We start from the raw sequence: 57671 nt of genomic DNA, 5'->3' as shown, positions 1-57671 counted from the left end.
ATCGGTTTGAGCACAGATGGTGGTTTTACTTCATTTGTAAACGTACCTGCTAAAAACTTGCTCCACTTGCCAGAAGACTTCCCATTGGACTTGGCTGCAACTATCGAACCAACAGCCGTTGCCGTGCAAGCGGTTAAAGAAGGTGGCTTGAAGTTTGGTGAAACTGTGGCGATTTTTGGGGCTGGACCAATCGGTGTGTTAGTGGCTGCAGCTGCTAAAGCGGCTGGTGCAACTAAAATTATTGCCGTTGATTTATCTGAAGTTCGGTTACAAAAAGCGCTTGAAATGGGTGCCACTGATGTTATCAACCCAGCTGAAGTTAACGCAATTGAAAAGATTCATGAACTTGTACCTGGTGGCGTCGATGTATCGTTTGAAGTTGCTGGTGTGCAACCAACATTTACACAAGCCATTGATGCTACTAAGGCACGGGGGACATTGGTTATCGTTTCAATCTTTGCCCACCCAATTCAATTTGATCCAATGCAATTGATGAATGCCGGTGTAAAACTTACGACTACGATTGCTTACTCTAAGAAGACTTTCCAACAAACAGTTGACTTGGTAACTAGTGGTCAAATCGATGTTAAACCAGTTATCACTAAGAAAATTGAACTTGATAAAATCGTTACGGATGGTTTTGATGCGCTAGTCGCTGATAAGTCACAAGCTAAGATTTTGGTTGATTTAACTAAATAAAAATTAAAAAATCCAACCTAACGGTTGGATTTTTTAATTTGTGTAAATATAATGCGCCGCATGGTCAGAAATTTGAATTTGCTGGCCAGAACTTAGACTTTCAATGACGAGTGGTCCAGAAAAGGGCATTCGGCCAATAAATTTCCAAGTTGAATTAATTGTGACGCCCATCAGTTCAAGATACTCAAGTAATTCGACATCTTCGTTAGCTCCAATAATTGTAAATTCGGTACCATCGGGTAAGGTATTTAGAATACGATGTGGCGGAATTTCCCAATTATAGTTAGCATCCGGGATAGGTAAGCCATGTGGACATGTTGTAGGATGGTTTAAGAAATCATCTAACGCAGTTAAAAGAATCTCGTCGGCATGATGGTCAAAATGAATAGCATTTGCATACGCATGAGTTGACGAAAGATTCAATTTTTCGGAAAAGAAAACTTCCATTAGCCGATGAATACGAGTTAAACGTAATGCTAATTGTTGTCCCTTTGGTGTTAAGGTGACACCGTAGTAAGGTTCAACATCGACTTCACCACTTTCTTGAAGTTTAGCCATCATATTTGAAACTGATGATGGCGTTACGTGGAGATGTTCCGCGATTTGATTATTTGCGACTTGTTCGCGATTCTGGCCATATGTAAGTTCGAGAATCGTTTGAAGATAGATTGGTTTTGAAACTGAATCAGCCATGTCTAACCCTTCCTTATATTGATATGTGTTTTTGTTAAAAAAGATAATCAAATCAATTATTATTTTTACCTCTTAATTATATAATATTTTTAAGTGACTTATACATAATTACTAAAAAAACATAAAATTTTTTCAATAAAATCAACAAAAATGAAAAAAGCTTAAATAAATTTTATTTAATATTATAAAGTTTTTATTAAAATATAATTTCCATATCGTATAGACATAATGCTAAAATAAGCATAAATAAATTAGGAAGGTGGGGCTAATTAATGAAAAAGCAGCGAATTTGGAAAATAATAACGACTCTGGTGGTGATTGTTATTTTAGGAGTAGGGGGATTTTTGACATATTCTTATATCAAGACGCAAAATTTAGTTAATGACAGTTACAAAGATGCGCATAATAACCAATTACGTGATGCCAATGATCAGATTGCAAATGGTAAGCCCATTTCAGTTTTATTATTAGGAACTGATACCGGGGCGTTTAATCGTACTAAACGTGGTCGGACGGATACCTTAATTTTAGCAACGGTAAATCCAACGCAAAAGAAAACAACATTGATAAGTATCCCTCGTGATACGCGGACACCGATTGCGGGCTATCCACAATTAGGTCAAATTAAAATTAATGCTGCGTATGCATATGGTTCAACCGGAACGGCCATGAATACGGTTCAAAAATTAGTTGATAACCCAGTTGATTACTATGTATTGATTAACATGGGGGGATTGGAAAAGTTAATTAATAAAGTTGGTGGGGTGGATGTTAAATCGCCGTTGACATTTGATTTTGCGGGTTATCAGTTTAAAAAAGGGAAAACATACCATATGAATGGTAAAAAAGCGCTTGAATTTTCACGGATGCGTCATGAAGATCCACAAGGTGACTATGGGCGTCAAACACGCCAACGCTTAGTTATTATGGCGTTAATTAAAAAAGTTGCTAAGCCAACGACATTAGCAAATGATAAATTATTGGAAGAATTGAGTAAAAATGTCCAGACAAATTTAAAGTTTACGCAACTACGTGACATGGCATTAAACTATCGAGATGCTTCTAAGGATGTTGTCAGTGACCATTTACAGGGCCATGGCCAGATGATTGATGGACAATCATTTGAGGTTGTTTCGGAACAAGAACGTGACCGGGTAATTAAGTTAGTTAAAGATTCATTACATTAAATAGTGTATATTAAAAGTAGAAATCAAGATGGATGGCAATTCCATGATGATTTCTACTTTTTTTGAGGAGAATTAAAATGCGGATTTTAAAGCGAATTTTACAAACTTTAGCCATTATTATTACGGGGTTAATAATTGTGGTGGTGTTATTGTTGACGGTATCGCCAAAGCCGAGTGCAAGTTTTTTTGCCCGTGCATTTAATGGCACCGTTAAAATTACGAACAATAAGATGTATACCTTGAATCAACAAAATGTAAAAATGAGCTCAAACATTGATTATGGGCAACAAAAAGATGAAACAGCCGATATCTACCACCCTAAAACGGGGGCTAATAATAAAATTGTGGTCTGGATGCACGGTGGTGGCTTCATCGGTGGTGATAAGTCGGGAATGAAGGAATTTGCGACGGATTTAGTTGGTCAAACGAAAGTGACCTTTGTAGCGTTAAACTATACTGTGGCACCTGAAGGGAAGTATCCCACACAAGTTCAACAATTAGCCAAAGGACTTCAATTTGTCCAGAAACATGCGGCTGAATGGGGCCTTGACCCGAATAAAGTACAAATTATTCTTGGTGGAGATTCAGCGGGTGCCCAAATTGCCGCCCAATATGCCGCGTTAGCAACTAACCCAACGTATGCCAAGGACGTATCACAAGTTAACGTACCAGTTAAAAAACTTGCTGGGACCGTCCTCTATTGTGGACCATATGATTTTCAGTTAATCACGAAAGGTGACAAAGATAATAAAAATTGGTTGATGAAATGGTTTATGCATACGATTGGTTGGTCAATGACAGGCAAATTTTTCTGGAATAATAGTACTCTAGTGGCTCAAGGATCAATACCAAATAAAGTGACTAGTGCATTTCCAGCATCATATATTACTGATGGTAATCGCTTCACATTTGAATCATCAGGTAAGGAACTTGTTAGCCAATTGACACAGCATGGCGTACCAGTAACGTCACGTTTCTTTCCGGCAAACGAAGCAGTTAATCATGAATATCAATTTGATTTTGCTACCGATAAAGCACAAGTAACCTTTGCACAAACTGTCAAATTTATTAATGAATTACCACAAAAAAATTAGAGGCAAGATGGAATTTAAAGTAACCAATCGGTTAACCGCTGAGCAACAGGGTGCCGCGACTGAATTAATTAGCAACTGTCAGCAATACGACCAACTTTTTGATATGCCGTATTTAGCCAATACGTTTAATTTGTATCCGGATATGCCGGCATTTATTTTAGCGTATCAAGATCAAGACTTAATTGGGTTTGCTAGTCTATATGCGGCAACCGATTTTGATGTCAATGTAATGATATATGTGGCTCCAAGTCAGCGACGACAAGGAATTGGCCGTGGATTATTTGAACAAGCTAAAATAATTTGTCGTACTTATGGATATGTTGAAATGATTATTCAAACAGAACAACAGCAACTAGTTAAAATGCCATGGTTAGATGCTAAATTTAAGTTGCAACATGATACCGATATGGCCGAAACATTGATGCAATGGTGCATAAAAAATAGCGCCCAAAATAGGGAAGCAAAGTTAGCGATGGCGGTAACAGTTCGACAACTTACGCCTGATGATATTAACGTGTTAGCTCAAATTCATGCAGCTGGGTTTGATGATGAATTTGCAGAAGTAACCAATGACTTACAGGCAACTTTTGGCGATCCTAATTTAAAGGTGTACGTTTTTGAATTGAAGCAACAAATAATAGGGTCTGTGACAATTGAATTAGCAACGCCGACTACAGGATATTTATTTGGATATGTAATTAAAAAACAACTCCAAGGTAAAGGTTACGGCCAACAAGCATTAGCCCAAGTTATGCAGTTGATAGAAATTCAAGGATTAAAAACAATTAGTCTAGCCGTTGATAAAAAGAATGTCCGTGCGCAATATATCTATCAGAAGTATGGTTTTGTTTGCCAGACAACGTTAGAATATCTCGTAGGAATGGTTTAGAAAACCAAAGGAAGAAATATTATTTCCCACAAAGTGACTTTTCACTGCTATAATACTAGGGACAAGCTTTAAATAGGAGGAATGAGATTTGTTAACTGTTTCGAACGTTAGTGTCAGTTTTTCTGGCCGCAAATTATATGATGAAGTTAATCTTAAGTTTACTGCCGGTAACACATATGGTGTGATTGGTGCCAATGGGGCAGGTAAATCAACATTTTTAAAAGTTTTAGAAGGTAAGTTATCACCAACGACAGGTAATGTGTCAATGGGTGCCAACGAACGGATGAGTAGTTTGAACCAAGACCACTTTGCCTTTGATGAATTTGAAGTTTTAGACACGGTTATCCAAGGTCACCAACACTTGTATGACGTGATGAAGGAAAAAGATGCCATTTACATGAAGGAAGATTTCACTGATGCGGATGGTATCCGTGCCGGGGAATTAGAAGCGGAATTTGCTGAAATGGGTGGTTGGGAATCAGAATCTGAAGCCTCACAACTCTTGCAACAAATCGGGATTCCTGAAGATATGCACAATAAGAAGATGGCTGAATTAACGGAATCAGAAAAAGTTAAGGTCTTATTGGCACAAGCTTTATTTGGTTCACCTGACATCTTGGTTTTGGATGAACCAACTAATGGTTTGGATACCCACACAGTTACTTGGTTAGAAAACTTCTTAGCTGACTATCCAAATATTGTGATTGTTGTATCCCATGACCGTCACTTCTTGAACGCGGTTGCGACGATGATGCTTGATGTTGACTTCGGTAAAATTAAGCTCTTTGTTGGTAACTATGACTTCTGGAAGCAATCAAGTGAATTGGCTGCACGTTTGCAATCAAATGCTAATGCTAAAAAAGAAGAAAAAATCAAAGAATTGCAAGAATTCGTGGCACGTTTTAGTGCGAATGCTTCAAAAGCCAAGCAAGCTACTTCGCGTCAAAAGCAATTGGAAAAAATTACGCTTGATGATATTCAACCATCAACTCGTAAATACCCATGGATTAAGTTTGAAATGACTCGTGAAGTTGGGAATGACTTACTCCGTGTCGATAACGTTTCAAAAACAATTGATGGTGTGAAAATTTTGGACAACATTACGTTTGTTGCTAAGCCAGGTGAAAAAGTTGCCTTGCTAAGCCGCTCGGATGTTGCCACAACTACTTTGATGCAAATCCTTGCTGGTGAGTTAGAACCAGATAGTGGTACGGTAACTTGGGGTGTGACTACACAACGTTCATACATGTCAAAAGATATTAATGATAACTTTGACGACCCTAAAGCCGTTATTATTGACTGGTTACGTCAATTTGCTTCTAAGGAAGAAAGTGATAATACCTTCTTACGTGGAATGCTTGGTCGGATGTTATTCTCTGGGGATGATGTTACTAAAGAAATCAATGTCCTTTCAGGGGGAGAAAAAGTCCGGGTTATGTTATCAAAATTAATGTTGCTTAAAACCAACGTTCTTTTGATGGATGACCCAACTAACCACCTTGACTTGGAATCAATTACTTCATTGAATGAAGGGATGATTGATTACAAGGGTTCAATTATCTTCACATCACATGACCGTGAGTTTATTCAAACAATTGCGGATCATATCATTGAAGTTAGTGATAAGGGAATAGTTGAACGTGCCGAAACTACTTATGATGAATTTGTTGGTCACGACGAAGTTCAAAAACAAGTTGAAGCACTATACAATTAATTAAATTAAAAAAGCTAGCTGAATTTTCAGCTGGCTTTTTTAATTTGGTATAATAGGTGTACGATTTTAAGGAGGGTGAAAATGTTATTTATTTGTTATTCAAAATGTAGTACGTGTGCTAAAGCCCGGCAGTGGTTAGCTACTAACGGAATTGATTATCAAGAACGCGATATTAAAACACAAAACCCAACGAGTGCGGAATTAGCAACCTGGTACCATCAAAGCGGATTACCATTAAAACGGTTCTTTAATACTAGTGGTTTAGTTTATCGCGACCTTGGGCTTAAAGATAAATTACCCACGATGTCGGAAACAACGCAACTTGACTTATTGGCCACTGATGGCATGCTCGTTAAACGGCCGTTAGTTATTAATGATGATGGCCAAATCTTAGTCGGGTTTAAAGTGGCCGAATGGGAAAAATGTTTTAAAGGTTAATAGAGCACAAAAAAACCATCTGCTAATGCAGATGGTTTTTTTGAAATAAGGCCACGGTTACTTTAGTAACAACATGCACACTATATTTGACTTATGGACAGCCAGGGGATCGAACCCTGGACCCACGGATTAAGAGTCCGTTGCTCTGCCAGCTGAGCTAGCTGTCCGAAATATTGAATTATACAACCGATAATGGTTGGAATGGACAGCCAGGGGATCGAACCCTGGACCCACGGATTAAGAGTCCGTTGCTCTGCCAGCTGAGCTAGCTGTCCAAAATATTAAATTATGCAACCGATAATGGTTGAAATGGACAGCCAGGGGATCGAACCCTGGACCCACGGATTAAGAGTCCGTTGCTCTGCCAGCTGAGCTAGCTGTCCAAAATATCAAAAGTCGTTCATAACAACAAAAGATATAATATCACGAAAAACAAGTCAAAGCAAGTAAAAGTTGAAGATTTATTGGAAATGTTTTGTGAAAGGATTATTTTAAAACGATTGCAGAATCGTAACATCCATTATGAAAATACTTGCATTTGATGTTATATGTTATAATTAACCTAATTATAGACTCATGGGGAACAAATGCTTGTAATATTTTAATAAAACTGTGACAAGACCCCATAACACTGGAAGGACTATTTGTGATGAGTAAAATACTAGTTGTAGATGATGAACGCCCAATTTCCGATATTATAAAATTTACATTAACAAAAGAAAATTTTGATGTCGTAACTGCTTATGATGGTATTGAAGCATTAGCGATATTTGATGAAGAAAAGCCAGATTTAGTACTCCTGGATCAAATGCTACCAGAACTTGAAGGAAAAGAAGTATTACGGCAAATTCGTGCCAAATCAACGGTTCCGGTTATTATGGTTTCAGCTAAAGATTCTGAAATCGATAAGGTTGTGGGCCTTGAAATGGGGGCTGATGATTATGTTACTAAGCCATTTTCAAATAGTGAATTAGTAGCACGTGTTAAGGCAAATTTACGGCGTCAAGTAGCCGTACCTGCGGCAGTTGAAGAAGAAGAAACTAGTAGCTCTGATATTGTGATTGGGGATCTAGTAATTCATCCAGAGGCATATATTGTGTCTAAGCGTGGTGAAGATATCGAGTTAACACATCGTGAATTTGAATTGTTACATTACCTAGCCCAACATATTGGACAAGTTATGACCCGTGAACATTTATTACAAACGGTTTGGGGCTATGATTATTTTGGTGATGTTCGTACGGTTGATGTGACGGTCCGACGTTTACGTGAAAAAATTGAAGATAATCCTAGTCATCCAGTTTGGTTAGTAACCCGCCGAGGTGTAGGGTACTTTTTACGTAATAATGATAAAGAAGACTAAATAGAAGACACGGTTATTTAGCTAGCTAGCCTAATGAATAACGTGTGGAGGGGAAACCGTGCAACGCTTTTTAAAATTATTCCAATCCATCCATTTTAAAATCGCACTCGTGTTTGCTTTGATGCTCTTAGTGACATTAGAATTTGTGGGTGCTTTTTTTGTGCACCAATTGGAGCAACAAAATCGTAAAAATTTCAGTAGTCAAATTGCCTTACCCACATATATTGTACCGGCATTAGGTCAAAAGTTAACGCTTAATAATCAAACTAATGCTGATAGTCAAATTCATGCGGTTTTAGCAGATATCAATAACCAAAATATAACCGAAGTCCGTGTTATTGATGCTAAAGGAACGATTCGTGGAACAACGGATGTTAATAATCAACAAATTGTTGGCCAAAAGACGACGGATAATAATGTTAAAAATGCATTATCACAGCAACGTTATGAAAAAGATATTGTTGAAGTAGACAATGGCCAACGGTACGAGATTGTCACCACACCAATAACCACAGTTCAAGATGGGCGCAGTGCGGTCGTAGGAGTCACTGTTGTCCGGGCAAACATGGAATCGGTGTACCAAAGTATTAATAGCATTACTAAGATTTACTTATATGCATCAGTTGTTGCCATTATTTTAGGAATTATCATGGCGATTGTCATTTCTCGCGCGATTACGCGGCCAATTGAAGAAATTAATCAGCAAACCCGCTTGATTGCCGATGGTGATTATAGTGGACAAGTTAAGATTTATGGAAATGATGAATTAGGACAATTGGCGCAAGCCGTTAATGTTTTGTCTGAACGGGTTGAAGAATCAACGGCAGCATCTGAATCTGAACGGCGACGGTTGGATTCGGTTCTTGCACATATGAGTGATGGGGTTATTGCGACTGATCGACGTGGGATTGTAACTATTATTAATGAAGGCGCCCTTAATTTGTTAGGAATTGATAGCTTAGATGATGCGGTTGGTAATTCAATTTTAGATATTTTAAGTATCCGTGGTCAATATTCATTACGCCAATTATTAGAAACTCAAGAAGAACTAGTGCTTGACCTTTCTGGCACTGACCACGAGCTGATTTTACATGCCTATATTAGCTTGATTCAACGTGCATCAGGCTTTATTTCAGGGCTAGTTATTGTGTTACATGACGTTACTGAGCAAGAAAAAATTGATCGTGAACGCCGGGTCTTTGTATCAAACGTATCTCATGAATTACGGACGCCCCTTACGTCAGTGCGTTCATATATTGATGCGTTAGTTGATGGTGCTTGGAAAGATCCGGAAGTTGCACCTAGTTTCTTACAAGTTACACAGGATGAAACCCAGCGGATGATTCGGATGATTAATGATTTATTAGCGTTGTCACGCATGGATTCAGGAACCACAAAGTTGGAACTAGAGTACGTTAATTTAAATGAGTTGCTTAATTATATTTTGAATCGATTTGATATGATTATCGAAAAAGATGATCAACCAGAAAAGCAATATAGGATTGTCCGTGAATTTACTGAAAAAGACATTTGGGTAGAATTAGATACGGATAAGTTTACTCAAGTTGTTGATAATTTAATGAACAATGCGATTAAATATTCACCTGATGGTAGTGAAATTACAGTCCGCTTATTGCAAACGAATAATTATGCAATTTTAAGTGTCACGGATCAAGGATTGGGAATTCCACGTAAAGATATTGCTAAAATTTTTGATCGGTTCTTCCGTGTTGACAAGGCCCGTTCACGTAAACAAGGTGGAACAGGGTTGGGACTAGCGATTTCAAAAGAAGTTGTTACCTTACTTGGTGGCCGAATTTGGGTAGATAGTGTTGAAGGCAAAGGCTCAACCTTCTACATCTCATTACCTTTTGAAAAATATGATGAAGGAGATGACTGGGATGCCGAATAAAGATGCACGCGTTGTCAAAAAATTTGGTGTTTTTAGCCAGTATATTTTGCCAACATCATTAGTATTAGTAATTATAATAAGTCTGACTTTTACATGGCTTATTTGGACTAATCCAGCACATTTTAATAAAAATGCTAATGAAAACACGACCTCAGCGGGGCCAGCGCAATTATCCGCCCGCGCATTAACTGATATTTACTCACCATCTCAGATTATTCATACAGATGGTAACCAAAATCAAAAATTATTATTTGATCAAAAAATTAATGTTATCAATGAAGTAATTAAAGATATGAAAGTTTGGCATTTTGATAAAGTTAAGCCAATTAAAAAGGTAACAGCCAAGGAATATGGGGAGACGTTAAATCAAGAAGATGCGGTAATTTTAAATTATCCAGATAGTATTGCGGGTGGTCTTTTAAATGATATTTTTAACCAACAATTAACGATTAATGGGAATGTTGAATTTAATCGAATTTTGGTACCGTTGGGTGAACAACTAGATAAAATATATTTATTAAATGATGCTAATTTTGCGATTTACGAAATTGATATTAATGCAGGTAATACAAATGCTATCATGCAAACAATCAAACAAGTCAAGACTGCTATTCCAGTAGCCGAGCAGCTATATCACCAACATGTTTTGTTAAATTATCCAAATGAAATCAGCTTAAAACAATATTCATATTTACAAAATAAGCAAAGCCAGCATTTATTTTTGAATGCATTATTCAATAATGGTTCAAATGGTAATTTCAAAACACGTAAAACAACAGCCGCAACGTCATATGAAGAAGGTAATAATCGCCGGGTTAGTTTTGATAATAAAACTGGGGCCGTTGATTATCAAAGTTTTAGTGGGACTAAAGGCGGAACGAGTTTAAACAATGCGTTACGGCAAGGATTCAATGATTTATTGTCAATTGGGGTGCCACTTGATAATACTCGATATTTTGAAACTAATAATGCAAACGACAGTTTTGTTTACCGCACCTATGTAGAGGGCTTTCCGATTTTTAATCAGACTCGTTATGGGACTGTTAGGTTAAGTTATGAAAATCCAGGAACTGAACATGCAATGTTTTCGCAATATTCATTACAAGTGCCATTACCTAATAATCAAGCCGCCGTTAAATTAGAATCAAGTCCAGAAGTGATCCAAAAATTAGCTACGGTAGGAGTAGGTGTTAGTAAAATTGAAGATATGCAAATTGGTTATGAATGGCAGACGGATCCAAGTTCGGATATGGTTGTTAACTTACGTCCAGTTTGGTATATCGAAATTAGTAATAAATGGAAGCGTTTAGATCAATGGGTGCAAAAAGATTAGAAAGGTAGGGATGATACGTGGACTTTAAAAGAATTCAGTGGATTTTCTTACTTATTTTTGTGGCAATTGATGTCTTTTTAGGATTGCAATGGTACCAAGGAATTCAATTTGATACTGTTGATACGGTGGGTTCAACTTCCGTATTAAAAGAAATGCAAGGCGATGACATTAGCTTTAAGCGACCATCGGATAAAGTTGGCGAGGGCTTTTATATTGCGGGCCAAGATGGACCGGAATTTACAGCGCATATGGAAAATTTACGAGGACTTTCAACATCTTATAATAGTTCAACACGAACTTTAACGGCACAACTTGGTGATAAAAAGCGTTTTAAATTGAACTTTGATAATCCACAACGAACGTTAGATCATTTTATCAGGGGATCACAAAATGTTTTACATGGTGATGAATACGTCTTCAGTGAAGAGTTGAGTCAAATGGATAAGCATGAGATTGTCTACGTTCAAGTTGTGCCATCAGGTAAGGTGTATGATAGTAGTGGTGAAGTGCATTTTAAGTTGGATGATGATGGCTATGTAAGTGGTTATACACAAACATATGTGAGTCAACCTAAAATTTTGCGGGAAAAGACGCCAACAATCAGTGAAGAAAAAGCACTGACATGGTTGTACCAATATAATCAAATTCCCAATAATACAACCGTTTTATGGACAAAATTGGCTTACACAAAATTATTAGATGTCAATAATACAACCGTTTATGTGCCAACTTGGTTCTTCGGTTTACGAACAAATAACAGTGATAATGTGCGAATTAAGCGTATTAATGCTTTCACCGGAACAATTGTTAAAGATACACCACAAAAAGTTAATATTGTAAATGAGCTACAAGAGAAGGAAGTGATTAAGTGACAGACATTTTTAATACCGATACCCTGAAAGTTAGTGTACTAGCGAGTGGTAGTTCAGGTAATGTAACTTATATTGAAACACCGACTCGTAAAGTTCTAGTTGATGCAGGCTTATCTGGTAAGAAAATAACTGAATTAATGACCTCAATTGGCCGGTCACTAAGCGATATTGATGCCTTGTTTGTAACACATGAACACGTTGATCATATTAAAGGTGTTGGTATTTTAGCACGTAAGTATGGCATGCCAGTCTATGCTAATGCCGCTACGTGGGAAGCGATGGGGCCAAAGATCGGTAAAGTCGCTTTAGAACAACAAATGGCTTTTGAACCTGGCAAAATTATGACATTAGGGGATCTTGATATTGAAAGTTTCCCGGTTTCACATGACGCAATTAATCCGCAATTTTATCAATTACATCATGCCGGTAAGAGCTTTGCTATTGTAACGGATACTGGTTATCTTTCCGATCGATTACATGGGACATTAGCTAACGCTGATGGATATTTACTGGAAACAAATCATGATATTAAAATGTTAGAGATGGGTAGTTATGCATGGTCATTGAAACAACGTATTTTAGGTGATAAAGGGCACTTATCTAACGAAGATGGTGCATTAGCAGCGATTGATTTATTAGGTCAACGAACAAAGCAAATTTATTTAGGCCACTTAAGTAAAGAAAACAACCAAAAGGTGTTGGCTCATTTAACGGTTGAACAAATGATGCAAGCCCGGGATATTGGTGTTAATCATGATTTTAAGCTATATGATACTGACCCAGAACAAGCCAGTCCTTTACGAGCTATTTAATTGCATAGATGCCAAAAGTCCTTTAACCTTGATTTAATTTTATTTCTTTATTATAAGTGATATAAGCAATGATAAAATTTCTTGGAGGCAAGAGATATGGATAATCAAAATAAGACCCGAACACGCGGGATTAAAAATAGTTCAACTAAAATTGTCATTACTAGTTTGGTTGCGGGGATGCTTGGTGGTGGTGTCGTTATTGGTGGTAACAACGTCTACCAAGCATGGCAAGCAAATCAAGATAATCAAGCCTTGAACTCTTCAAGTAAAAATGTTGGTGGGGTTAAAGTACAAAAAACAACCGCTGAAAAAAATAATGCGACAAGTGCATTTGACAAAGTTTCAGGTGCGGTGGTATCGGTCATTAATTTACAACGTCAAAATACTAAGGGTAACAGCTTAGACGCAATTTTTGGTAATAATGATTCAGCAAGTAAAAAAACTGGTAATCTGGAAACTGCATCTGAAGGATCAGGAGTGGTATTTAAAGAAGCGAATGGTGTCGCCTATGTAGTTACGAATAATCACGTAGTGCAAGGATCGAATGCGTTACAAGTTATTTTGAGTAATGGTACCAAGCTAGATGCTAAGATTGTTGGTACGGATCCAACAACTGATTTGGCCGTTATTAAAATCAGTGCAGCACAAGTTAAAACGATCGCTAACTTTGCTAATTCTGATGATATTAACGTTGGCCAAACGGCATTAGCAATTGGTTCGCCATTAGGAACGCAATATGCAACTAGTTTGACAGAAGGAATTGTGTCAGCTAAGAAACGTGCCGTAGCGGTTATCAATGAGCAAGGGCAACAATTGGGAACCGCTAATGTTATCCAAACAGATGCCGCAATTAATCCTGGTAATTCAGGTGGTCCATTGATTAACTTAGCAGGGCAAGTGATTGGGATTAATTCTATGAAGTTAGCAAGTGATGCTAACGGTACAAGTATTGAAGGAATTGGCTTTTCAATTCCCTCAAATGAGGTCGTGAACATCATTAACCAATTAATCGCTAAAGGATCGATTGAACGCCCAGCTTTAGGGGTGACATTAACGGATTTAGCTAATATTGATGCAAATGATCAAAAAAATGTTTTAAAATTACCTGCCTCTATTCAAAATGGAGTCGTAATCATTAATACTTTAAGTGACAGTCCAGCCAAGGTTGCCGGAATTAAAAAATATGATGTCATTGTTGGGATTGATGGTAAAACAATTAAGAGTCAGTCTGATTTACGTGATGTATTATTTAGTCACAAAATTGGTGATACGGTTGAATTTACATTCTATCGTGGTAGTAAACAGATGACAGCCAATGTTAAATTGACGTTGAATACAACAAGTTTGGCAAAGGAAAGTAAGTAATTAAAAAATCCGTACGAAGGCGTATTAACCCTCGTACGGATTTTCTGTAGATGAAAATGACATTTAAAAGAAATGTTTTAAAAATGAAAATGCACCGGAATAGGCGGCAATTGAAAGTGGTTTTGCAATCAGTAGGATAATGATAAATGTACGAAGGCGCATTTCTGATAAGCCTGCAAGCATTGATAAGATATCATCAGGTGCCCCAGGTAACAAAATGGCGATTGCAAAAATGCGGGTGAATTTTTGTTTATCCTCAATCCATTTTAAATATTTAGTATGTTTTCCTTCGTCAATATAATTGGTCACAAACGCCTTACCAAAGCGACGGACTAGTAGAAATGCTAATGTTGAGCCAAGGACAATTGAGGTGTAGTTGTAAACAAAACCTAACCATGGCCCAAATAAAACGACCCCAGCGGTTAATGTTATGGTTCCGGGGATGATAGGAATTAAGATTTGAAAAATTTGTAAGGCAAAGAAAATAACCGGTGCTAAAAGGGGATGCGTATTGATACCAACAATTGATCGTAGCACTTTGATATCCGTAAAAGCCCCAATGTACCATAAGTATAGGCCTAATACAGCAAGCAGTATTAAAACAAAATAACTGAGATATTTAAAAATTTGATTAGTTTTGGTGGTTTTTGCCATCAAATGTGAGCCAACCTTTCAGTGGATAAATACTAGTTTTTATGGAGGGAGTAAATAGATGAAAACTTTAATTATTGTGGCGCACCCAGATTATAAACAATCAAGTACGCAGCAATTTTTGCAACACCAAGTTCCCCAAGATAGCGAGGTAACATGGCACCTTTTAGATGATATTAATGACCTTGATGTCGCAGTAGAACAACAACTTTTACGTGATCATCAACGAATAATTTTTCAATTTCCCCTATATTGGTACAGTGTACCAGTAAGTTTACGACAATGGCAAGATGCCGTTTTAACCCGTGGTTTTGCATACGGGACGAATGCTGTTTTAGCGGGGAAAGAATTTGGAATAGTCGTTTCATTAGGCGAACCCATTAATGAATATCAAGCCGGTGGCCGTGAGTATTATACCATTAGTGAGCTTTTAAAACCGTTACAAGCAATGGCTAATAAATTACAATGGCGGTATTTGAAGCCATTAGTAATTAGTCAATTTGACTATATGACAGATGCGCAACGCTTGGATTTAGTTGTTAATTATCAACAATACGTAACCATAGATGATACAAGCTTTGCTGGGCAACAACAATGGTTTATTAAGCAATTGTCAGCAAGAATTAATACTGAAAATGATCCAGTAAAAATAGCCCAGCTAATCTCAATCTTGACGCAAATTCAAGATAACTATGACGAGTTAACCGAGTTACGGTGGACGGTTGATTTGATTCGTGATGAGGAGGAGTAATGGAAGAACAAACATGGTTAATTACGACAATTGAAGACTTGTTAACTAGTAGCACTAAGCTAGAAGATCGGGCTTTTTATCAAGGACTAAAGGCTTTAGCTAATGAACAAATTACACGTTTAGATCAAAGTAGTGGTGAGTTAGATGGCCGTATTTGGAATCCGAGTCGTTGGGGATAAAAAAAGCCTAGGCATGCTAGCTTAGGCGACTTTAAATAAATTAATGTTGATTAACAAGGTTCTCAAGTAATTTGTTGAGTTGTTCAGTAACCTCTTTAGAATGGCTGTTACGTAAACTTAAAAATAGTGAAACAGGATCAACTGCTAATTGATAATTCTTAGGTAATAATTGATTAAAGACTTGGGAATCATATTTCCAAATTTCAACAGCAGCATTATTCTTAGGTGTTAAACGTGCGTTGAATTCGGGGAGGTTAGCTTGTTTAAGTTCATCAGTTAATTGGTTATTTGAGATAGCCCAACTTACTAAGGTAGTTGGGGCAATTAGTGTAAATTTACTGAGGGCGGTTAAACTTGCTAGTTTTTTTTCTTCGATTTGTTCAATCTGATTAATTGGGACATACAATGTTTTTTGAACCGGGCTAGGTAACAAACGTAGAATTTCATTCACCCACGAGTTTAAATCATAGCCAGTTGGAATTGAAAAACTATGATTTCGCGTATAGCCACTTGTTGCCAACCAGCCGGCATCTACAAATGTCCGTAAGGCCCGTGAGATTGTCATCGCGGTAATGTTGAGATAATCGGCTAATTGACGAACCTTAATATGGAATGTGTTACTATCATCATCATGCAATAATTTCCAATAAATAAGAGCTAAAATAATAATTTGTTGGTTTTTTGATAATGAAATTAATTGCATCGTTGGCTTGGTAACTTTAACTGGTTTTAGGGAAGGTAGGTAGAATCCCATTTGGCTGATAAAACCAAATTGATTTTTAGTCAATAGCATTTGCGTGTCAATTGAGAAAGAATCCGCTAAAAAAATAATTGGTAAGGGGACATTTTTGAGTAATTGAATTAACTGAATTAAGTGATCTTCATTCAACTCAGCAGATGTATCAATCAAAACGACCTCTTCTTGATTGATTGTCACATTTGCAAATGAAATTGATGATTTTAATATTGTTGGCATAAGAGCTAACATTTCATTGTTTGGCGCAAAATCAGTTAAAACTAAACCATATTGATTTAATAATTGTTGGACATGTTCCAAAGTCATTCTCCTTTTGTAACAATTTTCAATAAATTATAGCAAATACACTGCTAAATAACTAGTAGTCTTAGAGGATAACACTTATTTATTAGTGAAGGTTGCTAACTTTGAATAAATAATTGTTTAAATATCCATAGGGTTAGTTGACTTTAAAAATAATAATGCAATAAAATATATACTTGAATGTGTATGCAATTTTTGTACTCAAAACAAATTTACAATTATTTAGTGATTTGAAAAAGATGGCGTAGTAGTTGCCAGATGTCCTAAAGTATAGAAAGAATAGGGATTAGTAATGGAAAATCGACCAAATGATAACCAACTTCCAAGTCGGATACGGAATCATAATAACGAAAATAATAATAAACCAAAACAAAAAAAGAAAAAACATACCACATTAAAAGTAATTATTACCATTATTGTACTCATGTTATTGGGTGGTGGAGTTTTTGCCTTTAATGTGTATCGTAATGCCCGTAATGCCCTTGATTCAACATATAATCCGTTGGCGAAAGGGTTTAAACGAGCACGTGATGTTTCAGATGTTTTAAAAGAGGGACGTCCTTTCTCAATTCTACTTATGGGAACGGATACTGGTGATTTTGGTCGGTCATATACTGGCCGGACAGATTCATTAATTTTAGCAACTATTAATCCAAAAGATAAGACAACAACCATGATGTCACTACCACGTGACTGGATGATTTCGATTCCAGGAAGTGAATCATATGGCATGCAAAAACTTAATGCGGCTTATGAGTTTCCATTAAATGGAAAGGGACACCCAGAAACGGCAATTTCGGCAGTCCAAGATTTATTGAATGTGCCAATTGATTTTTATGCTGTTATTAACATGGGTGGGTTGGTTAAGACGGTTGATAAGGTTGGGGGGGTTGATGTTGTCTCACCACTTTCATTTGAATTTGCGGGCTACACTTTTGTTAAAGGCAAAGAGTATCATTTGTACGGTAAAAAAGCTCTTGAATTTTCACGGATGCGCGATGATGATCCTCAAGGAGATTATGGTCGGCAAATGCGTCAACGATTAATTCTGACAGCTTTATTGAAAAAATCAGATAAAGTACAAAGCTTATTTACACCTGGTTTCTTCGAGTCTATTTCAAGTAATATTCGAACAAATTTATCATTTAATGATATTATGACGTTGGTTGCTAAATACCGTTCAGCTAAAGATTCAATTACCTCAACAAATATCCAAGGTATTCAGTACTTATACCGTGGTCAATCATTCCAAGTTGTCTCACCAGCTGCCCAACAAAACGCTACTGATACATTACGTAAATCACTTAACATAAGTCAAGCTAATACGGGAAATCGCTTTGCAAGTAAGAATCCATCTTCGGTGGCAGAAACGATTCCGAGTTATGCAAGAATTCAAGCATCTGGCCAATAAACCGATGTTAGTTAAATATATTTAAAATAAAAAACTCGTAAGGATTTATCCTTACGAGTTTTTTGTATTTAAGGGTTAACTTTACGCTTGCTGGTGTAACGTAAAGTTGTGCCAAGGATGCAAGAAATTAAGTAAAACTTCAGCATGCGGATCAATCCGTCCAACTAAATTATAGTGTTCATTATTAGTGAATGGTTGTAAGACAATTTGCAATTCACCTTTATATTGACCAAAATTATCGTTACCAATAATGACATCGCCTCGTTCAAAATTGGTTGGAGCGGAGGTCGGATTAATTGCTTGGTCACGGTATTTTACCCGTGGTTGGCTCGAACGAATCATATAATCAGAGAAATCTCCCCGATATTGGTGCAATTCTTCAAACGCAATGGTTTGTTCTAGTGGACTAACATTGTTTGCAAGAATTACAGGTAAAGACAGTGTCGGTTCGTTAAAGGCAACACTGACAACTTCTAAATCGGTATCACTAACAAAAGAGCTACTGATGATAATATCATCAATTAGGTTAGTTGCTTTTAAGAACCGGACTTGCGTTGCCAAATCCATTGTTCGTTCACGTTCAGCGGTAACCATTAAATTAGCAAATGGCCAAGGACCAACAGAACCGGATGTTGAATCAACAAAAGCGGCCGTTGTTAGTTGGTATTTTTTGTATTGGGCTGAAGTACTTAATAAGTAATCATCACCAAGACCAGAATATGGTTGTGGGTAGAAGTTATGGCAACCAGTTAAATTATGACGGTTAGCGCCAAAATCCATAATCATATCAATATAGTGCTGACCACGAGAAATATTGATTTCAATGTTAATATTATATGGATTTTGTGTCATCAAAGCTTCTTCATGGCCAGTGAAGCCTTCATCTAATCGCACAGCAGCAACACCTAAATCAGCAAAAAATGCGAGGTCATTGGCTTGCATCCCAATTTCATGTAGTACGGCCGGGTTGACATCAATACTGGTCTCAAAACCTAAGGTATTCCCATATTGAATAATTGCTTTAAAGTTAGCAATTGTTTCATCAACCGAATCGCGGACTTCTAACATTGATGTGAAAATACGTTGATAGCCTAAAGCAGCAGCTTTATCAAGGTATGCTTGCATCTCAGCGAATGTTGATTTTGAGGGATAAATAGAAACTCCAAGTTTAGGCATTTTCTACCTCTTTCTTTTGTTGGTCTAAATCAATTATTTTAACAAATGGTAAGTAAAGCAACGTGTCTAAAACAAGTAAGAAGATTTGTAATACCGCACCAGAAATATGTGAACCAGTTGCTAAGAAACCTGAAATGATTGGTGGCATTGTCCAAGGAATGACGATCCCAACGGTTGCATGCACAATCCCAGTACTCATAGCAACGTAAGCAATAATCGCATTTAAAGCTGGAGCAAGTAAGAACGGAATTAATAACTTAACGTTTAAGACTACCGGAATCCCAAACATGGTTGGTTCATTAATGTTAAAAATTCCGGGTGCGGTAATCAAACTACGCAAAGTTTTAAATTGGGTGCTTTTGGCAACCAACCAAAATGAAATTACTAATCCAATTGTGGCACCACCACCACCAATATAAACAAATAAATCCATAAATGGTTGTGTGACAATATGGGGCATCACAGCATTGGCGTTTTTGGCATAAACTTTAGCGTTATCAGCCATTAAACCTAACCAAATTGGTGACATAATTGCACCGGTTAAGTTACCACCATGAATACCAATGAACCAGAATAATGATGTTAACATAGCAACAATGACTGCCCCAATCAATGAGCCACCAAAGGCTGATAATGGTTTACCCAAAATAATTTGGAGAATTTGGTGAATGTCATGGAATGGAGTAGCTGCCAAACCAGCATAGATAAGACCCCAGAAGACGATAATGACAAAACCGGGAATTAAAGCGGCAAATGAACTAGCAACTGCTGGTGGAACTCCATCAGGCATCTTAATTTGAATGTGGTGTTTGACAAACCATTCAAAAATTTTGGTAGTGATTAAACTAACTAAAATAGCAGCGAATAAACCAGATGCACCTAAGTAGTTGTAGCCGATACCTTCAAGCATATCTTTAGTTACAATACTTGGTGTTAATAAAATAAAGCTAGCTAGTGCTAAGATACCGTTTGAAACGGGGTCGATTTTAAGTGCTTGAGCATACCGATAGGCAATCCCAAAGACAGAAACAATCCCCATTAAACCAAAGGAGGCGTTATTAACTTTAACTAACCAGTTAAAGACGCCAGTTGCCACTAACCAATTTTTAAAACTGTCAATTGCAAAACCATTAGCAATCAATAATGCAAGTGAACCGACAATGATAAGTGGCATTGATAAAGCAATCCCGTCACGAATAGCATTTAACGCCCGGTTGGCAGCTAATTTTGAGCCAATGGGAGTTAAGTATTTTTCAAGGAACTTAGTAATGTTGTCCATAATATACACTTTCCTTTCTTGTATTAGCTTAATTGTAAGCGTTTGCATAAAAAATGTTAACTTATTTGCTCTGGTGAAAATAATATTTTGATAAGAATATATAATGGTATAGTTTGAATTTTTAGAGATTAAATAGCGTTAAACATCAATATAATCGAAAAGGTATAAATTTATGAAATGCATATAAAAAGGCCGTGACAGAAGGTATGTGCAATCAAGAAAAATACTAAAAAAGCCTCCCTGAAGAAAATTTCTTCAAGAAGACTTCGTAGTATATAGAATATATTGAACTACTAGCGGGCGTTTTGGCAGTAAATCACTACTAAAATTTAGCTATGTCACAGTCCTTTTAATAATACACATATGATAGTAAAACGATGCTAGTCTTGGAACCCTTCAGATTCTTCAATGGCTGCTTTAAGGGTTTCTAAATCGTTTTCATGGTTACGGAATTCGTCATCATTGATGGGGAAGTGTTGTTCAATACCATCAAAAATTTCAAAAGTTCCATCTAATTGTGAACCAACGAAACTCAAGAGGTGGCCCCCAAATTGGTGATCATCACTTAAGAAGTGGAGGTGCCAACCAGCTGCGGTAATATTACCAAATAATTCAGGTGCATAATATCCGATAATAGTTCCGGATACATTTTCAGTATCAAAAATGGGTTGGTTTTTAGTAACTGCTAGCAAGCTAGGATAAGGTTTTTCTTGCTTAGGTGCAACCCGGACTTTGACAGCATTAAAGTGACCATGAAGCTTGATAGTTGCAAAGACATTTTTAAGGTTTTTATCGGCCGCAAAGGTTTGGTTTAAGAGCGTAAAATCTGCCTTAGCTAACGACAAAGGTTGTTCATTTTCAGAGGGCTTGTGGACCGATGCAAACGGTAATGTGGTATCCATGTCAGTGATATGGTTAACTGTTCCAGTTTGATCAACTTGGTACACATCATTATCAAGAATAATGACTTCACCATCAAGACCTGTAAATGTTCCTAAACCATAGTTTCCGTGCTTAAGTAATTCAGCTAAGGTAATTGTGCCATCTAATTTGGCGGCAATTAAAACTTCAATGGTGCTGTGTTCAAATAAGTTACTCATGATGGGCTCCTCTAATTATTATTTTATGCAAAAAGGCTAATACGGTTGATTAGCCTTTTAATAGTATTTAGTGTTATTTAACGGTACCGGTTAGTCTTTACGTGTAAACTTAACGATTGCCTCAACCCGGGCCGTTTGTGGGAACATATCAATTGATTGAATGTATTCCACGTTATAGACCTTAACTAAGTCTACTAAATCACGTGCTAACGTTGATGGATTACATGAGATGTAAACAAATTTTTTCGGCTTAACATCTAAAATAGTTGTCCGTAATTGTTCGTCTAATCCGGTACGTGGTGGATCAACGATAATTGCATCGGGAATCCAGCCTTCTGCAACCCAGTTAGGAATGAGGTATTCAGCTTCACCAACAAAATATTCAGCATTAGTAATACCATTTAACTTCGTATTCCGGTTGGCATCAGCAATCGCTTCTGGGACAGTATCCATTCCACGAACTTCACCAACTTTATCGGCGACTGCAATTCCAAGCGTACCAATTCCTGAGTATGCATCGACAAGCCGATCTGCAGATGTTAAGTCAAGTGCATCAAGGGCTTCGCGGTATAGGCGAGCCGTTTGCTTAGGATTAAGTTGTAAGAATGCTCGTGGTGAAAGTTCAAAGAATTTACCATTAATTTGTTCAGTAATATATTTTTTACCATCTAAGTGCACAGTTTCGGCACCCCAAATTAAGGATGTTTTATCAGGATTAATATTTTGATTAATTGACGTAACTTGTGGTAATTTTTCATGAATTGCAGCTAATAAAGCGCGTAATTGTGGAAATTTCTTTGAGATAGTCACAAAAGTTACTTGGACTTCACCAGAATATTCTGAGACCCGGACAATAATTGATTTTAAAATTCCTGAATCAGAGCGTTCATCGTAAATAGGAATACTTAAAGTTTCTAAGATTGAGCGAATCCCACGCATAACTTTCATAGTTGCTGGATGTTGGGTGGCTACATCGGGTAAATCAACTAAATCATGTGTTCCAATTTTAAACATTCCCACGGCAATCCGATCATCAATCATCCGGACAGGGAATTGGGCTTTATTACGGTAATGATAAGGATTATTCATCCCAATCGTTGGTAAAAGTTTAAATTTGTTAAACCCACGAGGTTTAAATTTTTCTAATGCTTGTTCAATGACGTCAACTTTATAGTCTAGTTGCGCTTGGTAATCCATGTGTTCGAGATCAAAACCACCCACTAAGCCAGCATATTGGTCACGTGGGGTTACTCGATTAGGTGAAAATTCACGGACTTTGTGAATTTTAGCCACGAGGTAGTGCGGTTCAATGTCAGTAACTTCAGCGATGACAACTTCATCAGGCAAAGCACCAGGCACAAAAGTAATCTTACGTTTGTAGTAACCAATCCCTTCACCATTGATACCTAAACGTTTAATCGTTAGCGGGAAACGCTGGCCGATTTCAACTGTTGGTTCAACTGTAGGTTGGGTTGGTTGTTGGGGACGACGTTTAAACGGTGGGCGAGATGGCCGTGTTGACCGTTTATTGGTCTTATTGTTATTCGAATAAGTCATAAAAACTCCTCAGTAGAGATACAAAGTTCAATTAAGAACAGCTACGCCAAATGGCAATTAAAGTACTTGCTAATTATAACGCGATTTAAGCTAGGGATGCTAATTATTTAATAGAAATGTGATGAGCTGGGCAATAAAAAAAGCGTCATAGACGCTTTTTTTTAAAATTTTGCTTCATCAGCTTCAGTATGGAAACCAAATTTACCATGAAGATTATCAATAATCGCAGTATCTGCAGCACTAAGTTCAAAATCAAAAAGTTGTCCATTTTCAATAATTCGCTCAGTGTGCGTTGATTTTGGAAGAGGTAAGAAGCCTTTATCTAAACTCCAACGAAGGACAACTTGTGCTACCGTTTTGTTTAAACGATTAGCAACAGTTTGCACTTCTGGTAAATCAAAGATAGCTCCTGTTCCAAGTGGAGAATATGCTTCATTTAAGATATTGTGTGCATTATCAAAAGCAACAATTTCGGCTTCGGTATCAGAAGGATTTAAGAATAATTGGTTAACCATTGGTTTGATAGTTGCGGTTTTGAAGAGTTCTTCTAAGTGGTGAACTTGGAAGTTAGATACTCCAATTGCCCGCACTTTACCGGCCGCATAGGCTTCTTCCATGGCCCGCCAAGTATCAGCATTACGTTGTTGCCATTCATTACGGAATGCAACTGGATTTGGCCAGTGAATCAAGTATAGATCAACGTAGTCTAAGCCTAATTTTTGTAATGACAATGTTAAAGCAGCTTGGGTTTCGGTATAACCATGATCAGCATTCCAAAGTTTAGTTGTAATAAATAAATCCTCACGCGCAATACCAGAATCAGCAATCGCCCGTCCAACAGATTCTTCGTTACCATAGGCCGCTGCAGTATCAATATGGCGGTAACCAGCTTTTAAGGCATCCAATGTTGCTTGGTAAGCAACATCACCATCAGGAGTTTGCCAAGTACCAAAACCGACAACGGGAATTTTCACATCGTTTATAAGGGTAAATGTATCAGTAAGTGCCATTAAAAATAACCTCGATTCTTGATTTGATACTCATATAGTAGCATTTAAAAACGGTAATTTACATAAATACTATTAAATAATAAGTAAATTTTAGATTAATTACGTAGTTAGATTAGCGGGCCATTGCATATGATTTGAATTTTACTTCAAGAATTTTTTGTCCCTTTGAAAGAATCGTTGAGAAGAGGGCATAGACGGCTGCGGCGACAATATAAGTATCTAAAATTTGGAAATTAGTAGCGGCTGTTTGTTGAGCAAGTTGCATAATTTCAATTAAGGAAATCGTTGATGCAAGTGAAGTATCTTTAACTAATGAAATAAAAGTATTACTCAAAGGTGGTACGGCAATGCGGAAAGCTTGGGGAAGGACAACATATAAGAAAGTTGTCTTTGTACTCATACCAAGTGAGCGGGCGGCTTCAAATTGGCCTTTAGGCACGCCACCAATGGCACCACGAATGGTTTCAGATGTATACGCCCCAGTATTAAGGGTGAATCCAATGATTGCCGCTGGCCAAACACCTAAGCTAAGGTCAGGAAATGCTTTAGGAATACCGTAGAAGATAATGTACAGTTGGAGCAACATCGGCGTACTCCGGAAGAGCCAAATGTAGAAGCGATTGATTTGTTGGACAAACCACATTGGCGTAAAGCGTTTGGCATCAGCTAGACTAATGAAGGCAGATAATGTTCCTACAATTAAGCTGAGAATAAAAGTTATGATTGCCAAAGGGACAGTTGTTTTAAGGCCAATAATTAAAAATTGAAAAAAATGGTCTTTGAAAATTTCAAATAACATAGAAGATCCTTTCAGATAAAAATCAGATGTGACATGCAAAAATGCTTACAGTGAACAAGCATTGTAAGCATTTTTAAAGGTTATTTTTTAGTTACATCAGTACCAAAGAATTGGAGTGAAAGCTTACTTACAGTACCGTTAGCTTCAAGCTTTTTAAGGGCTTTATCTAACTTCGCTTTTAATTCAGGGTTGTTCTTACTAAGAACCCCGGCAACTGTTTGCGTAGGAATTTCCTTACTTGCATCTAAGGTTGTTAAATCAGTGTTAGGGTTTGCTTGCTTAAAGCCGTAGAAAGCTTCTCGTGAGTTAAAGGCTCCCTTAACTTGACCAGATTCAATCAATGAAATTGCTTCTGAGAAACCAGGAACAGCAACCGTTTGGGCCCCAAGTCGTTGCGCAGCACGTCCGTTTTCAGTTGTTAAATCACCGGCAATTTTAAGCCCTTTGATATCAGCCGGATTTTTGATAGTTGAATCTTTTTTAACTATGAGGACAGATTTACTGTATAAGTATGGTGTTGTGTAGGCATAGCTCTTAGCACGTTGTGCAGAAACAGTTACGTTATTGAAAACGGCATCGTATTTGTGAGAGTCAAGGCCAGCGATTAATGAATCCCATTTTGATTGGACAAAGACAGGCTTAAGGCCAAGTTCTTTTGCTAGGTCACGTGATAACTCAACTTCAAATCCGGTTAATTTACCATCTTTATGAAAGCTATAAGGTGCGTAAGTTCCCTCAAGTCCAATTGTAAGTTTCCCACTTTGAATAGTGTTATCTTTGTTGTTGGCAGCTTGGTGGTTACCACAAGCCGCTAAAGTGACTCCAGTGACAACGACAGCAGCAAGTAATAATAACTTTTTAAAACGAAAATGCATCTTATAATCTCCTCTATAAAATATAGTATGTTTATTCAATAGTAACGCATTTTTTATGATAGCCCATTAACTAATTAAAAGTCAATAAAAATAATTATTTTTAGTAAGTAGAGATAGTTAAAGATGTTATTATTGATTACTAATAAGTAAAATAAACATTAATTTCGTATTTTTTAAAGTATAATAATTGTATGACATATTTAACTAGCTATTGGAGAGGAGTATAAGACATGGCGTTTTTAGCATTACAAGATATTCGTAAATCATATTATCTTGGTAAAGAAGAGTTTCCCGTCTTGAAAGGAATTGATTTAGCTTTTGAACGAGGAGAATTTGTCTCAATTCTTGGGGAAAGTGGTGGTGGTAAATCTACCTTGATGAATATCATTGGGGGCTTGGACCATAACTTTACTGGGGATGTTGTAGTGAATGGTCAATCACTTAAAGGGGCTAAGGAAAAGGATTTTGATCAATATCGCCGGCAAACAATCGGCTTTATTTTCCAATCATTTAACTTGATTAGCCATTTGACAATCTTGGAAAATGTGTTGATTTCATTAAAAATGACAACATTAAATACAAAAGAACAAGAAAAACGCGCCTTAGAACTACTTGAACAAGTGGGCTTAAGTGAACACGTTAAAAAACACCCAAACCAACTCTCTGGGGGCCAAAAGCAACGGGTTGCCATCGCCCGCGCCTTAGCAAGTGATCCGGAAGTAATCATTGCTGATGAACCAACGGGTGCACTTGATGCGCAAAATACACAAGAAGTTCTTGAAATTTTGGATGGCATTGCCAAATCAGGTAAATTAGTAATTGCGGTTACGCACTCACAAGCCGTAGCTGATTTTGGAACTCGGATTGTTCACTTAGCTGACGGTAAGATTGATGGTGATACAATTAATCGCGAAAAGTATACAACTGATAAAGCTGCAAACTTGATTCCATCACGACCATTGTCATACCTTGCAAATGTACGTATGGCGTGGGAACATGTCCGCTATAATATTAAACGCAACTTGTTAATTATTTTTGGTGGCTCAATTGGGATTTTCGCAGTTATTTTATTTTTAGGATTAGGTAATGGAATCAAAGGTTACATGAACCAACAAATTACATCGCTGGTAAATCCTAAAACAATTACTTTGAATAAACCAATTCCAACCGGCGCAGACGCTACCAAAAGTGACCCCGGTCGGTATGAATTAACTAATGCTGATTTGAAAAAAGTCCAAGCAGTTAAACATATTGATGAAGCTGACTTAGCATACTTATTGTCAAATGCTAGTTTACAACTTGATAATGGTAAAAAAGCACCTACGCAAATTATGACTTGGAACGCATCGTTAAAAGACCAAAAAATAATTACGGGTCATCAAGCAAAAGGTAATGAAATTTTACTTTCAAAAGCCGATGCACAAGCAATTCAAAAGAACTATAAAGGCTTAGTCGGTAAAACCCTTAATTTACGGTTTGTTGATCCGATTGCAGCTGCTAAAGCACAAGTTGCAAATGCACAATTTGGTGGTCAAACCCCACCAGGTATGGAAGCACCCCGGACAATTCAGGTGACAATTAAAGTTGCCGGAATTCTTGATGGGGGGGCTTCATCAATGCCGTTGGCTAATATGAAGCAAATTTTTACTGATCACAAAATTGACTTTAAAGCTAATTTCCTAGCAGTTGATGTTGATGAGTTAGCCAATGTTAAGCAAGTATCAAAAGACTTAAAAGCATTAAAAAATAACAAAGGTAAAGCGTTGTATGAAGTTCGTAGCGTAGGATCAGTACTTGATACAATTAATACTTATATTTCGTTGGCAGCTAATATTTTAGCGGCAATTGCCGGTATTTCATTACTTGTCTCAGCGATTATGATTATTGTTGTCTTGTATATTTCTGTGTCAGAACGGACAAAAGAAATTGGAATTTTACGGGCGTTAGGTGGTCGTAAGAAGGATATTAGTCGCTTATTTACAGCGGAAGCATTCTTCATTGGAGCATTTAGTGCAATTCTAGGATTGGTATTTGCATACATTATGCAAACCGTAATTAATTTAGGTGTTCATAGCTTAATTAATTATCCAATTGTTAACTTTAGTCTCGGTAATGTTATTTTCGCAATGGTTATTAGTATTGTAATTAGCTTACTTGCTGCAGCTGCGCCATCACATGTCGCTGCACGGTTAGATCCGATTGAAAGTTTGGCCGCTGGTGATTAGGGCTTAAATTAGTTAATAAAAATAAAAGGCACTACCAATTTTAAATAGTTGGTAGTGCCTTTTATTTGTTAATGTGACCATAGTAAGTCATTTGGATAATGCTCGTGCATAAAACCAAAAATTTGCACGAGCATGGCTTTGACAATGGGAGAACTAGCCTGACTTTTAGGCGTTGCAACAACGAGTGTTCGGAAGACATCTTGATCAAATGCATAGACGTTAACTTTATCAGGATAATCTGGAAAGCTAGTTAATGACAATGCGGGTAAAATCCCAAAACCAAGACCGGATTCAACCATGGCAATAATACTGGGATCATCAATGGTGTAAGTTAATGAATTTGAAGTCACCTTATATTGATCGAGTGTCGCTTTAGTAGCACGATCATAATCGGATTCTTGGAGAATAAATGTTTTATCACGTAAGTCATGTTCAGTTACAAAATGAATGTTTTTTGGCCGGAAGTCTTTAGGCGCCACTGTGAATAAAGTATCTAAAATCAATGGATAGGTTGTTAGTTGTGGATCAACGGGTAAGGCAGTAAAGCCGATGTCTAATTGACCTTGGCGTAGTTTTTCGGCGATATCATTTAAACTACCTTGAACTAATTGAATCGTAATTTCAGGATAAGCCCGTCGAAATTGTTGCAAAATAGTTGGCAGCCATTGCACAGATGCGGAACTGAAGGCCCCAATACGTAAGGTTCCGCGGACTAATCCATTAATATTATCGATTTCTTGATGCAGGCGATTTTCGGCATTTAAGACTTCCCAGACATATGGAAGAATTTGATGAGCATTAGGCGTTAGGGTGCTACCATTGCGATTGCGAATGAATAATGGAAATCCAAGCTCACGTTCGAGTTGGGCAATTGCATGACTAACAGCTGATGGCGTGATGTTTAATCTTTCAGCAGCTTGATAGTATGTTTTTGTTTCAGCAACGGTTGCAAAAATTTGATATGGATAAATGGCCATCTGCATTACCTCTGACATAAGTATTGAATTAATTGTACTAAAAAAGTTCTCGAAAATATGTATTTCGAGAACTTTTGATAAATATGTTAATTATTTAGTATTCATAACATAGAAGAAAAGAGCAAATACTATGAATAAGAGCCACATAACAACGTTGACTTCCTTACCACGTTTAGCAGCAAACATCGTAATTGGGTAGGCGAACATTCCTAAGGCAATTCCATCTGAAATTGAGTAAGTCAATGGCATCCCAAGAACGATTAGAAATGCAGGAATCCCAACTTCAAGCTTGTTCCATTCGATACCCGCTAAGTTTGAAGCCATTAAGACTCCAACAACGATCAATGCGGGTGCAGTAACTTGAACAGTGAAAACACTCAAGAGTGGTGAGAAAAGCATTGAGAATAAGAAGAAGATTCCGACAAAAACAGATGTTAAACCAGTACGACCACCGACGGCGATTCCGGCTGATGACTCAATAAAAGTTGAAGTGGGTGAAGTACCAAGGATTGAACCTAGTAAAACTGATGAAGAATCAGCAAACAAAGCCCGACCAACACGTGGCATTTCGCCTTTTTCATTGATGAAGCCGGCTTGTTCAGCCAAACCAATTAAGGTACCAGCAGTATCAAAGAATGCAACAAGAAGGAATGTTAAAACAACAATTAATAATTGAACAGAATTGATACTACCGATGTGAGTAACTCCGGCTCCAAAAGTTGGTTTTAAGCTAGGAGCTAGTGAGACAATACTACTAGGCGCTTTGATTAAGCCAGTCGCTAAACCAACAAGTGCAGTTAAAACCATCCCAATAAAAATTGATGCTGGGACACGTTTAACAACTAAGATGAAGGAAACAATTAAACCAAAGATTGTTAACCAAGTTGTGGGTGTTGTTAATGGGCCAAATGAAACCATTGTTGCGGGGTTTGCAACAATTAAGCCTCCTTGGTGTAATCCGATGAAAGCGATGAATAAACCAATTCCGGCGGCAATTGCTAATTTTAAATCACGTGGAATAGCATTGATAACAATTTCACGGATCTTAAAGAATGTCAAAATCATGAAGATGATTGCTGAAAGGAAAACACCAGCCATGGCAGTTTGCCAAGGAATCTTCATTCCGATAACTACTGAATAAGCGAAAAACGCATTCATTCCAAGACCAGGGGCGATTGCAATTGGGTAATTTGCTAAGATACCCATGACAATCGTTCCAAATGCAGATGCAATTGCTGTGGCGGTGAAAATGGCACCTTTATCCATGCCGGCAGCCCCAAGAACAGTAGGGTTAACGAATAAGATGTAAGCCATGGCGAAAAATGTAGTTAAACCCGCGATAAATTCGCGACGAACAGTTGAGCCTTCCTCTTTAAGGCGGAAGTAGCGTGAAATGCTTTCCATAATAAATTTATACCTCATAAATGTTTTGCTTTGAATAATGAATAACTATATAATAGCATACATTTATGTAAAATCAACCTAAAAACCGAACTAAATATAGTTATTTTTTGTTAATAGTTCGAATTTCATGGTAAAATGGAATGCGATAAGCAGTAAATAATAGTAAATTTAAAATTATTAACAAGAAAGCTATTATATAAATAGCTTTTCCGAACGTTCGTGATATAATGTAATTAATATATAAATCAAATGAAAATGTTAAGATAAATAATAAAAAGTGAGGATTTTACTATGAAGACACGACGTGCTGATCGCCTTGTTGATATGACAGATTACTTATTAAATCGGCCCCGTAAATTGGTTTCTTTAACCCATTTTGCGGAACGCTATGATTCAGCTAAATCATCGATTTCAGAAGATTTAGCAATTTTGAAACGTGCATTCCATGAACGAGGGATTGGGTTATTAGAAACGTTACCTGGTGCTGCTGGAGGTGCACGCTTTGTACCGTACATGTTACAAGGTGAAGCCGATGAATTCATTAATGAATTAGTCACTGAAGTAAGTGATGAAACACGCGTGTTACCTGGGGGATATGTTTTCTTGTCTGATTTACTTGGCCGACCAGATATTTTACGCCGAGTGGGTCGCTTGATTGCGACACAATACATCAATACCGAAATTGATGCGGTTATGACCGCAGCAACTAAAGGTGTTCCAATGGCGCAAGCAGTAGCAACTGAATTGAATGTACCTTTTGTGATTGTACGTAATGATTCAAAAATTACTGAAGGCCCAACAATGTCAGTTAACTATTTAACTGGTTCATCAAAACGTGTTGAAAAAATGGAACTATCACGGCGGTCATTACCAACTGGTTCACGCGTCTTGGTGGTCGATGATTTCATGAAAGCCGGTGGCACGATTAAAGGAATGATGAGCCTAGTCGGTGAATTTGAAGGTACAGTAGTCGGTGCGGCGGTCTTTGCTGAGGGCCGAGTTAGTGAACGTGTAGTCACTAAATATACTTCATTGATTCATGTAGATACATTAACATCTGATGGTGCCGGTATTACGGTTGCACCAGGTAACTATCAAAGTGAAATTTACACAACTGAATTATAAAAAGGGGAATGAGTAATGACTAGAAATGCGATTATTTTAGCTGCCGGAATGGGTTCGCGGATGAAATCAAAATTATACAAGGTGTTACAACCAGTGGCAGGTAAAGCGATGGTTGATCATGTATTAACAGAAATTGAAGCCACTAATGTTGATCATGTTGTTACTGTAATTGGTCATGGTGCCGATGCAGTTAAGCAATTATTGGGTACACGGACTGAATACGCATTACAAGCAGAACAATTAGGAACAGGTCATGCAGTATTACAAGCACAAGCATTACTTGGTACATATGCCGGGACAACGCTAATTGCAAGTGGAGATTCACCACTTTTTACAGCTGCAACTTTTAATCAATTGTATACCGAACATGAAAAGGCTGGAAACGCGGTAACGGTGTTAAGTTCTAAAGCACCGGATCCTTTTGGCTATGGACGTATTATTAGGGATGTGAATGGTAATGTTGAAAAAATTGTTGAACAAAAAGATGCAACCCCAGCAGAACAAGCGGTGGATGAAATTAGCACTGGGGTCTTTGTTTTTGATAATCAACTGTTATTTGCGGCCCTTGCCCAAGTTAAAAATGATAATGCGCAGGGTGAATATTACTTGCCAGACACATTAGAAATTTTAAAGGCGGCTGGCCACACAGTTGGGGCCTACCAAATGGCTGATTTCACTGAAAGTATGGGGGTTAACGATCGCGTTGCGTTGGGGGCTGCTAACCTTGCGATGCGTGAACGGATTAATGAAAAGCACATGCGTAACGGTGTGACTTTAATTGATCCAACTAGTACGTATATTGACGCTAACGTAGTGATTGGTAACGATACAACGATTGAACCCAATGTCTACCTTAAAGGAAACACGGTTATTGGTAGTGATGTTTATATCACAAGTGGATCAACTGTAATTGATTCTACAATTGAAAATAACGTGACGATAACTTCATCCCAGATTGAAGAATCAATCATGCGTGAAGGCTCAAATTGTGGGCCATTTGCTCACTTGCGGCCAAAGAGTGATATTGGGCAAGCGGTTCATATTGGTAACTTTGTTGAAACTAAAAAAGTTACGATTGGCAAAGGAACTAAGGTCGGTCACTTAACATATGTTGGGGATGCCACTTTAGGTGAAGATATCAATATCGGTGCCGGCACAATTTTTGTTAATTATGATGGGGTTAATAAATTCCATACCACAGTTGGTGACCATGCTTTCATTGGTTCAAATACTAAAATTATTGCACCAGTAGCAATTGGGGATTATGCATTGACAGCTGCTGGTTCAACGATTACAGATGATATCCCTGCTAAAGCAATGGGGATTGCACGGAGTCGCCAAACAACCAAGACGGATTTTTGGGATCGGACACCCCAAGGTAAAAAAGATAAAGGACAACAATAATATGACAGATAAGCAAATTCTATTAACTGGTGATCGCCCAACGGGTAAAATGCACATTGGTCACTATGTTGGTTCATTACGTAATCGCGTGGCATTACAAGACTCAGGCAAATATGAAAGTTATATCATGATTGCCGATAAGCAAGCCTTGACTGACAATGCACGCGATCCAAAGAAGGTGCATGATTCTGTCTTACAAGTCGCTTTGGACTATTTAGCGGTGGGAGTTGATCCTGAAAAATCAACAATTTTCCTACAATCGCAAATTCCAGCTTTATCAGAATTAACCGAATACTATTTAAACCTAGTTTCATTAGGCCGTTTGGAACGTAACCCAACGGTTAAAACAGAACTTAAAATGCGTAACTTTGGAGAAGGTATTCCAGCAGGATTCTTAATTTATCCAGTATCCCAAGCAGCTGATATTACAGCATTCAAAGCCACAGTAGTACCTGTTGGTGATGACCAAGAACCAATGATTGAACAAACACGTGAAATCGTGCGGACATTTAATAATATCTATAGTGGGGATATCTTAGTAGAGCCTCAAGGTTATTTCCCACCAAAGGGTCAAGGTCGGATTCCAGGGCTTGATGGGGTGAAAATGTCTAAATCACTAGGAAATGCAATTTATTTAAGTGATGATGCCGATACTTTGGCTAAAAAAGTTAAGTCAATGTATACTGATCCAGAACACATTAACATCGATGATCCTGGACATGTTGAAGGCAACATGGTCTTTACATACTTGGATATTTTCGATGATGATAAGGATGAAGTTGCTCGCTTGAAAGAACACTACCAACGTGGTGGTTTAGGTGATATGAAACTTAAAAAGTATTTGATTGAAGTACTTGAAAATAAATTAGCACCAATTCGTCAACGCCGGGAACGATTTGCCCAAGATCCAGCGGCTGTTATGAAAATGCTAGAAGAAGGCTCAAAGAAAGCCAACGTAGTAGCAAGTCAAACAATGCGCGAAGTTCGTCATGCAATGGGTGTTGATTACTTCGGTGAATTTTAATAGTTAAAAAACTTTATCGTGATTTAGCGATAAAGTTTTTTTATTTACAAAAAATTTAAAATTTAATCGAATTATAATGTAAAATAAACATTGAAATTAAAAAGATGAGGTAGACGGATGGCATATTTAGCAATTGTAGACTTAGGATCAAATTCAACCCGAATGGTTGTTGAAAAAATCGAAGATGATGGCACATATACTGAAGTTGAACGAGTAAAAGAAGATACACGGCTATCTGAAGGTATGGGTGAAGCCTTAGTTTTACAAGATTTTGCCATCGAACGGGTACTACAAGCATTAAAAAACTTTCAACAAATTTATCAACAATATCCGGATGTCCAAATTAAAGCGATTGCCACAGCTGCGGTCCGGCAAGCTACTAATCAAGCGGCCTTTTTATCCCGAGTTAAAGCAGAGGTTGGGATTGATATCCATGTTTTGTCAGGGGATGACGAAGCTTATTATGATTATTTAGGGGTTGAACATACTTTGGCAATTGAGGATGCTTTATTGGTTGATACCGGGGGTGCATCCGTAGAATTGATTTTAGTTAAGGGTGGTCAAAAGCAAGCGTTGATTAGTGTGCCGTTTGGTGCTGTTAGCCTTTCGGAAAAATTTAATTTACACGATGCGCCAAGTGCACAAGCTGTCTTTCAAGCTAATCGGTATGTACAAGCTGTTTATAATCACATTGAATGGCTAATGAGTGCCCGGCAATTGCCAATTGTCTTACTTGGTGGTGCGAATCGAACTTTGGCGCGGATGGAACAAGTACAAACTACCGGAATTCTAGGCCAAAATTTTCACGGCTTTGAAATGACTGCCAATCAAGCATTAGATTTATTTGAATTACTTATTCAACATGATAAAGCTGGTCGAATTGTCCTCCCTGGCTTAGATGCTAACCGTGCCGATATCATTTTAGGTGGGTGTATACCGCTATTGAATTTGATAATGACTCTAGCAACACCAAAGATAATTTTTTCTGAAAGTGGTGTCCGTGAAGGAATTATTACCGAATACATGCAACAAATGAAATAAATAATAAAAGAGCTAGCCGCAAATACGGCTAGCTCTTTTATTATTTACGGTTAAAGAAGGTTGATGATTAACCTTCGTAAATCCATTTGTGACCATCACGGGCAAGTAATTCGTCAGCAGCAACAGGTCCCATTGAACCTGAAACGTAGTTAGGGAATTCTTGGTGAGTAGCATCCCAAGCGGATTGAATGGCATCAACAAACTTCCAAGCAACGGCAACACCGTTCCAGTCAGCAAAGTTTGAACCATTACCATCCATCGTATCATGAATCATGCGTTCGTATGGTTCAGGAGTTTGTGCTTTATCTTCAGCAGATACTTTCCATTCAAGTGTAATTGGACGAGTCTTGAATTCAGGTGTTGTATCCTTAGCGATGATTGAGTATTCAATCTTACCTTCAGGATCAACAATGATTGAAAGAACATTCTTTTCAAGTGGTTGGGCACCGTTGAAGATGTTAGCATCTTGTTTGAAGACTACATCAATACGTGTAGTCTTTGCAGCCAAACGCTTACCTGAACGAATGTAGAATGGGACACCATTCCAACGATCAGTAGCAAATTCTAACTTACCTGCAACATAAGTGTTGTTTTGTGAGTCAGCTGGTACATCCTTTTCTTGGAGGTAGCCGTTTTGCGTGTTATCAGCATCGGGACCATATTGGCCACGGACAAAGTTTTCAGCAACTTCTTCCGGTGTATAAATCTTAAGGGCGTTAAAGGCCTTGTTTTTAGCCTCACGAATAGCAGTATCAGTCCATTCAGTTGGTTCATCCATCGCTAACCAACCAACAACTTGCATCGTGTGGTTTTGGATCATATCACGTAAAGCACCGGCAGTATCGTAGTAGCCGGCACGGTCTTCAACTCCAAGTGTTTCTGAGAGAGTAACTTGGATATTATCGATGTAATCTTTATTCCAAGCGTTGTTGAAGATTGGGTTACCAAAACGAAGTGTCGCAATGTTTTGAACCATTTCTTTACCTAAGTAGTGGTCAATGCGGTAAACTTGGTCTTCTGAGAAGGCATCGCTTAATTCGTTTTGTAATTTTTCGGCAGTTTCAAAGCTAACTCCGAAAGGCTTTTCAATCATAAGACGGTTAAATTCACCATCAGTTGAAAGCAATTCTTCTGATTTCAAGTATTGAGCAACTGTTCCAAAGAAACGAGGGGCAATTGACATGTAGAAGATACGGTTACCCTTCAATGCAAAATCTTGATCAAGCTTTTCAATCTTGGCTTTAAGTGGAGCATAGTCAGCTGCTACTGTGATATCAGCTTTTTCGTAGTCAAAGTGACGGATGAAATCAGCATCAGCATCTTCATTCATGAATTCTTTGATTGAATCACTTACAAATGCTTGGAATTCTTCAGTTGTCATTTCTTGACGTGAAGTTCCTAAAATAGCGAAGTGTTCTTGTAAAAAGCCTTTTTTGTACAAGTTGTAAACTGATGGGAACAATTTACGTTTTGCGAGGTCACCAGTAGCACCAAAAAAGGTTACTAAAGTTGTAATTTCTTTAGGCACGATAAATATCTCCTTTTAACAATCAATGTTAGTCTAATAAACAATTTCAACATTATTATATACTAGATTTTAAGGTGTCGGCGATAAAATTACATAATTTTAGAAAGTTTTTTTCAAAACTACACGATATTCATGAAAATTGCTTTCAAATTAAGTTTATTAATAAATAGCACAGCGGAAAATAAAAAATAGCCTAATTTCAAGATTTTGAAATTAGGCTATTTTGCAGATTAATCAAAAACTTTTTCCTTGCGTTCAACTAATAAAGCACAGGTCATCATGATTAAAGTAGCGATAATTAAGGCAATGGTTTGCACATTCCAACTGTGAAAAGTTGCATAGCCAAGACCGAATAAAAATGGACCGACAGCAGCAATTAAGTATCCACCAGCTTGAGCCATTCCTGATAATTCGGCTGTTTCAGCTGGATTATTAGTCTTCTTACCAAATGATGTCATCAGGTAAGGGAAGAGGGCGCCAGTTGCTAATCCGTTAAGGATGTTCAAGATTAACCAGAAAACAAAGGCGTCATTGGCAAAAAGTAACATGGTAAATGAAATAATTGCAAGCAACGATACACTGATGACAAATATCCGGCGCTTAGGGGCGCTAGCATGGGCAATGATGTTGGGTACTAAAAATGAAACAGGCAATGAAACTAAAGCATTTACACCAGCTAGTAACCCGGCAGCATTACCACTAACACCATGTGAAATGGCGATGGTTGGGAGCCATGAGATAGATGTATAAAAGAGCGCTGATTGAAGTCCCATGAAGATTAATAAGTACCAAGCAGTCATATTTTTCCAAGCCGAAGGAACTGAATTTTTACCAGTTCCTTTTGGCGCAAGTAAGTGGTTATGCCGTACATTTGGAAACCATACTAGTAAAGCAATAATGACTAAAGCACTTAATAGGATAATCAAAGTTTGCCAATTAGTGGCTAATACAATTGGTACTGATATTGCGGAAAATAATGCAGTCATTAATCCCATGGTAAAAGTGTAAATTGAAGTGTAGCCACCAATTTTAGTTGGGAAATTAGCGGCGATTAATGTGGGGAGTAACACGTTCATTTGTGAGATGGCAATCCCAACTAACAAAGTACCAATGAATAAAAAAGGTGTTGAGATAATTCGGATAATGGAACCGATAAACATAAGAATTAGCACCCCAATGAAGGTTGCTTCAATTCCAAATTTACGCGCAATAAAGGGGGCAAATGGTGAAAAAATGGCAAAGGCAAGTAATGGTAAGGTTGTTAAAATTCCCAAGGATGATACGGGGATGTGAAGACCATGGGCAATTTCACCTAGGACTGGGGGAATGCTCGTGATGGGAATCCGCAAGACGGCCCCAAGAAGAACTATCCCAGGTAGTAAAAAGGCACTATGTTTGGCTGTGGTTTGCATGTAACGCTCCGTTCTATAAAATGACAAAACCCCATTGTAAATAATATTTATGGAGTAAAAATAGTGAATAGTATTAACAAGTATTATACATAAAAAATTAACGATATTAAAAAAGTCGTAGAAAGTTTTCCACGACTTTAAGAATTAATCATGCGGTAACTCATTGGGTTTGAACAACTGCGTTGCCGCAACGGCGTTTTGCCAACCGTGATAGAGTTGTTCTCGCCGGCTAGTGGGCATGGTTGGTTTAAAGGTCCGACCAGCAATGGTCATATTTTTAATGTCTTCTACTGATTCCCAATAATCAACAGCTAAACCGGCCAAGAAGGCAACACCAAGAGCTGTTGTTTCCTCATCGGTAGCACGGAGAATTTCGGCATCAAGAATGTCAGCTTGAAACTGCATTAAGTATTGATTCCGTGATGCACTACCATCGGCATGCATTGATTTAATTTCAAAGCCAGTATCTTGGCGCATAGTTTCAATAACATCGCGCGTTTGATAAGCAATAGCTTGTAAGGTGGCTTTGATAAAATCATTCCGATTTGTTCCACGTGTAACACCAAAAACAGCCCCACGTGCATGTGGGTCCCAATAAGGTGCTGATAAGCCAGAAAACGCCGGCACAAAGTAAACTTCATCATCATTAGTTGATTGTTCAGCTGCGGTCCGTGTTTCAGGTTCATTATCAATCATCTTTAAGCCATCGTGTAGCCATTGAATTGCTGAACCCGCCACAAAAATAGCCCCCTCAAGTGCATATTTAACTTCACCTTGCATGGAATAGGCGACCGTAGCGACTAAGTCATGTGAGGAAACAACAGGGGTATCACCAGTATTTAGGAGAATAAATGATCCAGCACTATACGTGTTTTTAGTGAAACCCGTTTCAAAGCCCATTTGGCCAATTAAGGCTGCTTGTTGGTCACCAGCTAGACCGGCGATTGGGACCTCACCACCAAAGAATTGATAAGATTCTGTTGTCGTATAGACTTCAGAACTCGTTTTAATTTCCGGTAACATCACTTTAGGGATATTAAATAATGCGAGTAATTCAGGATCCCAGGTTAGTGTATTAATATTAAATAGCATTGTGCGACTAGCATTAGTGTGGTCGGTTACAAAGGCTTTTCCACCAGATAATTTCCAGACTAACCATGTATCAACAGTTCCAAAAAGCAACTCACCGGCTTCTGCTCGTGCTTGTGCACCTGGGACTTGATCAAGAATCCAACGAATTTTTGATCCCGAAAAAGCGGTGCTTAACGGTAAGCCCGTTTTAGCTTGAATCATATCGGCATGCCCATCGCTACGTAATTTTTCAATAATCGCTACTGATTGATTACTTTGCCAACTAATGGCATTGTAGATAGGTTGACCAGTTGCCTTATCCCAAATGATAGTTGTTTCCCGTTGATTAGCAATTCCAATAGCTTTAATTTCATCTGGTCGGACACCGGAATTAATCATGGCACTAGCAATAACGGTTTGCACACTATGCCAGATATCTTGGGGACTTTGTTCTACCCAGCCAGAGTGGGGGTAGGTTGCTGTAATTTCAGTTTCAGTTTCAGTGACACGCCGACCATTTTTATTGAAAATTTTGGCGCGTGATGAAGTGGTTCCTTGGTCAATTGCGAGAATATACTCGGGTTTAATAATGGCCATATTTAGTACCTACTTTCAGATATATAGATTAATTAAGCAAGCTTAGTGAGAATGCTATAAATGCGCTCAACATCTTGAGATGTCCCACGAAGCTCATAGTCGGCCACAACAGCCGTGTTAGTGGCATGGGCATAACGACGAGCAGTTAAAACATATTGTTCGTTGAAATTCCGATTACCAGAACCGATAATTCCTTGGACCAATTGGGCATTACGATTGTAGGTGATATATTCACCAAGTGTATTGGTCATTAATTCTTTAACACCATTATCAATGCCATTGCCACCACTTAAATAAGTTGGCACGCAAACAAAAAATGGGGTTGTTTCATCAGTAAAATTAGTTAAATCAGAAATTTCAACGGCTTCAATTAATGGGGCACTAGGATTAATTGCTTGTTGGTCGTTAGCATAGGTGCTTAATTTCTGGATGAAGCCACGAGTATTACCAGAAATTGAGCTAAATAAAATTCTAATTGGTTGCATGAAAACGCCTCTTCTTAATATTCGATACTACTTATTATAGTAACCTTTGCGGAATCATTCAATAATTGCATCAAAAACTCTGAAAACGCTTGCAGGAAGTGTAGTATTTGGTAAAATTAACATGAACAAATAGAATGTAACTGGCGAAAAATTGAGGAGAGCATATGAAACCACATTTAATTTTTATTGATATTGACGGTACACTAATTCATGATGATCAAACCGTATCAGCTAGAACCAAAGAAGTTCTTGAAAAGTTACAAGCACTAGGACATATTGTTTATATTGCAACCGGGCGGATGCGTGTGCATGCCGAATTGGTTCGTAATCTGATTAATAGTGAAGTAAACCTAATTAACTCCAATGGGGCCATGTATGACTTAGGTACCCAACAAGGAATTGAATACTTAGGAATTGAAGCAGTGCAACAAATTATTAATATTGTAAATGAAAATGAAGTTTCTGTCCGTTTATTTACGCCAACACATGTGTACCACAATGTTACTGACAAACGTGAACTTTCAGTTATGAGTTTTGCGGCTAAGATTATGAAACGTGGCGCGATTTCTTACTTTAAAGAAATTGGTGAAATTGATGCTAAGACGGTTACTAATGGGATTGTCGCTGGTGGTGATCCAGATAAAATCGAATTAACTCGTAAAATATTAGGTGGCTTAGATACCCTTGATATTTCATCATCCGCACCAGAAAATATTGAATTGTTACCTAAAGGTGTAAATAAGGCTACTGCGGTAAAGCATGTGCAAACATATTATCAAATTGGTCGTGAAAATACGCTAGTTTTTGGAAACGGTGAAAATGATATTTCAATGCTTGAAGCCGGCGATATTAGTGTGGCAATGCAAAATTCCACGCCGGATGTTTTTGAACATGCACACTATGTTACTGGTACGAACGAAGAAGATGGCGTTGCGGAATTTCTGGAAAAGTATTTTGAATTATAAATAAAATAAAAGCCCGCCAATTGGCGGGCTTTTATTATGCGTGCAAAGACGGGTTTAGTAACTAGCGAAATAGTTAAGTAAGTCATCTTTAGTTAATTGTTCTTTGGCGGTCCCCGTAACATCAAGGGTAATTTGACCGTCGTGTAATACAATTAGCCGGTTACCGTATGTCAATGCATCTTCAAGGTTGTGAGTAATCATTAATGCAGTTTGTGCATTCGATGTTACTTTCTCATTAGTAAGGTGCATTAATTGGGCACTTGTTTTAGGGTCAAGGGCAGCGGTGTGTTCGTCAAGTAATAATAGTTCGGGCTTTTGAATGGTTGCCATTAAAAAGCTAAGCGCTTGACGTTGACCACCAGAAAGGCTACCAACGCTTGTTTGGAGACGTTGGTCCAAGCCGTTACCCATTTGCTTAGTAATTTGTGTAAATTCTGCTAGATGCTTATTGAGATGACGAGGCATCAAAGAAAAGCTGTGGCGTCGATTGAGAGCTAAAAGTAAGTTTTCAGCGACGGTCATCCGTGGGGCGGTCCCTAATTTGGGATCTTGAAAGACGCGGCTAATATATTTAGTACGTTTCAGTTCACTTTCGTGGGTAATATCACGATTGTTGAGCTTGATGGTACCAGTGGTAGCTTTAATGCCACCTGCAATAACATTAAATAGGGTTGATTTACCAGCTCCATTGGAACCAAGCACGGTGATAAAATCCCCTTCATTGATTGTCAAATTGAGCTTTTTTAAAATATTGATACTAGTACCAGTGCTATTTTGGACGGTTGTTGAGACATCCGTTAAAGTAATTAAAGGTTTATTCATGCCGAGTCACCGATCCTTTGAGAACATTTTTAATTTTAAAGATGTGTTGTAGCTTAGGCGTTAACAGCGCAAGGGCTAAGACAATTGCTGAAAGTAAGTTTAAATCGTTTGGATTGAAACCAAGTTGTAAAACGAGGAGTAAGACAAACCGGTAGAAAATTGAGCCAACAGCAATGGCAATCAAGCGAAAGTTAAGAGATAAATCACCGAAAGCGACTTCACCGATGATGATAGATGCTAATGCAATCACGATAATACCAATTCCCATGTTAACATCAGCATAACCGTTATTTTGGGCGATTAAGGCACCGCCAAAAGCAATCAGTGCATTTGAGAGCATCAAGCCAAAGATGGTCATTGAATCTGAATTAATTCCAAATGATTGCGCCATTGTTGGGTTATTCCCAGTGGCGATAAAGGCTTGGCCAAAATTAGTTTGTAATAAATAAATTAAGCCCCCGATAATGACGGCTAATACGATCATACCGACGAATACAGTATTAAAAAATGGTGGTAACTGTTGCATGAAATGACTATTAAGTACTGTCTTTTGATTTAACAATGATAAGTTGGCCCCGTTAAGAATACGGAGGTTAATTGAAAAAATAGCAGTCATTGTTAAAATTCCAGCTAATAGAATCGGAATTTTACCTTTGGTGTAGAGTAAACCAGTAACTAAACCGGCTAGAGCCCCAGCTCCAGCCGCGGCGAGCATTGCTAAATAGGGATTAACACCATTGTGAATTAAGGCTACCGCAGTTGCCGCTCCTAATGGAAATGTTCCTTCAACTGACATGTCAGCAAAATTTAAAATCCGAAAGGTTAAGAATAGTCCCAACCCGAGGACGGCCCAGATTAAGCCCTGACCGATAGCTGATACTAAAATACTCATTTAATAATACCTCCTGGAATAGCTTTGGCTTGTTTTAATAAATCTGCGGGGACGTCAATACCAAGCTTTTGAGCAGCTTTGACATTAATAACTAGTTCACCTTTTTTCATGAATTCAACAGGGGTGTCATTAATTGTTTGGCCCCTTAAGATTTTAGCAATCATTTTACCTGTGGTGACCCCAATTTGGTATTGGTTAATTGATTCAGCTGCAATGCCGCCAGCTTGGACCATTGTGCTAGCTGTTGGGAAAACGGGCATTTTAGCTGGGTTAGTTGCTTGAAGTAAGACCGGCATTGAACTGGCAATGGTATTGTCGGTTGGTACAAATACAGCGTTAATAGCTTTGTTTCGCGCCATTGATTGGGCAACTTGTGCTAAATCATTTGATTGGGCAATTGTATAAACTTTGGTTTTTAAGCCAGCTTGGGTAGCTAATTTGACCATTTCTTTTGCTTCAGTTGTGGCTGAAATGTCAGATGATGTGTAGATAATACCTAGAGTTTGGAGCTGTGGAATGAATTTTTTGATTAATGCTAATTGGTCTTTGAGCGGTGCTTGGTCAGAAACCCCGGTAACGTGATTCCCAGGATGCTTTAAATCAGTAACCAAGCCAGCTGCGACAGGGTTAGTCGAAGGAGCAAATAAAACCTTACCACTTACGGTATTGGCTAATGCTTGGGCCGCTGGGGTTGCAATCCCAACTGAAAGATCGGCATTTTCGTTATCAAATTTAGTTGCCATTGATTTTAAATTACTTTGGTTACCTTGTGCATTTTGAAAATCGATGTGAATTGTTTTGCCATCAATATAGCCTTCTTTGGCTAGTTCATCGACCATCCCTTTGTGAATCGCATCTAGTGCAGGGTGGGTTAAAAATTGTAAGATTCCAACAGTGGGAATCTTTTTCTGAGTATTAGCTTGGTTAGTATTGTGACTAGCACCAAAAAAGGCACCAACTAATACTGCTAGAATCAAACCGATAGATAAAAATAGTCGTTTCATAATATAATTCCTGCTTTCAAAAAAATAGTGGATTAAGCGCAATATATCTGCACCTAATCCACTACTTGTTTCTAGAATAAAGTAATTAAAAAAGGCCGGCATATTTAGCTTAATACTTGCTACCTATGCTGACCTTCGTTGTACGAAAAAGTTGTCGGCACAGATGCGAAATGATCTGTTTGATCAAGTCACACCTGTGATGTAACTTGAATTTACCGACGCCACCAACTATTAATATTGTTGTTAATAAAGGTTTTCATAATAACTTCCTCGTTTGAAATGTCTATAAGTTGTGATTAAATATAGCAAGTTAATGCTTATTTGTCAAACATTTATTTATAATAGAATTATAAAATATGTATTAAGGAGTAGAAATGAAGAAAAAAATACTAGCAGTATTAATTGGTGGCTTTATCGGTGGTGGCTTACGGGAAGCCATTGAAATGGCCTTAGCAACGCCAACATTTCCATGGGCAACTTTAGTAATAAATTTAACCGGTGCTTTTATGCTAAGTTTCTTGAATTATAAAATTAACACCCGCTGGGCAATGCCACCGGCTGTTGCAACGGGTTTGACAACGGGAATAGTAGGCTCTTATACAACTTATTCGACTTTAATATTAGAAAACAATCAATTGATCATCAATCATCACATTGGATTGGCACTATTATATTTAGTAGTTAGTTTTGGTGGTGGCTTACTAGCAACAATTTTGGGGATGCGTGTAGGAGGAAAACATGTTTAATATTTTAGTTGCAGGTTGTGGGGCCGCTTTAGGTAGTGTGATACGTTTTTTAGTTATGGATTATGGTAAGCGCGTTACGAAACAGCCCTTACCAATCACAACGTTGTTAATTAATTTAAGTGGAGCCTTCTTACTTGGCATCTTGGCACCGTTACCATGGCATCCGGCGTTGAAATTATTTTTAGGTACTGGAATTATTGGTGGCTTCACGACATTTTCAACGTTTATGGGTGAATTACTGAGTTTGAATGAAAATCATCAAACGATTGCTTGGCGGTATGCAAGTTTAACGATTCTGATTGGTATAGGTATGAGTTTTATTGGATTAGATCTTGGTAAAATTCTCGCTATGCAGATGTAATTAAAGTTGATTTAAAAAGCTTATAAGCTTTTTGGTATAGAGCAATAAAAACCTTGATTTAATCGATATTCCGTGTAATATATTTTCTATTGGTATAGGAGAAGGAGAAATATAACATGAAAGAATATTTCCAAAAAATGGGGCGTTCTTTAATGCTGCCAATTGCAATTTTACCCGCTGCTTCAATTTTAGTTGGGGTTGGTAATTGGTTGGCATCATTGAAAGCGGGTTTTGTAGCCCAATTTATGATTGCTGGGGGGAATGCGATTTTAGGCGTTTTACCTTATTTATTTGCTATCGGTTTAGCATTAGGAATGTCAAAAAAACGTGATGGTGCGGCTGCTTTAGCTGGATTTGTCGCATTAACCATTCCATTACAGGTGTTGTCACCAGCAAACATGGCTTTGTTATTTGATAAACCAGTTAGTCACATTAACCCGGCTTTTAGTGCAATTCAAGGGAACGTATTAATTGGGATTATTGCTGGCTTGATTGCTGCGGCAATGTTTGATAACTTCAGTGAAGTTAAGTTGCCACAAGCAATTTCTTTCTTTTCAGGGAAACGATTAGTGCCAATTTTGACTGCTGTTGTGATGTTAGTTGTTTCATTATTGATGTTAGTTATTTGGCCACCAATTTTCACAGCATTAGTTGATTTTGGTAAATTAGTGGTTAATTTAGGTCCAGCTGGAGCCGGATTATACGGTTTCTTTAACCGTTTATTGATTCCAACAGGATTACACCACGCTTTGAACTCAGTCTTTTGGTTTAACGTGGCTAATATTAACGATATTTTCAATTTCCTTCATGGCACTGGTGTTAAAGGAATTACAGGGCGTTACCAAGCTGGCTTCTTCCCAATTATGATGTTTGGGTTACCAGCTGGGGCGTTAGCAATTTATCATCAAGCCCGACCAGCCCAAAAGAAGCGTGTCGGTTCATTGATGTTGGCAAGTGCATTTGCTTCATTCTTTACAGGAGTGACAGAACCGCTTGAGTTTTCATTTATGTTTGTTGCATGGCCATTATATGTTGTGCATGCTGTGCTAACTGGGGTATCAATGTTTATTGCGGCTAGTTTCCATTGGACAAATGGTTTTGCTTTTAGTGCAGGGTTAGTTGATTTTGTACTAGATTATCATTTACCACTTGCAAATAAGCCCTACATGTTAATCGTACTTGGATTGTTCATGGCCGTGCTTTACTACGTATCATTTACATTTATGATTCGGAAATTTAACTTAATGACCCCAGGTCGTAATCCGGAAGAAGATGATTTCACTGAAGATGATGAAGTTGTTACCAATGTTACTGGGACTAAGATTAGTAGTACTGATCGTTACGCCCAATTGGCCGAAAAAATTTGGCTAACTTTGGGAGACGGATCAAGTGAACTTGCCAAAGAACGTTTAACAGAAACCGCTCATTGTACAACCCGACTTCGGTACAAATTCAATGATACAAGTGTCATTGATGTTAACGCTCTTAAACGAATTAACGGTGTTGCGGGTGTGAATGTTTTAAATGAGCACCAAATGCAAATTGTTATTGGACCAGAAGTACAATTTATTGCTGATAATATTGATAAAATTAAAAATGGTGAACTAGCGGTTGCAACGATGCCTATTGAGGAAGTCGCAGCGGTTAGTGTGCCTACTACACCAACAAGTGATGTAGCAGTAACACCGTTAACGATGGTGGCAGTTGCTAACGGAACTTTGAAGCCGTTAGCAGATGTTCCTGATGAAACATTTGCTAGTAAAATGCTTGGTGATGGTTTTGCGATTGTACCTAATGAAGGGCAAATTGTGGCACCAGTTGCTGGAGAAATTACATTGATTTTCCCAACCCAGCATGCAATTGGAATTAAAACGGCTGATGGGACGGAAGTTTTAGTTCATATGGGAGTTAATACGGTTGAACTAAATGGGGCACCATTTGAAGTACAAGTTACTGTTGGTCAAACTGTTGCGGCGGGTGAAACATTAGCCCAGATGGACTTAATTGCCATTGTGGCTTCTCGGAAAGCAACCGATGTAATTGTCGTCGTTACAAACCATCCAGAGTGGCAAGCAACGTTAACAACAACAGCTACTGATGTACAACGTGGTACAGAAGTTGCAACCTTAAGTTAAGGTGCATTTTTATAGTTGATGCAAATACATTAAAACAGCCTCCTTGAAGAAAAATTCTTCAGGGAGGCTGTTGTCGTATTTCGAAGATGGCGGACTGGTAGAGTACGTTTTGGCAGCCAACTACGGCTAAAATTTAGGAATTATAAACCTGTTTGCAGATGATTATTATTTGAGATCGGCTTTGATTTTACTTAACCAACTGGGTAAAGTTTCAGTGAGTTGGTCAAAGGTAACGTCAAATTTTTGGGTATACCATGGGTCGGCAATTTCGGTTCCTACTTTTTCAGGGAGAATATCATATGCCAAGTGAATCTTAGCTTTACTGGCCTCATCAGGAGCCATAGCGGTTAAGTTAGCAACATTTTGATGATCCATTGTGATGATATAATCGGCCCATTTAAAATCAGTAGGTGTTATTTGTCGTGCAATAATACCATCAAAAGGGATGTCGTGTTGCTTGAGTTGGGCTTGAGTACCAGGATGGGGCCGCTTACCGACTTCCCAATCAGATGTACCAGCTGAATCAATCTTAATTTGGGCGGCTAAATTTTCATTAGCAACCATTTGGCGAAACATAGCCTCAGCCATTGTTGACCGTGCAATGTTACCTAGACAAACAAAAAGTATGTTTTTCATATGTTTTACCTCGAAACTTTGATATTATTAAAAGTAGCAAATTGATGTTAGAAGTACAATGAAAATAACTCATTGACGATATACATTATGAAGAGGATGGTTCTTTTAGATGAAGATTAAACTTGCGGAAGTCGCGACAGCAGTGAATGCATTAAATGATATTAATGAATACGCGAATGTTGAAATTACATCCGTCGCTTTTGACAGTCGTGATTTAAAACCAGGAGCATTATTTATTCCTTTAGTGGCTGATAATGATGGACATGAATTTTTAGCAAATGCACGCACAAATGGGGCAGTTGCAACTTTATGGGCGCATGATCATGCTGATTCAGCACCAGTTGATTTTCCAACAGTGCTTGTTGAAGATACATTAGTTGGGTTACAAGAATTAGCACGGGATTATTTGGCTAAGATGTCACCTAAAGTCGTGGCAATTACTGGATCAAATGGGAAAACAACCACCAAAGATTTGATTGCGGCAATTGGTAGTACGCAATACAACACCATTAAGACACCAGAAAACTTTAATAATGAAATTGGGGTACCTATTACCATTCTTCGGATGGAAAAGAGTACAGAATTATTAGTCGTTGAAATGGGAATGGATCGCTTTGGCCAGTTAGAATTTTTGAGTGATTTAGTTAAACCAGATATGGCTGTAATTACGATGATTGGTGAAGCGCATATTGAATTTTTCAAGACGCGTGATCACATTGCTGATGCCAAAATGGAAATTGTTTCAGGACTTCAAGAAGCTGGTTTATTTGTTTACAATGGTGACGAACCATTACTACAAGAACGTGCTCTTAAAGTGCAACAAGCAAAAGAAACATTTGGGTTAACTGCCGATAATGATATTTACGCAACTGAAATTGAAACTGGTGATTATGCAACAAGCTTTGTAACTAATAAATGGCCAGATTTAACTTTTACTATTCCTGTTGTTGGTGAATATAACGTTGCTAATGCTTTAGCCGCTTTAGCTATTGGTAGTCAACTTAAAATCTCACCAGAAAATCTACAAGTTGCGTTACGCAATGTTGTCTTAACGGCTAATCGGACTCAATGGTTAAAAAACCACGATGATGTTCGGATCTTAAGTGATGTTTACAATTCAAATCCTACGGCAGTTAAAGAAGTTGTTAAAGTATTTAAAGATACAACAACAACAGGTAAACGGGCCGTTGTTTTAGGTGATATGTTAGAGTTGGGTGAAGATTCACGTGCATTACATGCTAGTTTGGCAGATTCATTGAATCCAACCGAAATACAAGAAGTCTTTTTGATGGGACCTGATATGGGAGCATTAGTTGATGTCTTGGTCGATAAATATCCTAAAGATCAACTTCATTACTATCCTGAACTCGATAAAATTCAGCTAATTGCTGATTTAAAAGCAACGTTAGCTAGTGATGATGTCGTACTTCTTAAAGGGAGTCATGGGATTCATTTAGAACAAGTTTTAAGTGCATTAATGCAATAATTGGGCCATCTGGTTTTGTAGTCTAGTTAATCTGTAGTATAATAAAGAAAAAACGGGGTACGCCAGATGAAATATCAATCATATGCTGAGTGGACAGTTGCCAATAAAGCGTTGAAGTTACCTAAATGGGACGAGTTACCAAAATTTGAATTGTATATGGACCAGTTATTGGAATATGTAAATGAAGTTTTGGCACCGCTAGAAATTGGACCAGTAACTGCGACAATGATTAATAACTATGTTAAAAAGAAGGTTATTTTTCCACCACTTAAAAAGAAATATGGGAATACACAAATTGCCGATATTATCTTATTAACGATGCTTAAGTCCGTTTTTGCGCTCGATCAAATTCGACAAGGGATGAATCAAATTACAATTTCAATGTATCCTAAGCGGGCATATGATTATTATGTGGAACAAGTAATGTTACGCTTTCAAAATTCAAATCAAACACAAATTAAAGAATTGAATGAAAATCCTCAATTAGCCTTAATTGATACAACGATTGAAGCAATGATTAGTAAGTTAAATGCGGAAAAAATTTTGTTTTATTCGCAAGCTCAAAAAGTACCACAAACAGTTAAAGGTAAATAAAAAGCATCCCCGTGGGGATGCTTTTTATTTACCTTTAACTAGCGTTTCCAGTGATCATTTAAGAATTGATCACGAGGACCATGTTCCATAGCGTAGCGAAGGGGATCTTTTTTGTAGAAGTCTTGGTGATACTCTTCGGCTTCATAGAATGGTTTGGCATCTTCAATGGTTGTTACGATTGGTTGCTTGAAGATAGGGGAAGCTTGGAGTATCGCTTTGGAAGCTTCGGCGGTAGCACGTTGTTCCGGGCTATTAACAAAGATTACAGGACGGTAGCTATCACCGCGGTCTTGGAATTGACCGCCAGCATCAGTAGGATCAGTTACTTGCCAGTAAATAGCAACGAGCTTTTCATAGCTAATAAGCGCTGGATCAAATTCGATTTTAACTGCTTCGGTATGGCCGGTAGTATGACTGCATACTTCTTGATAAGTTGGGTTGGCAACATGGCCGCCGGTGTATCCTGAACGTACACTGATGATTCCGGGTAAAGTGTCAAATGGTTGCACCATACACCAGAAACAGCCACCAGCGAAAATAGCAGTATCAGTAGTTGGAATGTTCATATTATTACCTCGCATTTATTTAAGAATGTCTTTAATTATAGCAATTTTTTTAAAAACCGGAATTATTTTAGGTTGATTTAGTAAAATATTCACGTTTGTAATGACTAAGTAATACTTTTCAGTAGAGCTAATTAATAGGAAAAAAGATGAAAAAGCGTTAGAATGGCAGTGTAATTTTAATATTTGAATTTTACACGAATAAATTAACGTATTTTTTTGCTTATGGTTCGCTTTTTTGTGGATATTCAGTAGATTTTATATTAAAACTTGCAACTTCTTTCGCTTTTTAGTATTATTATAATTGTACACTTTTTCGGTTTTACCGATGTGCAATTATAAATATTTCATAGTTATTTTCGTGTTTTCAGAAAGGATACACTCATGTATTTAGCAATAAACATTATTGGTGTTTTTGTATTTTTGGGCGTAGCATTCTTGTTCTCTAAAGATAAGAAGGCTATCAATTGGCGCTCAATCGCAATCGTTTTAGTAATTAACGTTTTCCTTGCATGGTTCTTTAGTAGTTTCTCAGTTGGTCGGGATGCCGTCCAAGCTGCTGCTAATGGATTTGAATGGTTAGTTAACGCATCATACAAAGGGATTGCCTTTGCGTTACCTAACTGGGTTTCATCATCACTTGGTGCTGAAATTGGTGGATCTTTAGCAAAGGGTAGCAACATGAACTTTGTGACTGCCGCTTTATTACCAATTCTCTTGATTGTGCCATTGTTTGATATTTTAACTTATATCGGTGTGTTACCATTCATTATTAAATGGGTTGGTAAGGGCTTGTCATTTATTACAGGTCAACCAAAGTTTGAATCATTCTTTTCTGTTGAAATGATGTTTCTTGGTAACACTGAAGCGCTTGCGGTTTCTCAACTTCAATTGAAGTCAATGAAAGCTCAACGTAATGTTACGATTGCTATGATGTCAATGAGTTGTGTGACAGCTTCAATTCTTGGTGCTTATATTGGTATGATGCCAGGTATGTACGTTATTACCGCTGTGCCATTGAACGTTTTAAACGCAATTATTATTACTTCATTACTTAACCCAGTTAAAGTTAGCACGGAAGAAGACACAATTGCCAAAATTGGTGGTTCATCAGCAGCTGAATCTGCAGGTATGGAAGATGGTAAGAAAGAACCATTCTTCTCATTCCTTGGTGATTCAATTCTTGGTGCTGGTCGTTTGATTTTGATTATTGCAGCTAACGTTATTGCATTCGTTGCTTTGGCTTACTTGATTGATAAAGTGCTTGGTTTAATTAACCCTAACTTGTCACTTGAAAACATTTTAGGTATCATTATGTTCCCATTTGCTTACTTACTTGGTTTCAACCCTGAAGATGCCTTCAAAATGGCACGTTTCATGGGTACTAAGTTAGTAACTAATGAATTTGTTGTTATGGGTCAAGTTACTAAAGATGTAACAGCTGCTGTTAAGGCTAATTATCACGGTACAGGTCTCTACACACGTCACTTCGTGGCAGTACTTACAGTGTTCTTGACTTCATTTGCGAACTTATCAACTACTGGTATGATTATCGGTGCCTTCAAAGGAATCGTAAATCGTGAAAGCAATGATGCTATTTCAAAGAGTGTCCCATTGATGCTTCTTTCAGGTATTTTAGTTTCACTACTTTCAGCAGGTCTTATTGGTATTTTTAGCTGGTAAGCGATATAATATCCATGTATTAGTCAGTTTCTATTCAACGGGACGCGGGCATTTTGTCCCGCGTCTCGTTTTTTTATGTAAATTGGAGGATTTTAAGATGCAAGACCAAATTAAAGTAATTATAGATTGTGACCCTGGTATTGATGATGCTGCAGCATTAGCTATTGCCTTAACTAATCCCAAGTTTGACGTACGGTTAATCACAACGGTTGCCGGGAATGTTTCGGTTGATAAGACAACAAAAAATGCCCTTAAGTTAGTACATTTTTTTAATGCAGATGTTCCAGTAGCGGCGGGTGCCGTCGTACCATTATTGAAGCCGTTTGAAGATGCGGCCCGAATTCATGGCGAATCAGGAATGCCTGGTTATGACTTTGGTGAGTTATACGGTACCCCAATTAAAAAAGATGCCGTGACGGCAATGTATGACGTTTTAATGGCTGAACCAGAACCAATTACTTTGATTCCAACAGGGGCATATACTAATATTGCTTTATTATTGCGATTGCATCCAGAAGTTGCGCCCAAGATTAAACGGATTGTTGCTATGGGTGGTTCAATTAGCGGTGGTAATATGACTAGTACGGCTGAATTTAATGTCTTTACTGACCCACATGCAGCGGAAATTATGTACAATGCAGGGATTCCGGTTACGATGATTGGTTTAGATATTACTTTAAAGGCATTAGTGACCCCTGATACGTTGGCCAAGTTACCAACATTAAATGAAGCAGGTAAAATGCTACGAGCATTAATTACGCACTATAACGATGGTGGTGATGCTGGAGTACCAATGCATGATGTTAATACCATCTTTTATCTGCTGCATCCTGAAGCAATTCAAACAAAAGAATACTGGATTGATGTAGTAACTGAAGGACCTGCGATTGGAACAACGGTAGCCGATATTCGTGGGGCGTATCATGATGGTAAGACAAACGTTGATGTTGCAATTGATATTGATACCGTAGCATTTAATGAATTTATGTTAACGGAAGTTAGCGGAATGGACAAAGGTTAAGGATGGAGATTGAGGTTCGATCGTTATAACCGACTGATTTTGATGGTTATTGGCCGTTAATTAGTAATCCTAAGTTGGCTGATGCGGCTGGTTTTTGGGCCGTTGAGGATAAATTTGCTGGGCAGATGATGTTTCAAGCGGCATTAAGAAGGCAGCTTACTTATTTAGTGATTTATAAGCAGCAAATTGTCGGCAGTGTTGCTTTTGAAGCTGATGGAACTAATACCCATAGGTTTGAGATTGGTTATGTATTATTAGCAGATTTTTGGAACCTTGGTATTATGACGGCAGCTGTGGGGCAAGCAACTAAGCTTGCGGTTGAAGACTTATTGTGTCAAGAGTTATGGGCCAAGGTAGCCACTGTTGATAGTGCGTCAGCGAAAGTTTTACAAAAGAATGGGTTTAAACCACAAGGAGTTAGTCAGTTGGATGGAACTGTTAAATTTATCTGGCAAGGTTAAATAATTTTAATAAAAGTCTTGCGTTTAGCTAAATATTTATGTATTATTAACGTTGTTAAAAGTAAATATTTGAAAGAGGTTGCAACCAACATCAGTAAGCTAATTCAGGAGACGGACTCCAGAGATTAGGTGAAAGGGGCGGTTGCCGAAATGAGTTAATTTCCGGAAATTAACTTGTTGGGCCGGTACTTAATAGGTGCCGGACTGTCGCAGCAAAAATGTCGGCTGCGGGGCGCTATCGACAAACGGTAAGAATGAATGTATTCGGATCCTTTGGCTAATGTGTGTATGATTAGGCGAGGGATCCTTTTTTGTTACCGTGAAGAAGGCTTTTCGAATAAAAAAGGAGAAGAGAAAATGGCACAAAATACAGAATCACTAGGTGGTGGAATTAAGCGTGAGCTTAAGACGCGCCACATATCGATGATTGCTTTAGGTGGATGTATCGGAACAGGCCTTTTTGTTGCATCTGGTTCAGCAATTTCACAAGCGGGACCTTTGGGTGCAATTACGGCCTATATTGCTATCGGGATTATGGTATTTTTCTTGATGACATCATTAGGAGAAATGGCAACTTACATGCCACTAACTGGTTCATTTGCAACATATGCAAATAAATTTGTTGATCCGGCCTTTGGATTTGCAATGGGCTGGAATTACTGGTTTAACTGGGCGGTAACCTTAGCGGTTGATGCGGCAACTGTGGGGGTAGTTATGAATTATTGGCTACCTAATATGCCACAATGGATTTGGTCAGCGATTGCTTTAGCAATTATTTTTGTAATTAATATTTTATCGGTTAAGTCATTTGGTGAAACTGAATTCTGGATGTCAATCATTAAAGTTATTACAGTTTTAGTATTCTTAGTAGTAGGTTTATTGACGATTTTTGGTATTATGGGTAATCACATTGATGTTATCAATAATTTAACGGCTAATCACCATAACGGGGGCTTTGTTGGCGGCTTGCCAGCTATCTTGGCCGTCTTTGTGGTTGCTGGTTATTCATTCCAAGGAACTGAACTTATTGGAATTACGGCTGGTGAATCAGCAACACCGGAAGAATCAGTACCTAAGGCAATCAAACAAGTATTTTGGCGAATTTTGTTATTCTACATTCTTTCAATTTTCGTAATTGCTGCTTTGATTAACTACAAGAACCCTGATTTATTACGTTCAGATGCCGCTCACGTTGCGGTTTCGCCATTTGCACTTGTCTTTAAGCAAGCGGGATTTGCAGCTGCAGCATCAGTAATGAATGCCGTTATTTTAACATCTGTGTTATCATCAGCCAATTCAGGAATGTATGCTTCAACACGGATGTTATATGTGATGTCACGTGAAGGTTTTGCACCCAAAGCATTTGGTAAGACTAATCGCCGTGGGATTCCAGTGGCTGCATTACTTGGTACAACTATTGTCGGATTGTTAACATTTGTCACTAGCATTATTGGACCAAACGCATATAACTACTTAGTGGCGGCATCTGGTTTAACTGGATTTATTGCCTGGATTGGAATTGCGGTATCACATTACCGTTTCCGCCGAGCTTTTGTTGCCCAAGGTAAAGATTTGAATGCCTTGAAATACAAAGCTAAGTGGTTCCCATTTGGTCCATTGATGGCTTTAGTAATTTGTATTTTAGTTATTATTGGTCAAAATCCCCAATCATTTGTCGCCTTAGATTGGCAACAAATTTTAATTACGTACATGAGTGTGCCACTGTTTATCATCTTGTATGTCTATTATAAGGTGCGCCACCGAACAAAGGTTATTCCACTTAAAGAGGTTGATTTAAACAAATCATCAAAGAGTGAGAGTTACGAAGGATAAGTTAAATGATAAAAGGAGCTGTGACGCAGCTCCTTTTTTATTTTATAAAGCACGGTTACGTTATAGTTGAATTTAGATTAATATCCAAGTATAATACTTAACTATTGACAATTGAATTATTTGAAGAGGTCGCAATTGACAAAAGTAGTTTGAGTTAGGAAACGGAATTCCGGAGCTTGAATGAACGGGGAAATTGCCGAAGTTAGTTAATGTTTCGGGGTTAATTAGCTGGGCTAGTGTTTAATAGATGCTAGACTCTCGCAGCAAAAAATGTCGGCTGCGGGGCGCTGTCGACAATCGGTATCTAAAAATTAGGAACCCTTTGGCTAATGTGTATTTTTATTAGGCAAAGGGTCTTTTTTTTATTATCTGAAATGTTTCGGCTTCAAATGGACTAGGAGAAGAAAATGTCAACAAAGAAAGAATCCTTAGGTGGGGCAATTAAACGTGATTTAAAGACACGTCATATTTCAATGATTGCTTTAGGAGGATGTATTGGAACAGGGCTGTTTGTTGCATCAGGATCCGCAATTTCACAAGCGGGGCCATTGGGGGCGCTTGCAGCTTATACTGCTATTGGGATTATGGTGTATTTTTTAATGACATCATTAGGAGAAATGGCAACATATATGCCATTAACGGGCTCATTTGCAACGTATGCTAGAAAGTTTGTTGATCCGGCATTTGGTTTTGCAATGGGTTGGAATTACTGGTTTAATTGGGCCATTACTGTCGCAGTTGATGCAGCGACAGTAGGTGTGGTTATGCATTATTGGTTTGCGAATACACCACAATGGATTTGGTCGGCAATTGCCTTGACAGTTATTTTTATAATTAATTTCCTATCAGTTAAATCATTTGGTGAAACAGAATTTTGGCTTTCAATTATTAAAGTGATTACGGTGGTGGCATTTTTAATTATTGGATTATTAACCATTTTTGGTATTATGGGTAATCACATTGATGTTGTTAACAACTTAACCGCAAATCATCACGGGGGTTTTGTTGGTGGTATACCAGCAGTGCTAGCAGTTTTTGTGGTTGCTGGTTATTCATTTCAAGGTACCGAATTAGTAGGGGTTACCGCTGGTGAATCAGCGACGCCGGAAAAATCAGTTCCTAAGGCGGTTAATCAAGTGTTTTGGCGAATTTTGTTGTTTTACATTTTATCAATTTTTGTGATTGCCGCTTTGATTAATTACCAAAATCCAAATTTATTACGTTCAGATACTGCTCACGTTGCGATTTCACCATTTGCATTAGTCTTTAAACAAGCGGGCTTTGCAGCCGCAGCTTCCGTGATGAATGCTGTTATTTTGACATCAGTACTATCATCAGCCAATTCAGGCATGTATGCTTCAACACGGATGCTTTACACAATGGCTGCCGATGGTTTTGCACCAAAAGTATTTCAAAAAATCAGCCGGCGTGGTATTCCGGTTGCGGCACTATTAGGAACAACCGTGGTTAGTTTACTAACCTTCCTAACTAGCGTTGTGGGACCAAATGCGTATAACTACTTATTGGCCGCTTCTGGTTTAACCGGGTTTATTGTATGGGTTGGAATTGCGATTTCACATTATCGCTTCCGTCGCGCGATGGTAGTTCAAGGAATGGATTTGGGGGTGTTGAAGTATCGTGCCAAATGGTTCCCGTTTGGACCATTATTTGCTTTAGTAATCTGCATTTTAGTGATTATTGGGCAAAATCCGCAATCATTTATTCACTTTAACTGGCAAGAGGTTTTGATTACTTACATGGACCTACCTTTAATTGCTGCGTTGTACTTTGGTTACAAATTTTATTACAAAACAAAACTAATTCCGCTTAAAGATGTTGATTTAAGTCGAGATGATGTTGAAAAAACAATGAATAATTAATTTTAAAAAAGGTTTTGCGATTATGCGAAACCTTTTTTGCTGTTTATTCAACGAATATTTACCAAAACATGGATATT

Annotated in this window: 51 protein-coding genes, 3 tRNA genes, 1 pseudogene and 2 riboswitches (1 of these 57 only partly in view); of the genes and pseudogenes, 31 read left to right on the top strand and 24 right to left on the bottom strand. The window is 37.9% G+C overall.

All coding sequences use genetic code 11. The features are described from left to right. Nucleotides 1–699 carry the 3' portion of a 2,3-butanediol dehydrogenase gene (locus tag LQZ75_RS04895; RefSeq protein ID WP_230096716.1) on the top strand. It extends 345 nt beyond the left edge of the window, so the window shows 699 of its 1044 coding nt (coding positions 346–1044); its start codon lies beyond the left edge, outside the window; it ends in the stop codon at nt 697–699. A 33-nt stretch (nt 700–732) separates the two neighbouring features. Here LQZ75_RS04895 and LQZ75_RS04890 read toward each other — a convergent pair whose 3' ends face one another. Continuing rightward, nucleotides 733–1392 carry a metal-dependent transcriptional regulator gene (locus tag LQZ75_RS04890; RefSeq protein WP_230096715.1) on the bottom strand — a complete coding sequence of 220 codons (660 nt, stop codon included), beginning with the start codon at nt 1390–1392 and terminating at the stop codon, nt 733–735. A gap of 272 nt (nt 1393–1664) precedes the next feature. Here LQZ75_RS04890 and LQZ75_RS04885 point away from each other — a divergent pair, with 272 nt between their 5' ends. The 5 genes from LQZ75_RS04885 (at nt 1665) to LQZ75_RS04865 (ending at nt 6714) form a co-directional block, all read left to right on the top strand. After that, nucleotides 1665–2579 carry an LCP family protein gene (locus LQZ75_RS04885; RefSeq protein ID WP_230096714.1) on the top strand — a complete coding sequence of 305 codons (915 nt, stop codon included), beginning with the start codon at nt 1665–1667 and terminating at the stop codon, nt 2577–2579. 77 nt (nt 2580–2656) lie between these two features. Continuing rightward, entirely contained in the window at nt 2657–3673 is a 1017-nt protein-coding gene (locus tag LQZ75_RS04880) for an alpha/beta hydrolase (RefSeq protein ID WP_230096713.1), read from the top strand. Between the two features lie 7 nt (nt 3674–3680). Next, nucleotides 3681–4562, top strand: a complete 882-nt coding sequence (locus LQZ75_RS04875) for a GNAT family N-acetyltransferase (protein ID WP_230096712.1) — start codon at nt 3681–3683, stop codon at nt 4560–4562. Between the two features lie 88 nt (nt 4563–4650). Then, nucleotides 4651–6276 carry an ABC-F family ATP-binding cassette domain-containing protein gene (locus LQZ75_RS04870; RefSeq protein WP_230096711.1) on the top strand — a complete coding sequence of 542 codons (1626 nt, stop codon included), beginning with the start codon at nt 4651–4653 and terminating at the stop codon, nt 6274–6276. Between the two features lie 81 nt (nt 6277–6357). After that, nucleotides 6358–6714 (top strand): arsenate reductase family protein, encoded by a 357-nt coding sequence (locus LQZ75_RS04865; RefSeq protein ID WP_230096710.1) that lies wholly within the window; start codon nt 6358–6360, stop codon nt 6712–6714. A gap of 94 nt (nt 6715–6808) precedes the next feature. On the opposite strand, the gene LQZ75_RS04860 is transcribed toward LQZ75_RS04865, so the two are convergent. The 3 genes from LQZ75_RS04860 to LQZ75_RS04850 all read right to left on the bottom strand — a co-directional run bounded on the left by LQZ75_RS04860 (nt 6809) and on the right by LQZ75_RS04850 (nt 7097). Further along, nucleotides 6809–6881: transfer RNA gene (locus LQZ75_RS04860), tRNA-Lys, on the bottom strand. 35 nt (nt 6882–6916) lie between these two features. Further along, nucleotides 6917–6989, bottom strand: a tRNA-Lys gene (locus LQZ75_RS04855). A 35-nt stretch (nt 6990–7024) separates the two neighbouring features. Further along, a tRNA-Lys gene (locus LQZ75_RS04850) sits at nt 7025–7097 on the bottom strand. Nucleotides 7098–7363: 266 nt separating this feature from the next. Between LQZ75_RS04850 and yycF the strand changes: the two genes are divergently transcribed. The 6 genes from yycF (at nt 7364) to LQZ75_RS04820 (ending at nt 14371) form a co-directional block, all read left to right on the top strand. Beyond that, on the top strand, nt 7364–8077 hold the full coding sequence (gene yycF, locus LQZ75_RS04845) for a response regulator YycF (protein ID WP_230096709.1): 714 nt from the start codon (nt 7364–7366) through the stop codon (nt 8075–8077). A gap of 58 nt (nt 8078–8135) precedes the next feature. Beyond that, on the top strand, nt 8136–9989 hold the full coding sequence (gene walK / locus LQZ75_RS04840) for a cell wall metabolism sensor histidine kinase WalK (RefSeq protein ID WP_230096708.1): 1854 nt from the start codon (nt 8136–8138) through the stop codon (nt 9987–9989). Continuing rightward, nucleotides 9979–11322 (top strand): YycH family regulatory protein, encoded by a 1344-nt coding sequence (locus LQZ75_RS04835; RefSeq protein WP_230096707.1) that lies wholly within the window; start codon nt 9979–9981, stop codon nt 11320–11322. The genes walK and LQZ75_RS04835 overlap by 11 nt, the downstream gene beginning before the upstream one ends. A gap of 17 nt (nt 11323–11339) precedes the next feature. Further along, nucleotides 11340–12194 (top strand): two-component system regulatory protein YycI, encoded by an 855-nt coding sequence (locus tag LQZ75_RS04830; RefSeq protein WP_230096706.1) that lies wholly within the window; start codon nt 11340–11342, stop codon nt 12192–12194. Beyond that, entirely contained in the window at nt 12191–13006 is an 816-nt protein-coding gene (locus LQZ75_RS04825; protein WP_230096705.1) for an MBL fold metallo-hydrolase, read from the top strand. The genes LQZ75_RS04830 and LQZ75_RS04825 overlap by 4 nt, the downstream gene beginning before the upstream one ends. Nucleotides 13007–13102: 96 nt before the next feature. Next, a complete protein-coding gene (locus tag LQZ75_RS04820; RefSeq protein WP_230096704.1) occupies nt 13103–14371 on the top strand; it encodes a S1C family serine protease in 1269 nt (422 codons plus the stop codon). Nucleotides 14372–14434: 63 nt separating this feature from the next. On the opposite strand, the gene LQZ75_RS04815 is transcribed toward LQZ75_RS04820, so the two are convergent. After that, nucleotides 14435–15025 carry a TVP38/TMEM64 family protein gene (locus LQZ75_RS04815; protein WP_230096703.1) on the bottom strand — a complete coding sequence of 197 codons (591 nt, stop codon included), beginning with the start codon at nt 15023–15025 and terminating at the stop codon, nt 14435–14437. A 58-nt stretch (nt 15026–15083) separates the two neighbouring features. Here LQZ75_RS04815 and LQZ75_RS04810 point away from each other — a divergent pair, with 58 nt between their 5' ends. Beyond that, nucleotides 15084–15773: an NAD(P)H-dependent oxidoreductase gene (locus LQZ75_RS04810; protein ID WP_230096702.1), complete on the top strand. Its 690-nt coding sequence runs from the start codon at nt 15084–15086 to the stop codon at nt 15771–15773. Then, nucleotides 15773–15952: a hypothetical protein gene (locus LQZ75_RS04805; RefSeq protein WP_230096701.1), complete on the top strand. Its 180-nt coding sequence runs from the start codon at nt 15773–15775 to the stop codon at nt 15950–15952. Before LQZ75_RS04810 ends, LQZ75_RS04805 begins: the two co-directional genes overlap by 1 nt. Nucleotides 15953–15992: 40 nt before the next feature. Here LQZ75_RS04805 and LQZ75_RS04800 read toward each other — a convergent pair whose 3' ends face one another. Then, on the bottom strand, nt 15993–17015 hold the full coding sequence (locus tag LQZ75_RS04800) for a helix-turn-helix domain-containing protein (RefSeq protein WP_230096700.1): 1023 nt from the start codon (nt 17013–17015) through the stop codon (nt 15993–15995). A 289-nt stretch (nt 17016–17304) separates the two neighbouring features. On the opposite strand from LQZ75_RS04800, the gene LQZ75_RS04795 reads away from it, so the two are divergent. Beyond that, on the top strand, nt 17305–18423 hold the full coding sequence (locus tag LQZ75_RS04795; RefSeq protein WP_230096699.1) for an LCP family glycopolymer transferase: 1119 nt from the start codon (nt 17305–17307) through the stop codon (nt 18421–18423). Between the two features lie 81 nt (nt 18424–18504). Here LQZ75_RS04795 and LQZ75_RS04790 read toward each other — a convergent pair whose 3' ends face one another. The 7 genes from LQZ75_RS04790 to LQZ75_RS04760 all read right to left on the bottom strand — a co-directional run bounded on the left by LQZ75_RS04790 (nt 18505) and on the right by LQZ75_RS04760 (nt 26219). Beyond that, a complete protein-coding gene (locus tag LQZ75_RS04790; RefSeq protein ID WP_230096698.1) occupies nt 18505–19599 on the bottom strand; it encodes a DUF871 domain-containing protein in 1095 nt (364 codons plus the stop codon). Next, on the bottom strand, nt 19592–20878 hold the full coding sequence (locus LQZ75_RS04785) for a PTS sugar transporter subunit IIC (RefSeq protein WP_230096697.1): 1287 nt from the start codon (nt 20876–20878) through the stop codon (nt 19592–19594). Before LQZ75_RS04785 ends, LQZ75_RS04790 begins: the two co-directional genes overlap by 8 nt. A 380-nt stretch (nt 20879–21258) precedes the next feature. Continuing rightward, nucleotides 21259–21978 (bottom strand): acetolactate decarboxylase, encoded by a 720-nt coding sequence (gene budA, locus LQZ75_RS04780; protein ID WP_230096696.1) that lies wholly within the window; start codon nt 21976–21978, stop codon nt 21259–21261. Between the two features lie 90 nt (nt 21979–22068). Further along, nucleotides 22069–23535 (bottom strand): 23S rRNA (uracil(1939)-C(5))-methyltransferase RlmD, encoded by a 1467-nt coding sequence (gene rlmD / locus LQZ75_RS04775; RefSeq protein ID WP_230096695.1) that lies wholly within the window; start codon nt 23533–23535, stop codon nt 22069–22071. A gap of 161 nt (nt 23536–23696) precedes the next feature. Further along, complete coding sequence (locus LQZ75_RS04770; protein ID WP_230096694.1) at nt 23697–24545, bottom strand: aldo/keto reductase; 849 nt, start codon at nt 24543–24545, stop codon at nt 23697–23699. A gap of 112 nt (nt 24546–24657) precedes the next feature. Then, entirely contained in the window at nt 24658–25344 is a 687-nt protein-coding gene (locus LQZ75_RS04765; RefSeq protein ID WP_230096693.1) for an amino acid ABC transporter permease, read from the bottom strand. Between the two features lie 80 nt (nt 25345–25424). Further along, nucleotides 25425–26219 carry a transporter substrate-binding domain-containing protein gene (locus LQZ75_RS04760; RefSeq protein WP_230096692.1) on the bottom strand — a complete coding sequence of 265 codons (795 nt, stop codon included), beginning with the start codon at nt 26217–26219 and terminating at the stop codon, nt 25425–25427. Between the two features lie 230 nt (nt 26220–26449). On the opposite strand from LQZ75_RS04760, the gene LQZ75_RS04755 reads away from it, so the two are divergent. Beyond that, nucleotides 26450–28444: an ABC transporter ATP-binding protein/permease gene (locus tag LQZ75_RS04755; protein ID WP_230096691.1), complete on the top strand. Its 1995-nt coding sequence runs from the start codon at nt 26450–26452 to the stop codon at nt 28442–28444. 68 nt (nt 28445–28512) lie between these two features. Here LQZ75_RS04755 and LQZ75_RS04750 read toward each other — a convergent pair whose 3' ends face one another. After that, nucleotides 28513–29421 (bottom strand): LysR family transcriptional regulator, encoded by a 909-nt coding sequence (locus LQZ75_RS04750; protein ID WP_230096690.1) that lies wholly within the window; start codon nt 29419–29421, stop codon nt 28513–28515. A gap of 90 nt (nt 29422–29511) precedes the next feature. Next, nucleotides 29512–30825, bottom strand: coding sequence for an NCS2 family permease (locus LQZ75_RS04745; RefSeq protein ID WP_230096689.1), 1314 nt, complete (start codon nt 30823–30825; stop codon nt 29512–29514). A 291-nt stretch (nt 30826–31116) separates the two neighbouring features. On the opposite strand from LQZ75_RS04745, the gene purR reads away from it, so the two are divergent. From purR to LQZ75_RS04725, 4 genes are all read left to right on the top strand, one after another. After that, complete coding sequence (gene purR / locus LQZ75_RS04740) at nt 31117–31950, top strand: pur operon repressor (protein ID WP_230096688.1); 834 nt, start codon at nt 31117–31119, stop codon at nt 31948–31950. Between the two features lie 15 nt (nt 31951–31965). Next, nucleotides 31966–33354 (top strand): bifunctional UDP-N-acetylglucosamine diphosphorylase/glucosamine-1-phosphate N-acetyltransferase GlmU, encoded by a 1389-nt coding sequence (glmU, locus tag LQZ75_RS04735; protein ID WP_230096687.1) that lies wholly within the window; start codon nt 31966–31968, stop codon nt 33352–33354. A 1-nt stretch (nt 33355) separates the two neighbouring features. Next, the gene (gene trpS, locus LQZ75_RS04730) at nt 33356–34378 is read left to right on the top strand and encodes a tryptophan--tRNA ligase (protein WP_230096686.1); all 1023 of its coding nucleotides are present in this window, start codon (nt 33356–33358) and stop codon (nt 34376–34378) included. A 117-nt stretch (nt 34379–34495) separates the two neighbouring features. Beyond that, on the top strand, nt 34496–35419 hold the full coding sequence (locus tag LQZ75_RS04725; protein WP_230096685.1) for a Ppx/GppA family phosphatase: 924 nt from the start codon (nt 34496–34498) through the stop codon (nt 35417–35419). Nucleotides 35420–35486: 67 nt separating this feature from the next. On the opposite strand, the gene zwf is transcribed toward LQZ75_RS04725, so the two are convergent. From zwf to nrdI, 4 genes are all read right to left on the bottom strand, one after another. Beyond that, nucleotides 35487–36947, bottom strand: coding sequence for a glucose-6-phosphate dehydrogenase (zwf, locus tag LQZ75_RS04720; RefSeq protein ID WP_230096684.1), 1461 nt, complete (start codon nt 36945–36947; stop codon nt 35487–35489). Between the two features lie 230 nt (nt 36948–37177). Further along, nucleotides 37178–38359 (bottom strand): CynX/NimT family MFS transporter, encoded by a 1182-nt coding sequence (locus tag LQZ75_RS04715; RefSeq protein ID WP_230096683.1) that lies wholly within the window; start codon nt 38357–38359, stop codon nt 37178–37180. A gap of 144 nt (nt 38360–38503) precedes the next feature. Then, on the bottom strand, nt 38504–40027 hold the full coding sequence (gene glpK, locus LQZ75_RS04710) for a glycerol kinase GlpK (RefSeq protein WP_230096682.1): 1524 nt from the start codon (nt 40025–40027) through the stop codon (nt 38504–38506). A 32-nt stretch (nt 40028–40059) separates the two neighbouring features. After that, nucleotides 40060–40512: a class Ib ribonucleoside-diphosphate reductase assembly flavoprotein NrdI gene (gene nrdI / locus LQZ75_RS04705; RefSeq protein WP_230096681.1), complete on the bottom strand. Its 453-nt coding sequence runs from the start codon at nt 40510–40512 to the stop codon at nt 40060–40062. Nucleotides 40513–40676: 164 nt separating this feature from the next. On the opposite strand from nrdI, the gene LQZ75_RS04700 reads away from it, so the two are divergent. Beyond that, complete coding sequence (locus LQZ75_RS04700) at nt 40677–41477, top strand: HAD family hydrolase (protein ID WP_230096680.1); 801 nt, start codon at nt 40677–40679, stop codon at nt 41475–41477. Nucleotides 41478–41531: 54 nt separating this feature from the next. Here LQZ75_RS04700 and LQZ75_RS04695 read toward each other — a convergent pair whose 3' ends face one another. Genes LQZ75_RS04695 through trpX form a run of 3 tightly spaced genes read right to left on the bottom strand, consistent with a single transcriptional unit; the run spans nt 41532 to nt 44195 of the window. Beyond that, nucleotides 41532–42299, bottom strand: coding sequence for an ABC transporter ATP-binding protein (locus tag LQZ75_RS04695; protein ID WP_230096679.1), 768 nt, complete (start codon nt 42297–42299; stop codon nt 41532–41534). After that, nucleotides 42292–43191 (bottom strand): ABC transporter permease, encoded by a 900-nt coding sequence (locus tag LQZ75_RS04690; RefSeq protein WP_230096678.1) that lies wholly within the window; start codon nt 43189–43191, stop codon nt 42292–42294. Before LQZ75_RS04690 ends, LQZ75_RS04695 begins: the two co-directional genes overlap by 8 nt. Continuing rightward, the gene (gene trpX / locus LQZ75_RS04685; RefSeq protein ID WP_230096677.1) at nt 43188–44195 is read right to left on the bottom strand and encodes a tryptophan ABC transporter substrate-binding protein; all 1008 of its coding nucleotides are present in this window, start codon (nt 44193–44195) and stop codon (nt 43188–43190) included. The genes LQZ75_RS04690 and trpX overlap by 4 nt, the downstream gene beginning before the upstream one ends. A 374-nt stretch (nt 44196–44569) precedes the next feature. Here trpX and LQZ75_RS04680 point away from each other — a divergent pair, with 374 nt between their 5' ends. The 3 genes from LQZ75_RS04680 (at nt 44570) to nagE (ending at nt 47437) form a co-directional block, all read left to right on the top strand. Next, on the top strand, nt 44570–44941 hold the full coding sequence (locus LQZ75_RS04680) for a fluoride efflux transporter FluC (RefSeq protein WP_230096676.1): 372 nt from the start codon (nt 44570–44572) through the stop codon (nt 44939–44941). Next, entirely contained in the window at nt 44934–45302 is a 369-nt protein-coding gene (locus LQZ75_RS04675; protein ID WP_230096675.1) for a fluoride efflux transporter FluC, read from the top strand. The genes LQZ75_RS04680 and LQZ75_RS04675 overlap by 8 nt, the downstream gene beginning before the upstream one ends. A 116-nt stretch (nt 45303–45418) precedes the next feature. After that, the gene (nagE, locus tag LQZ75_RS04670) at nt 45419–47437 is read left to right on the top strand and encodes an N-acetylglucosamine-specific PTS transporter subunit IIBC (protein ID WP_230096674.1); all 2019 of its coding nucleotides are present in this window, start codon (nt 45419–45421) and stop codon (nt 47435–47437) included. A gap of 165 nt (nt 47438–47602) precedes the next feature. Here nagE and LQZ75_RS04665 read toward each other — a convergent pair whose 3' ends face one another. Next, the gene (locus LQZ75_RS04665; RefSeq protein WP_230096673.1) at nt 47603–48073 is read right to left on the bottom strand and encodes a low molecular weight protein-tyrosine-phosphatase; all 471 of its coding nucleotides are present in this window, start codon (nt 48071–48073) and stop codon (nt 47603–47605) included. A 109-nt stretch (nt 48074–48182) separates the two neighbouring features. On the opposite strand from LQZ75_RS04665, the gene LQZ75_RS04660 reads away from it, so the two are divergent. Continuing rightward, nucleotides 48183–49559 (top strand): UDP-N-acetylmuramoyl-tripeptide--D-alanyl-D-alanine ligase, encoded by a 1377-nt coding sequence (locus LQZ75_RS04660; RefSeq protein ID WP_230096672.1) that lies wholly within the window; start codon nt 48183–48185, stop codon nt 49557–49559. Nucleotides 49560–49625: 66 nt separating this feature from the next. Further along, complete coding sequence (locus LQZ75_RS04655; protein ID WP_230096671.1) at nt 49626–50153, top strand: DUF1836 domain-containing protein; 528 nt, start codon at nt 49626–49628, stop codon at nt 50151–50153. Nucleotides 50154–50191: 38 nt separating this feature from the next. On the opposite strand, the gene msrA is transcribed toward LQZ75_RS04655, so the two are convergent. Then, nucleotides 50192–50719, bottom strand: coding sequence for a peptide-methionine (S)-S-oxide reductase MsrA (gene msrA, locus LQZ75_RS04650; RefSeq protein WP_230096670.1), 528 nt, complete (start codon nt 50717–50719; stop codon nt 50192–50194). 381 nt (nt 50720–51100) lie between these two features. On the opposite strand from msrA, the gene LQZ75_RS04645 reads away from it, so the two are divergent. The 5 genes and pseudogenes from LQZ75_RS04645 to LQZ75_RS04625 all read left to right on the top strand — a co-directional run bounded on the left by LQZ75_RS04645 (nt 51101) and on the right by LQZ75_RS04625 (nt 57594). Next, the gene (locus LQZ75_RS04645) at nt 51101–52399 is read left to right on the top strand and encodes a NupC/NupG family nucleoside CNT transporter (protein ID WP_230096669.1); all 1299 of its coding nucleotides are present in this window, start codon (nt 51101–51103) and stop codon (nt 52397–52399) included. A gap of 97 nt (nt 52400–52496) precedes the next feature. Continuing rightward, entirely contained in the window at nt 52497–53420 is a 924-nt protein-coding gene (gene rihC, locus LQZ75_RS04640) for a ribonucleoside hydrolase RihC (RefSeq protein ID WP_230096668.1), read from the top strand. A gap of 44 nt (nt 53421–53464) precedes the next feature. Then, a pseudogene (locus LQZ75_RS04635) lies at nt 53465–53881 on the top strand (GNAT family N-acetyltransferase); the annotation flags it as partial. Nucleotides 53882–53946: 65 nt separating this feature from the next. Next, a riboswitch (Lysine riboswitch) is annotated at nt 53947–54127 on the top strand. A gap of 111 nt (nt 54128–54238) precedes the next feature. Next, nucleotides 54239–55714: an amino acid permease gene (locus LQZ75_RS04630; protein WP_230096666.1), complete on the top strand. Its 1476-nt coding sequence runs from the start codon at nt 54239–54241 to the stop codon at nt 55712–55714. Between the two features lie 115 nt (nt 55715–55829). Next, nucleotides 55830–56013: riboswitch (Lysine riboswitch) on the top strand. A 108-nt stretch (nt 56014–56121) separates the two neighbouring features. After that, nucleotides 56122–57594 carry an amino acid permease gene (locus LQZ75_RS04625; protein WP_230096665.1) on the top strand — a complete coding sequence of 491 codons (1473 nt, stop codon included), beginning with the start codon at nt 56122–56124 and terminating at the stop codon, nt 57592–57594. Nucleotides 57595–57671 lie beyond the last annotated feature (77 nt).

Source organism: Periweissella fabaria, from assembly GCF_918814575.1.
GTDB lineage: Bacteria > Bacillota > Bacilli > Lactobacillales > Lactobacillaceae > Periweissella > Periweissella fabaria.
This window is presented reverse-complemented; position numbering and strand designations above follow the sequence as displayed.

Excerpts from the sequence above, each read along its gene's own strand:
- LQZ75_RS04880 (WP_230096713.1), top strand. The coding sequence starts at position 2,657 with ATGCGGATTTTAAAGCGAATTTTACAAACTTTAGCCATTATTATTACG.
- LQZ75_RS04810 (WP_230096702.1), top strand. The coding sequence starts at position 15,084 with ATGAAAACTTTAATTATTGTGGCGCACCCAGATTATAAACAATCAAGT.
- LQZ75_RS04800 (WP_230096700.1), bottom strand. The coding sequence starts at position 17,015 with ATGACTTTGGAACATGTCCAACAATTATTAAATCAATATGGTTTAGTT.
- nrdI (WP_230096681.1), bottom strand. The coding sequence starts at position 40,512 with ATGCAACCAATTAGAATTTTATTTAGCTCAATTTCTGGTAATACTCGT.
- msrA (WP_230096670.1), bottom strand. The coding sequence starts at position 50,719 with ATGAACATTCCAACTACTGATACTGCTATTTTCGCTGGTGGCTGTTTC.
- LQZ75_RS04785 (WP_230096697.1), bottom strand. The coding sequence starts at position 20,878 with ATGGACAACATTACTAAGTTCCTTGAAAAATACTTAACTCCCATTGGC.
- LQZ75_RS04660 (WP_230096672.1), top strand. The coding sequence starts at position 48,183 with ATGAAGATTAAACTTGCGGAAGTCGCGACAGCAGTGAATGCATTAAAT.
- LQZ75_RS04760 (WP_230096692.1), bottom strand. The coding sequence starts at position 26,219 with ATGCATTTTCGTTTTAAAAAGTTATTATTACTTGCTGCTGTCGTTGTC.
- LQZ75_RS04625 (WP_230096665.1), top strand. The coding sequence starts at position 56,122 with ATGTCAACAAAGAAAGAATCCTTAGGTGGGGCAATTAAACGTGATTTA.
- purR (WP_230096688.1), top strand. The coding sequence starts at position 31,117 with ATGAAGACACGACGTGCTGATCGCCTTGTTGATATGACAGATTACTTA.
- LQZ75_RS04815 (WP_230096703.1), bottom strand. The coding sequence starts at position 15,025 with ATGGCAAAAACCACCAAAACTAATCAAATTTTTAAATATCTCAGTTAT.
- LQZ75_RS04695 (WP_230096679.1), bottom strand. The coding sequence starts at position 42,299 with ATGAATAAACCTTTAATTACTTTAACGGATGTCTCAACAACCGTCCAA.
- LQZ75_RS04645 (WP_230096669.1), top strand. The coding sequence starts at position 51,101 with ATGTATTTAGCAATAAACATTATTGGTGTTTTTGTATTTTTGGGCGTA.
- LQZ75_RS04770 (WP_230096694.1), bottom strand. The coding sequence starts at position 24,545 with ATGGCACTTACTGATACATTTACCCTTATAAACGATGTGAAAATTCCC.
- glpK (WP_230096682.1), bottom strand. The coding sequence starts at position 40,027 with ATGGCCATTATTAAACCCGAGTATATTCTCGCAATTGACCAAGGAACC.
- LQZ75_RS04745 (WP_230096689.1), bottom strand. The coding sequence starts at position 30,825 with ATGGAAAGCATTTCACGCTACTTCCGCCTTAAAGAGGAAGGCTCAACT.
- budA (WP_230096696.1), bottom strand. The coding sequence starts at position 21,978 with ATGAGTAACTTATTTGAACACAGCACCATTGAAGTTTTAATTGCCGCC.
- LQZ75_RS04765 (WP_230096693.1), bottom strand. The coding sequence starts at position 25,344 with ATGTTATTTGAAATTTTCAAAGACCATTTTTTTCAATTTTTAATTATT.
- LQZ75_RS04755 (WP_230096691.1), top strand. The coding sequence starts at position 26,450 with ATGGCGTTTTTAGCATTACAAGATATTCGTAAATCATATTATCTTGGT.
- LQZ75_RS04805 (WP_230096701.1), top strand. The coding sequence starts at position 15,773 with ATGGAAGAACAAACATGGTTAATTACGACAATTGAAGACTTGTTAACT.
- LQZ75_RS04750 (WP_230096690.1), bottom strand. The coding sequence starts at position 29,421 with ATGGCCATTTATCCATATCAAATTTTTGCAACCGTTGCTGAAACAAAA.
- LQZ75_RS04675 (WP_230096675.1), top strand. The coding sequence starts at position 44,934 with ATGTTTAATATTTTAGTTGCAGGTTGTGGGGCCGCTTTAGGTAGTGTG.
- LQZ75_RS04865 (WP_230096710.1), top strand. The coding sequence starts at position 6,358 with ATGTTATTTATTTGTTATTCAAAATGTAGTACGTGTGCTAAAGCCCGG.
- rihC (WP_230096668.1), top strand. The coding sequence starts at position 52,497 with ATGCAAGACCAAATTAAAGTAATTATAGATTGTGACCCTGGTATTGAT.
- LQZ75_RS04820 (WP_230096704.1), top strand. The coding sequence starts at position 13,103 with ATGGATAATCAAAATAAGACCCGAACACGCGGGATTAAAAATAGTTCA.
- LQZ75_RS04665 (WP_230096673.1), bottom strand. The coding sequence starts at position 48,073 with ATGAAAAACATACTTTTTGTTTGTCTAGGTAACATTGCACGGTCAACA.
- LQZ75_RS04885 (WP_230096714.1), top strand. The coding sequence starts at position 1,665 with ATGAAAAAGCAGCGAATTTGGAAAATAATAACGACTCTGGTGGTGATT.
- rlmD (WP_230096695.1), bottom strand. The coding sequence starts at position 23,535 with ATGACTTATTCGAATAACAATAAGACCAATAAACGGTCAACACGGCCA.
- LQZ75_RS04655 (WP_230096671.1), top strand. The coding sequence starts at position 49,626 with ATGAAATATCAATCATATGCTGAGTGGACAGTTGCCAATAAAGCGTTG.
- trpS (WP_230096686.1), top strand. The coding sequence starts at position 33,356 with ATGACAGATAAGCAAATTCTATTAACTGGTGATCGCCCAACGGGTAAA.
- trpX (WP_230096677.1), bottom strand. The coding sequence starts at position 44,195 with ATGAAACGACTATTTTTATCTATCGGTTTGATTCTAGCAGTATTAGTT.
- LQZ75_RS04835 (WP_230096707.1), top strand. The coding sequence starts at position 9,979 with ATGCCGAATAAAGATGCACGCGTTGTCAAAAAATTTGGTGTTTTTAGC.
- LQZ75_RS04790 (WP_230096698.1), bottom strand. The coding sequence starts at position 19,599 with ATGCCTAAACTTGGAGTTTCTATTTATCCCTCAAAATCAACATTCGCT.
- LQZ75_RS04630 (WP_230096666.1), top strand. The coding sequence starts at position 54,239 with ATGGCACAAAATACAGAATCACTAGGTGGTGGAATTAAGCGTGAGCTT.
- glmU (WP_230096687.1), top strand. The coding sequence starts at position 31,966 with ATGACTAGAAATGCGATTATTTTAGCTGCCGGAATGGGTTCGCGGATG.
- LQZ75_RS04875 (WP_230096712.1), top strand. The coding sequence starts at position 3,681 with ATGGAATTTAAAGTAACCAATCGGTTAACCGCTGAGCAACAGGGTGCC.
- LQZ75_RS04700 (WP_230096680.1), top strand. The coding sequence starts at position 40,677 with ATGAAACCACATTTAATTTTTATTGATATTGACGGTACACTAATTCAT.
- LQZ75_RS04690 (WP_230096678.1), bottom strand. The coding sequence starts at position 43,191 with ATGAGTATTTTAGTATCAGCTATCGGTCAGGGCTTAATCTGGGCCGTC.
- LQZ75_RS04680 (WP_230096676.1), top strand. The coding sequence starts at position 44,570 with ATGAAGAAAAAAATACTAGCAGTATTAATTGGTGGCTTTATCGGTGGT.
- yycF (WP_230096709.1), top strand. The coding sequence starts at position 7,364 with ATGAGTAAAATACTAGTTGTAGATGATGAACGCCCAATTTCCGATATT.
- LQZ75_RS04725 (WP_230096685.1), top strand. The coding sequence starts at position 34,496 with ATGGCATATTTAGCAATTGTAGACTTAGGATCAAATTCAACCCGAATG.
- LQZ75_RS04795 (WP_230096699.1), top strand. The coding sequence starts at position 17,305 with ATGGAAAATCGACCAAATGATAACCAACTTCCAAGTCGGATACGGAAT.
- LQZ75_RS04715 (WP_230096683.1), bottom strand. The coding sequence starts at position 38,359 with ATGCAAACCACAGCCAAACATAGTGCCTTTTTACTACCTGGGATAGTT.
- LQZ75_RS04890 (WP_230096715.1), bottom strand. The coding sequence starts at position 1,392 with ATGGCTGATTCAGTTTCAAAACCAATCTATCTTCAAACGATTCTCGAA.
- nagE (WP_230096674.1), top strand. The coding sequence starts at position 45,419 with ATGAAAGAATATTTCCAAAAAATGGGGCGTTCTTTAATGCTGCCAATT.